Origin of the sequence: Ancylobacter radicis (assembly GCF_018449475.1) — a bacterium.
Lineage (GTDB): Bacteria > Pseudomonadota > Alphaproteobacteria > Rhizobiales > Xanthobacteraceae > Ancylobacter > Ancylobacter radicis.
Genome location: NZ_JAHCQH010000014.1, coordinates 159,427 through 217,097 on the forward strand (window position 1 = coordinate 159,427; position 57,671 = coordinate 217,097).

Below are 57,671 nucleotides of genomic sequence, written 5' to 3' on the forward strand. Positions count from 1 at the left end.
CGCCGGCCTTCCTGCCAAGGTCTGTCTCAACAATAGGCCGGTCACCGGCGGCGACGATTACGGGAAAGACATGGACGAGACGCTGAAAGAGCTGGGCACGTATGTGACGGAAGCGTTGCCGAATGCCGTGCAGGATTCGGTCATTGCCTTCGGCGAGCTCACCCTTCTCGTGCCCGCCACCGATGTCATCAAGGTCCTGACCTTCCTGCGCGACGATCCGTCCTGCCGCTTCGTCAGCTTCATCGACATTTGCGGCGTCGACTATCCCAAGCGCGAGAAGCGTTTCGACGTCGTCTATCATCTGCTATCGCCGACCCTGAACGCCCGCATCCGGGTGAAGGTGGAGACCGACGAGACCACGCCCGTGCCGTCCGCCACCCCGGTCTTCGCGGGTGCCTTCTGGTTCGAGCGCGAAGCCTACGACATGTATGGCATCCTGTTCTCCGGCCACCCGGAGCTGCGCCGCCTGCTGACCGATTACGGCTTTGACGGCTACCCGCTTCGCAAGGACTTCCCGACCACGGGCTTCGTCGAGGTGCGTTATGACGACGAGCGCAAGCGCGTCGTCTACGAGCCCGTGAAGCTCGCCCAGGAGTTCCGCAACTTCGACTTCCTGTCGCCGTGGGAGGGGCCCGACTATGTGCTTCCCGGCGATGAGAAGGCCAGCGGCCCGAAGGCGGGCTGAGGTGAGGGCACACAGATGAACGCACCCGCCAAGGTCGATCCGAACGTCCGTAACTTCCAGATCAACTTCGGTCCGCAACATCCTGCAGCGCATGGCGTTTTGCGTCTTGTGCTGGAGCTGGACGGCGAGATCGTCGAGCGTGTCGACCCGCATATCGGTCTGCTGCATCGCGGCACCGAGAAGCTGATCGAGACCAAGACCTATCTTCAGGCGCTGCCCTATTTCGACCGGCTCGACTATGTCGCGCCGATGAATCAGGAGCATGCCTACTGCCTGGCCGTCGAGCGCCTGCTCGGCATCGAGGTGCCCAAGCGTGGGCAGCTTATCCGGGTGCTCTATTCCGAGATCGGCCGCATCCTCTCCCACATGCTCAACGTGACCACGCAGGCCATGGATTGCGGCGCGCTCACGCCGCCGCTGTGGGGCTTCGAGGAGCGCGAGAAGCTCATGGTGTTCTATGAGCGCGCCTCCGGCTCGCGCATGCACGCCGCCTATTTCCGGCCCGGCGGGGTCCATCAGGACCTGCCGCGCAAGCTGGTCGAGGACATCATCGCCTGGATCGATCCGTTCCTGAAGGTCTGCGACGACCTCGAAGGGCTGCTGACCGACAACCGCATCTTCAAGCAGCGCAATGTCGATATCGGCATCGTGTCGCTGGAGGACGCCTTCGCCTGGGGATTCTCCGGCGTGATGGTGCGTGGCTCGGGCGCGGCCTGGGATCTGCGCAAGTCGCAGCCTTATGAGTGTTACGACGAATTGGAATTCGACATTCCGATCGGCAAGAACTGCGACAATTACGATCGCTACTGCATCCGCATGGAAGAGATGCGGCAGTCCGCCTATATCATGCGCCAGTGCTGCGAGCGCCTGCTGAAGGAAACGGGTGCCGTTTCGGCCGTCGACAACAAGATCGTCCCGCCCAAGCGTGGCGAGATGAAGCGGTCGATGGAGTCGCTGATCCATCACTTCAAGCTCTATACGGAAGGCTTCCACGTCCCGGCCGGCGATGTCTATGCCGCTGTGGAAGCGCCGAAGGGCGAGTTCGGCGTCTATCTGGTCGCCGACGGTACCAACAAGCCCTATCGCTGCAAGATTCGCGCACCCGGTTTCGCGCATCTGTCGGCGATGGATTTCCTGTGCCGCGGCTACATGCTTGCGGACGTGTCGGCGATCCTCGGATCGCTCGACATCGTGTTCGGTGAAGTGGATCGCTGAGCCCGGCAGGGTGAGCGTTCCGATCGGAAGGGTACGGCATGTCTGTCCGTAGGCTTGCGCCAAAAGAGGTCCAGCCCGAGAGCTTCGCGTTCACGGACGAGAATCTCGCTTGGGCGGAGAAGGCCATCGCGAAATTTCCGGCCGGCCGGCAGGCCAGCGCGGTCATTCCGCTGCTCATGCGCGCGCAGGAGCAGGCCGGCGGCTGGGTCTCCGAGCCGGCGATGCGCTATGTCGGCGACATGCTCGGCATGGCGCCGATCCGCGTCTATGAGATCGCGACCTTCTATACCCAGTTCCAGCTCCAGCCGGTCGGCCGCAAGGCCCACATCCAGGTCTGCGGCACCACGCCCTGCATGCTCAAGGGCGCCGAGGACCTGATGAAGGTCTGCAAGAAGCGCATCCATGCCGAGCCGTTCCACCTGTCGGAAAATGGCGACTTCTCCTGGGAAGAGGTCGAATGCGCGGGCACCTGCACCAACGCGCCGATGATCCAGGTGTGGAAGGACGTCTATGAGGACCTGACGCCCGAGGATCTGGACAAGATTCTCGATGCGTTCGAGCGCGGCGAGAAGCCGGCGACCGGCCCGCAGAACGGGCGTCATTTCTCCGCTCCGGTGACCGGGCAGGCGACGCTGACCTCGGCCGAACTGTATGACGGCTCGATGGTCGGCAAGGGTGCCGGTCTTGCGCTTGCCCGCGAGGCGATCGCCGCCCGCGCCAATGGCGAGGCGCCTGCCGCGGCTCCCGCACCCGCGGCGGCCGCTGCCGCCCCTCCGGCACCGCCGAAGTCCGACCCTGCGCCTGCCGCCGCGCCGCCGGCCAAGGCCGTCGTGGCCGCCGGCAATGCCGACAGCGAGAAGCCTTCCAAGCCAGTGGCCCCGCCTCCCGGCGGCAAGGCTGACTGAGGAGCGAACCATGCTTGCCGACAAGGATCGCATCTTCACCAATATTTACGGCCAGCACGACTGGGGCCTTCAGGGCGCGCTGAAGCGTGGCTCCTGGGATGGCACCAAGACCATCCTTGAGGCCGGCCGCGACTGGATCATCGAGCATATGAAGGCCTCGGGCCTGCGCGGGCGCGGCGGCGCCGGCTTCCCGACCGGCCTCAAATGGTCGTTCATGCCCAAGAACAATGACGGGCGCCCGCACTACCTCGTCGTCAATGCCGACGAGTCGGAGCCGGGCACCTGCAAGGATCGCGAGATCCTGCGCCACGACCCGCATCATCTGGTCGAGGGCTGCCTGATCGCCGGCTTCGCCATGGGCGCGCACACCGCCTACATCTATGTGCGCGGCGAGTTCATCCATGAGCGCGAGAACCTTCAGGCGGCGGTCGATCAGGCTTATGAGGCGCGCCTCATCGGCAAGAACAACGTGCATGGCTGGGACTTCGACATCTATGTCCACCATGGCGCCGGCGCCTATATCTGCGGCGAAGAGACCGCGCTGATCGAGAGCCTGGAAGGCAAGAAGGGCCAGCCGCGCCTCAAGCCGCCATTCCCGGCCAATGTCGGCCTCTATGGCTGCCCGACCACGGTCAACAATGTCGAGAGTATTGCCGTTGCCCCGACCATCCTGCGCCGGGGCGCCGCCTGGTTCTCGGCCATCGGCCGGCCGAACAATGTCGGCACCAAGCTCTATGGCATCTCCGGCCATGTGAACACGCCCTGCGTCGTCGAGGACGCGATGGGCATTCCGTTCAAGGAACTGATCGAGAAGCATGGCGGCGGCGTGCGTGGCGGCTGGGACAATCTGCTGGCCATCATCCCCGGCGGCGCCTCCTGCCCGATCATCCCGGCCGATCAGTGCGCCGATCTGATCATGGATTTCGACGGCTGCCGCGCCGTGAAGTCGAGCCTCGGCACCGCCGGCGTGCTGGTGATGGACAAGTCGACCGACGTCATCAAGGCGATCGCCCGCATCTCCTATTTCTTCCGGCATGAGAGCTGCGGCCAGTGCACGCCCTGCCGCGAGGGCACGGGCTGGATGTGGCGGGTGATGGACCGCATGGTGGCCGGCCGCGCGCAGAAACGCGAGATCGACCTCCTGCTTCAGGTCACGACGCAGGTCGAGGGCCACACCATCTGCGCGCTGGGCGACGCGGCGGCGTGGCCGATCCAGGGCCTCATCCGGCATTTCCGCCCGGAGATCGAGAAGCGGATCGACCAGTACGCGGCGAACCCGCATTCCGACCCGGTCCCCGTTCCGGTCGCGGCGGAGTAGAGAGCAACATGGCCAAGATCATCGTCGACGACATCGAGGTCGAGGTTCCCGCCGAGTACACGCTGCTTCAGGCGTGCGAGGCGGCGGGCGCGGAGATTCCGCGCTTCTGCTTCCATGAGCGGCTGTCCATCGCCGGCAATTGCCGCATGTGTCTCGTTGAGGTGAAGGGCGGTCCGCCCAAGCCGCAGGCGAGCTGCGCGATGAATGTGCGCGACCTGCGCCCCGGCCCGAATGGTGAGCCGCCCGTCGTGCTCACCAAGAGCCCGATGGTGAAGAAGGCCCGCGAAGGGGTGATGGAGTTCCTGCTCATCAACCACCCGCTGGATTGCCCGATCTGCGATCAGGGCGGCGAGTGCGATCTGCAGGACCAGGCCATGGCCTATGGCGTGGACACCTCCCGCTATGCCGAGAACAAGCGCGCGGTCGAGGACAAATATATCGGCCCGCTGATCAAGACCTCCATGACCCGGTGCATCCAGTGCACCCGCTGCGTGCGCTTCACCACAGAAGTCGCCGGCGTTTCCGAGCTCGGCGCCATCGGCCGCGGCGAGGACATGGAGATCACCACCTATCTCGAAGCGGCGATGTCGTCGGAGCTTCAGGGCAACGTCGCCGATCTCTGCCCGGTCGGCGCGCTGACGCAGCGTCCCTATGCCTATCACGCCCGCCCGTGGGAACTGGTGAAGACCGAATCCGTCGACGTGATGGATGCGGTCGGCTCCAACATCCGCGTCGACACGCGCGGCCGCGAGGTGATGCGCGTCCTCCCGCGTCTGAATGAGGACGTGAACGAGGAGTGGATCTCCGACAAGACCCGTTACATCTGGGACGGCCTGAAGACCCAGCGCCTCGACCGGCCTTATGTCCGCGTCGGCGGCAAGCTGAAGGCGGCGAGCTGGCCGGAGGCGTTTGCTGCCATCGCCGCCAAGGTGAAGGGCGTGGCGGGCAACCGCATCGGCGGTCTGGTCGGCGATCTCGCCACGGTCGAGGAAGCCTTCGCGCTCAAGAGCCTGCTGGCGAGCATGGGCTCGGCCAATATCGACTGTCGCCAGGACGGTGTGAAGCTCGACCCGGCGCTCGGCCGCGCGAGCTATGTCTTCAACCCGACCATCGCCGGCATCGAACAGGCGGACGCGCTGCTGATCATCGGCTCGGACCCGCGCCGCGAGGCGAGCGTGCTCAATGCCCGCATCCGCAAGCGTTGGCTGGCCGGCAATTTCCCGATCGGCCTCGTCGGCGAGCATGTAGACCTGACCTATCCCTATGAGTATCTCGGCGCCGGCCCGGACACGCTGACCGACCTCGTCGGCGAGGGCACCTTCGCCGCGACGCTGAAGGGTGCGCAGCGCCCGCTGATCCTGATCGGGCAGGGGGCTCTCGCCCGCGCCGACGGGGCGGCGATCCTCGCTCTCGCCGCCCGGCTCGCCGTTTCGGTGGGCGCGGTGAAGGATGGCTGGAACGGCTTCGCCGTGCTGCACACCGCCGCCGCGCGCGTCGGCGCGCTGGATGTCGGCTGCGTGCCGGGCGCGAACGGCCTTGATGCCGTCGCCATGACCAATCCGGGCGGGGTGGACGTGCTGTTCGCCCTTGGCGCCGACGAGATCGACATCGCCCCGGGGGCCTTCGTGGTCTATCTCGGCACCCATGGCGATCGCGGCGCCCACCGCGCCGACGTCATCCTGCCGGGCGCGGCCTATACCGAGAAGTCCGGCACCTATGTTAACACGGAAGGCCGGGTCCAGCTCGCCAACCGCGCGGCCTTCCCGCCGGGCGAGGCGCGCGAGGACTGGGCGGTGCTGCGCGCGCTGTCCGATGTGCTCGGCCAGCGCCTGCCGTTCGATACGCTCGCGCAGCTGCGCGCCGCGCTCTATGCCGCTCATCCCCATCTCGCCCGCATCGACCATGTCGAGCCGGCCGATGCGGCGGGCGTCATCGCGCTGGCGGGTGCCGGCGGCACGCCGGAGCGCGCCCCGTTCCGCGCGGCGGTGACCGAGTTCTATCTGACAAACCCCATCGCCCGCGCCTCCGCCGTGATGGCCGAATGTTCCGCGCTCGCCTCAAGCCGCCTCGCGGCGGCGGCTGAGTGAGGGGGAGAGCATGACCGACACCAACTGGCTCGATACGCTTCTTCAGGTCCTCATCATCACCGCCCAGAGCCTTGCGCTGCTGGTCGGCCTGCTGATCGTGGTCGCCTATGTGCTGCTGGCCGATCGCAAGATCTGGGCGGCGGTGCAATTGCGCCGCGGCCCCAACGTGGTCGGGCCCTTCGGCCTGTTCCAGTCCTTCGCCGACCTGCTCAAATTCGTGCTGAAAGAGCCGGTGATCCCGGATGGGTCGAACAAGGGCGTGTTCCTGCTCGCGCCCTTCGTCACCTGCCTGCTGGCGCTCGCCGCCTGGGCCGTGGTGCCGATCGACGCCGGCTGGGTGGTCGCGGACATCAATGTCGGCGTGCTGTTCATCTTCGCCATCTCGTCGCTCGGCGTGTATGGCGTGATCATGGGCGGCTGGGCCTCCAACTCGAAGTATCCCTTCCTGTCGGCGCTGCGCGCGGCGGCGCAGATGGTGTCCTACGAGGTCTCCATCGGCTTCGTCCTCGTCACCGTGCTGATGTGCGCGGGGTCGCTGAACCTGTCGGCCATCGTCGAGGCCCAGAACACGCCTTACGGCATTCTCGGCTGGTACTGGCTGCCGCTGTTCCCGATGTTCGTGATCTTCTTCATCTCGGCGCTGGCCGAGACGAACCGCCCGCCCTTCGATCTGGGCGAAGCGGAATCCGAGCTGGTCGCCGGCTTCATGGTCGAATACGGCTCGACCCCGTACATGATGTTCATGCTCGGCGAGTACGTGGCGATCATGACCATGTGCGCGCTGACCACCATCCTGTTCATGGGCGGCTGGCTGCCGCCGGTGCCGGTCGCGCCCTTCACCTGGGTGCCGGGCATCATCTGGTTCCTGCTCAAGGTCCTGCTGGTCTTCTTCATGTTTGCCATGGTGAAGGCGATGGTGCCGCGCTATCGCTACGACCAGCTGATGCGCCTCGGCTGGAAGGTGTTCCTGCCGATCTCGCTGGTGATGGTCGTCGTGGTCGCCAGCGTGCTGCACTTCACGGGCCTCGCGCCCGGCGGGGGCTGAGATGGATGACGGGGTTCTCGCAGCCCTGATGGAAGCCTCCGCCGTCGGTTGGGCGGGGGCGCTAGTGGGTGCCGCCTTCGGCGCGCTCGAATGGTTCATTCTGCCGGGGATCGTCGAAACGTCGATCCGCGGTTCCAAGGAAGCCCGCAAGCTGAACCAGGATCAGCTTGAGGGTGTCATTTCATGGTGGAAGACGGTGATCCGGGTATTCGCCGTTTCGATGCCGCTGGTGGGCTTTGGGCTCGCCGCGGCCATGGCCGAGTGAGGAGAGCGACATGAGATTGGATCTGGCGGCCCGCCAGCTGCTGCTCACCGAGTTTGTCTCGGCGTTCTTCCTGGCGATGCGCTATTTCTTCAAGCCGAAGGCGACGCTGAACTACCCCTTCGAGAAGGGGCCAGTGAGCCCGCGCTTCCGCGGCGAGCACGCGCTGCGCCGCTATCCCAACGGTGAGGAGCGGTGCATCGCCTGCAAGCTGTGCGAGGCGATCTGCCCGGCGCAGGCCATCACCATCGAGGCCGGCCCGCGCCGCAATGACGGCACGCGCCGCACCACCCGTTACGACATCGACATGGTGAAGTGCATCTATTGCGGCTTCTGCCAGGAGGCCTGCCCGGTCGATGCGATCGTCGAGGGACCGAACTTCGAGTTCGCCACCGAAACGCGCGAAGAACTCTACTACGACAAGGCCAAGCTGCTCGCGAATGGCGACCGCTGGGAGCGCGAGATTGCGCGCAACATGGCGCTCGACGCGCCGTATCGCTGACCGCGCAGGGGATGGACGACGTGAAGACCATAACGAGACAAGCCGCCAAGGCTGCCGGCGCGCAACGCGACCAGCGGGCCGGGATGACTGGGGGGTGCCGGGCATGAGCCTCGCCGCGCTGTTCTTCTATCTTTTCGCCGGGGTGGCGGTCGCCTCGGCCTTCATGGTCATCGCGTCGCGGAACCCCGTTCATTCGGTGCTGTTCCTGATCCTGACCTTCGTCAACGCCTCCGGCCTGTTCATCCTGATCGGCGCGGAATTCCTCGCGATGCTGCTGGTCGTCGTCTATGTCGGCGCGGTCGCGGTGCTGTTCCTGTTCGTCGTCATGATGCTCGACGTCGATTTCGTGGAGCTGCGTCAGGGCTTCCTGCAATATCTGCCGGTCGGCGTGCTGGTCGGCCTCGTCTTCCTCGCCGAGCTGGTGCTGGTGTTCGGCTCCTGGAGTTTCGGCGAGGGCGTGACCGGCGCGGTCGCCACCGTGGTGAGCGACGTGCCGAACACGGTGCAGATCGGCCGCGTGCTCTATACCGAGTATGTCTATTTCTTCCAGGCGGCCGGTCTCATCCTGCTCGTCGCCATGATCGGCGCCATCGTGCTGACGCTCCGCCACAAGGAGAACGTCAAGCGCCAGAGCATCCCGGTCCAGAACGCACGCACCAAGGCGACGGCGATGGACGTCGTCAAGGTGCCCTCCGGCAAGGGGCTCTGAGCCATGGCGATCGGTCTTGGGCACTATCTTACCGTGGCGGCGATCCTGTTCACGCTCGGCACGCTCGGCATCTTCCTCAACCGGAAGAACGTCATCGTCATCCTGATGTCGGTCGAGCTGATCCTGCTGGCGGTAAACATCAACCTCGTCGCCTTCTCGGTCTTCCTCGGCAATATCACCGGCCAGATCTTCGCGCTGTTCGTGCTGACGGTCGCCGCCGCCGAGGCCGCCATCGGCCTCGCCATCCTCGTGGTGTTCTACCGCAACCGCGGTTCGATCGCCGTCGAGGACATCAACACGATGAAGGGCTGAGGGAGCCATCATGTTTCAGGCGATTGTCTTCCTCCCCCTCGTCGGGTTCCTGATCGCGGGTCTGTTCGGGCGGATGCTCGGCGCCCGGGCGTCCGAGCTGATCACCACCGGCCTGCTGTTCGCCTCCGCCTTCTTCTCCTGGATCGTGTTCTTTCAGGTCGCCTTTGGCGGCCATGACGGCACGGTGGTGCTGTTCACCTGGATGGCCTCGGGCGATCTTCATGTGAACTGGGCGATCCGCGTCGACACGCTGACCGCGGTCATGCTCATTCTCGTGACCACCGTGTCCTCGCTCGTGCACCTCTATTCCATGGGGTATATGCACGAGGACCCGAGCCGTCCGCGCTTCTTCGCCTATCTCTCGCTGTTCACCTTCGCCATGCTGATGCTGGTGACCAGCGACAACCTGGTCCAGCTGTTCTTCGGCTGGGAAGGCGTGGGGCTGGCTTCCTATCTGCTGATCGGCTTCTGGTACGACAAGCCGTCCGCCTGCGCGGCCGCGATGAAGGCCTTCATCGTCAACCGCGTCGGCGATTTCGGCTTCGCGCTCGGCATCTTCGCGGTCTATCTGATGACCGGCTCGGTCGCTTTCGAGCAGGTGTTCGCCGCCGCCCCGACGCTGATGGACAAGAACATCCTGTTCCTCGGCCATGAGTGGCACGCGCCGACGGTGATCTGCCTGCTGCTGTTCATCGGCGCCATGGGCAAGTCGGCCCAGCTCGGCCTGCACACCTGGCTGCCGGACGCGATGGAAGGCCCGACCCCGGTCTCGGCGCTCATTCACGCCGCCACCATGGTGACGGCCGGCGTCTTCATGGTCGCGCGCCTCTCGCCGCTGTTCGAGCTGTCGACCACCGCGCTCAACGTGGTGATGTTCGTCGGCGCCTCCACCGCCTTCTTCGCGGCGACGGTCGGCTGCGTGCAGAACGACATCAAGCGCGTCATCGCCTATTCGACCTGCTCGCAGCTCGGCTACATGTTCACCGCGCTCGGCGCCGGCGCCTATTCGGTCGGCGTGTTCCACCTGCTGACGCACGGCTTCTTCAAGGCGCTGCTGTTCCTCGGTGCCGGCTCGGTCATCCACGCGATGCACCATGAGCAGGACATGCGGCACATGGGCGGCCTGTGGCGGAAGATCCCGTTCACCTATGTCACCATGCTGATCGGTGGCCTGGCGCTGACGGGTTTCCCCTTCACGGCCGGCTATTTCTCCAAGGACGCGATCATCGAGACCGCGTTCATGAGCCACAGCCCGATCTCGACCTATGCCTTCACGCTGACGGTTGGCGCGGCGCTGCTCACCTCGTTCTACACCTGGCGGCAGATGTTCATGACCTTCCATGGCAAGCCGCACGATCATCATCATTACGAGCACGCGCATGAATCGCCGCTGACCATGCTGATCCCGCTGGGCGTTCTGTCGCTCGGCGCGCTGTTCGCCGGCATGATCCTCTACCCGTACTTTGTCGGGCACGACGTGGATCACTTCTTCCGCGAGTCGATCTTCATGGCCTCGGACAACAAGATCCTCGAGGAGATCCACCACATCCCGGCCTGGGCCAAGTGGTCGCCCACGGTGATGATGGCGCTCGGCTTCGTGGTTGCGTACTGGATGTATGTCGCCAACCCGTCGGTGCCGAAGGCGATCGCCAAGCAGAACGACGTCGGCTACCGCTTCCTGCTCAACAAATGGTACTTCGACGAACTCTATGACTTCCTGTTCGTCCGCCCGACGCTCTGGATCGGCAAGTTCCTGTGGAAGCAGGGCGACGTGCGGGTCATTGACGGCTACGGCCCGAACGGCGTCTCCGCCCGCGTGATCGACGTCACCAACCGGGTGGTCCGGCTGCAGACCGGCTATCTCTACCACTACGCCTTCGTGATGCTCGTCGGCGTCGCGGCCCTCATCACCTGGTTCATGTTCGGCGGGGCGCACTGATGTACGACTGGCCCATCCTTTCGGTCGTCACCTTCCTGCCGCTGGTCGGCGCGCTGCTGATCGTCCTGATGATCCGCGGCGATGACGAGATCGCCCAGCGCAACACGCGCTGGGTCGCGCTCTGGGCGACGCTGGTGACCTTCGTCATCTCGCTGCTGCTGCTGGTCGGCTTCGATGTCGGCGGCACCGAGTTCCAGTTCGTCGAGAACACGCCCTGGCTTGGCGAGATCGCCAATTACCGCATGGGTGTGGACGGCATCTCGCTGCCCTTCGTGCTGCTGACCACGCTCCTGATGCCGATGTGCATCCTGGCGAGCTGGGAGTCGATCAAGGTCCGCGTCAAGGAGTACATGATCTGCTTCCTGCTGCTCGAGACGCTGATGATCGGCACCTTCTCGTCGCTGGACCTGCTGCAGTTCTACATCTTCTTCGAAGGCGGCCTGATCCCGATGTTCCTCATCATCGGCATCTGGGGCGGCAAGCGGCGCATCTACGCGACGTTCAAGTTCTTCCTCTACACGCTGGCCGGCTCCGTGCTCATGATGCTCGCCATCATGGCCATGTACTGGCAGGCCGGCACGACCGACATCGCCGCGCTGCTGAAGTTCGATTTCCCGGCGGGGATGCAGACCTGGCTCTGGCTCGCCTTCTTCGCCTCCTTCGCGGTGAAGATGCCGATGTGGCCGGTCCATACCTGGCTGCCCGACGCCCATGTCGAGGCGCCGACCGCCGGCTCGGTGATTCTGGCGGGCATCCTGCTGAAGATGGGCGGCTACGGCTTCCTGCGCTTCAGCCTGCCGATGTTCCCGGAGGCGTCGGCCTATTTCGCGCCCTTCGTCTTCACCCTCTCGGTGATCGCGATCATCTACACCTCGCTGGTCGCGCTGGTGCAGGAAGACATCAAGAAGCTGATCGCCTACTCCTCCATCGCCCATATGGGCTATGTGACGATGGGCATCTTCACCCTGACCCAGGAAGGCATCCAGGGCGCGGTGTTCCAGATGGTCAGCCACGGCTTCGTCTCGGGCGCGCTGTTCCTGTGCGTCGGCGTGGTCTATGACCGGATGCACACCCGCGAGATCGCCGCCTATGGCGGGCTCGTGCACCGCATGCCGATCTACGCCACGGTGTTCATGATCTTCACCATGGCCAATGTCGGCCTGCCGGGCACGTCGGGCTTCATCGGTGAATTCCTCACTCTGCTCGCCGCCTTCGGCCGCAATAGCTGGGTCGCCCTGTTCGCCACCACCGGCGTCATCCTCTCCGCGGCCTATGCGCTCTGGCTGTACCGCCGGGTGATCTTCGGGCCGCTGGAGAAGGACAGCCTGAAGGGCATCCTCGATCTCAACGGCCGCGAGATGGTGTCGCTCGTCCCGCTGCTGTTCTTCACCATCCTGTTCGGCGTGTGGCCGCAGCCGATCCTCGACGCCTGCAATGTGGCGGTAGGCGCGATTGTCGCGCGTGCCGACATGGCAGCCGACGCGATCAAGGCCGCGAGCCTGGTGCTGCCTTGAAACGTGACCTGATGACCGCGGAGCCCCGCCAATGACCTTCTCCCTTGCCGCGCTCGGCCCCGCGCTGCCCGAATTGCTGCTGGCCGTCTCCGCCATCGCGCTGATCCTGTTCGGCGCGATCGTCGGGCCGAAGTCGACCGACATGGTCAACGGCTTCGCGCTGGCCGCGATCTTCGCCGCGCTGGTCCTCGTCGTCCTCGGCCCGTCCGAGGCGGTGCTGTTCAATGGCAGCTTCCAGGTGGACGCCTATTCGCGCTTCCTGAAGGTGCTGGCGCTGATCGGCGCCGGCGCCACGCTCGCCATGTCGGTGGACTGGCTGAAGATCGAGAAGCAGAGCCGCTTCGAGTTCGCCATCCTGGTCCTGCTCTCGACGCTCGGCATGATGATGCTGATCTCGGCGGGTGACCTGATCGCGCTCTATATGGGGCTCGAACTGATGAGCCTGGCGCTCTATGTCATCGCCGCGAACAACCGGGATTCGGTGCGCTCCACCGAAGCCGGCCTCAAATACTTCGTCCTCGGCGCGCTCTCCTCGGGCATGCTGCTGTACGGCGCCTCGCTGATCTACGGCTTCACCGGCTCGGTGAACTTCGCCCAGATCGCCAATGCGGCGCGCGAGCCCTCGCTCGGCCTCGTCTTCGGCATCGTGTTCGTCTTCGCCGGCCTCTGCTTCAAGGTGTCGGCGGTGCCGTTCCACATGTGGACGCCGGACGTCTATGAGGGCGCCCCGGCGCCGGTCACGGCCTTCTTCGCGGCCGCCCCGAAGGTCGCCGCCATGGCGGTGTTCGTGCGCTTCACCATGGAAGCCCTGCCGCATGTCGTGCACCAGTGGCAGCAGATCATCGTCTTCGTCTCGATCGCCTCCATGGCGCTCGGCTCCTTCGCGGCGATCGGCCAGCGCAACCTCAAGCGCCTGATGGCCTATTCCTCGATCGGCCATATGGGCTACGCGCTGGTCGGCCTCGCCGCCGGCACGGAGCAGGGCGTGCGCGGCGTACTGGTCTACATGACCGTCTATATGGCGATGACGCTCGGCACCTTCGCCTGCATCCTGTCGATGCGCCGCAAGGACGGCATGGTGGAGAATTATGACGAGCTGGCCGGCCTCGCCCGCACCAGCCCGATCAAGGCCTTCATGCTGGCGGCGCTGATGTTCTCGCTCGCCGGCATCCCGCCGCTCGCCGGCTTCCTCGCCAAGTACTATGTCTTCCTCGCCGCCATCGAGTCCGGGCTCTACGCCCTCGCGGTGATCGGCGTGCTCTCCAGCGTGGTCGGCGCGTTCTATTATCTGCGCATCGTCAAGGTGATGTATTTCGACGAGCCGGCGGCGGCCTTCGAGCCCATGCCGGGCGAGCTGCGCGCCGTGCTGGCCGTCTCCGGCCTGTTCACCCTGTTGCTGTTCGTCTATCCGGCGCCCCTGCTGGCGGCGGCGGGTGTGGCGGCGCGGGCGCTTTTCTGAGGATGGCAGGGTCTTCGGGCGCGCCATCATCGGGCGCAACGCCTGTCGTTCGTTTCGACGAGATCGGCTCCACCAATGCGGAGGCGCTGGCCCGGGCAACCGGGCCGGCGCCTTGCTGGTTCGTGGCCTGCCGCCAGACGCAGGGCAGGGGCCGGCGCGGGCGGGTCTGGTCGTCCGAGCCGGGCAATCTCTATGCCTCGCTGCTGCTGGTGCAGCCGGCGCCGTCGGCGCGGCTGCCGGAGCTGTGCTTCGTCGCCTCGCTGGCGCTGCACGACGCGGTGCGGGACGTTACCGGCATCGATCCCTTGCGCATCGGCCTGAAATGGCCGAATGACGTGCAGATCGACGGTTCCAAGCTCGCGGGCATTCTCATCGAGGGTACGGTCCTGCCGGATGCGCGCAATGCGGCGGTGATCGGCTTCGGGGTCAACTGCGCCCACCATCCGCTGGACGCGCCCTATCCGACCACCGATCTCGGTGCGTCCGGCTTTCCCACCGATCCGGTGAGCCTGCTTGCCGCGCTGGACGCGGCGATGCGGGCGCGGCTGGCGCAATGGGACGGCGGACGCGGTTTTGAAGCGACGCGCGAGGCGTGGCTGCGCCGTGCGCCGGGCGTCGGGCGGGCCGTGACCGTTCGTCTCGGCGAGCGCGAGACGCATGGCATCTTCGAGGCACTGGATGTTTCCGGTGCTATGGTTCTGCGACGCGCCGATGGCGCACGCGAGACGATCAATGCCGGAGACGTGTTTCCCGCGCCCGGCCTGCAGGCTTGAAAGGCAACTGAGTGAACAAATCGACGGAGGAGCTGGTGTTCGCGCCGCTGGGCGGCGTGGGCGAGATCGGCATGAATCTGGGCCTGTATGGGTTCGGCCCCCGCCAGCGGCGCAAATGGCTGGCGGTCGATCTCGGCATTTCCTTCGCCTCGCCGGATGTGCCGGGCATCGACATCATCATGCCGGACGTCACCTTCCTGGAGCGCGAGCGCGAGCAGGGCAATCTCGTCGGTCTCGTGCTGACCCATGGCCATGAAGACCATGTGGGCGCCCTGGTCGATCTGTGGCCGCGTCTGGCCTGCCCGGTCTACACCACGCCCTTCACCCACGCGCTGGCGGAAGCCCGCCGGCTGAACGAGCCCGGCGCGCCGAAGATCCCGTTCCATGTCATCCCGAGCGGCGGGCGGGCGCAGATCGGCCCGTTCAACGTGGAATTCGTGCCGGTCGCCCATTCCATCCCCGACAGCCACTCGCTGGCCATTCGCACCTCGCTCGGCCTCGTGGTGCATACCGGCGACTGGAAGATCGACCCCACCCCGGTGGTCGGCAATGTCACCGATCCCGCGCGGTTCATGGCGCTGGGCGATGAGGGCGTGCGGGCGATCATCTGCGATTCGACCAACGCCATCCGCGAGGGCATCTCGCCCTCCGAGACCGACGTGCAGCATGTTCTCGCCGAATTGATCGCCAAGGCGCCGGCCCGCGTCGCGGTGACGACCTTCGCCTCGAATGTCGCGCGCATCCGCTCCATCGCCGAGGCGGCGATCCGCAACGGGCGTGAGGTGGTGCTGGTCGGCCGCGCGATGGAGCGCGTCATCGGCGTCGCCCGCGAGCAGCGCCTGCTGGACGGGCTTCCCGCCTTCCGCTCGGCCGATGCCTATGGCTTCCTGCCGCGCGACAAGGTGGTGGCCATCCTCACGGGTAGCCAGGGCGAACCTCGCGCCGCGCTGGCCCGCATCGCCGATGACGATCATCCCGAGATCGCGCTGTCGCCCGGCGATCACGTCATCCTGTCCTCGCGCACCATTCCCGGCAATGAGCGGGCGGTGAACCGCATCATCAACTCGCTGATTCTTCAGGGCGTAAAGGTGCTGACCGACCGTGACGCGCTGGTGCATGTCTCCGGCCATCCGCGCCGGGGCGAACTGGAGCAGATGTACAAGTGGCTGCGCCCGCAGGTCTCCGTGCCCGTGCATGGCGAACCGCTGCATCTGTCCGAGCATGCGGAACTGGCGCGCGGCATGGGCGTGCGCGAGGTGGTGCGCCTCGTCGATGGCGACGTGGTGCGCCTGATCAGCGCCGATCCCTCGCTGAGCGCCGAGGTGATCGAGGAAATCCCCTTCGGCCGGCTCTACAAGGACGGCCATGTGCTCATCAAGGCGGCCGATGCCGCCGTCGCCGAGCGCCGCCGCCTGTCCTTCGCCGGCCTCGTCTCGGTGGCGGTCGCCATGACCGCCAAGGGCGAGGTGGTGGGCGATCCGATGATCGACCTGTCCGGCCTGCCGGAGCACGGCGTCGGCGGCAAGCTGCTCGACGAGGTGATCGAGGACGCGATCCTCGACTGCCTCGACGGCCTGCCCAAGGCGCGCCGGCGCGATCCCGACGCGGTTGCCGAAACGCTCACCCGCGCGGTGCGCAATTCGGTCAATCAGGCGTGGGGCAAGAAGCCGCTCTGCCATGTGCTGGTGATCACGGTATGAACGGCTGACGTAGAAGCGGTGCCCCGCGCGCCAGGGCGGGCGGGGCATAGGCGGGACTGATCCCGCGAGCCTATGCCGGGAGCCTTTGCATGATCGGCCGCCTGAACCACGTCGCCCTTGCCGTGCCGGACCTCGCCGCCGCCATCGCGACTTATCGCGACACGCTCGGCGCCGAGGTGTCGGCCATCGTCCCCCAGCCCGAGCATGGGGTGAACACCGTCTTCGTGATGCTGCCCAACACCAAGGTCGAGTTGCTCGGCGCGTTGGGGGAGGGCTCGCCGATCGCGAAATTCCTCGAGCGCAATCCCGAGGGCGGCATCCATCACCTCTGCTATGAGGTGGACGACATCCTCGCCGCGCGCGACCGGCTGACCGCGGCCGGCGCGCGGGTGCTGGGCACCGGCGAGCCGCGCATCGGCGCCCATGGCAAGCCGGTGCTGTTCCTGCATCCCAAGGATTTCCTCGGGACGCTGGTCGAACTCGAACAGGCGTGAGGGCGGGTCATGGGCGTCGGCACCTATATCGCGATCTATTTCATCGTCTGGTGGACGGTGATCTTCACCGTGCTGCCCTGGGGCGTGCGCTCGCAGCACGAGGACGCTGTCATTGACGACGGCACCGAGCCCGGCGCGCCGCAGCGCCCGCTGCTGATCCGCAAGATGGTGATCACCAGCGTTGTCGCGGGGGTGATCGTCGGCCTGTTCGCATGGTCGGTGGAAACGGGCCGTCTGCGGCTCGACATGTTTCCCATGCCGGTGAAGCTCTACCAGCCCGGCTAGGCGGCAAACGGCACAAACGGGACCTGAGGCAAAAAAAGAGGCGGGATCAGAGATCCCGCCCTCTTTGTTCTGAACGCCCGCGCCCGATTCCGTGTCGTTTCGACATCTGCCAGGGGGCTTTCTTTGCCGTCATTCCTCCCGAGACCTGGACCGGCATCGCGCTTACAGCGGCGGCTGGCGGACCTCTTTCTAGAGGCCGGCACCATAGATCAACAAAGCACAGCTTGTCATCCTTGCGTCGCAAAAGATCGATGGTGCAATGCAATAGGAAACGTTGCCATTACTTGGCAACCACCCCGGTCCCTTGCCTCGCCGGCGCCCGCCGCCGGGCCGCAAGGCGCTGCCGCGCGCGAGGGCTTGTATTTTGCTGACCGATCCGGTTTCTGTCCGCCATTATTGATGGGCCTCGATCCGGCCGAATCGTGAGTTTGCCGATGCGCCTCTCCCGCTACTTCCTTCCCATCCTCCGCGAAGTGCCGAAGGAAGCGGAAATCGTCTCGCACCGCCTCATGCTGCGCGCCGGCATGATCCGGCAGGAGAGCGCGGGCATCTATGCCTGGCTGCCGCTCGGCAAGCGCGTGCTGGACAAGATCTGCAACGTCGTGCGCGAGGAGCAGAACCGCGCCGGGGCGATCGAGATCATGATGCCGACCATCCAGTCGGCGGACCTCTGGCGCGAAAGCGGGCGCTATGACGATTACGGCAAGGAGATGCTCCGCATCAAGGACCGGCACGAGCGCGAGATGCTCTACGGCCCGACCAATGAGGAAATGCTCACCGAGATCGTCCGCGCCTATGTGAAGTCCTACAAGGACCTGCCGCTGAACCTCTACCACATCCAGTGGAAGTTCCGCGACGAGGTGCGCCCGCGCTTCGGCGTCATGCGCTCGCGCGAATTCCTGATGAAGGACGCCTATTCGGTCGACCTCGATTTCGAGAGCGCCGTCACCTCCTACAACCGCATGTTCGTTGCGTATTTGCGCACCTTCGCGCGGCTCGGGCTGAAGGCGATCCCGATGGTGGCCGATACCGGCCCGATCGGCGGCAATCACAGCCATGAATTCATCATCCTCGCCTCCACCGGCGAGAGCCAGGTGTTCTGCCATTCCGACTATCTGGAGATGGCGACGCCCGGCTCCGACGTCGATTTCGACGATGCCGGCGCGCTTCAGGACATCGTGAACCGCTGGACCAGCCTTTATGCGGCCACGGAAGAGAAGCATGAGGAAGAGGCGTTCACCGCGATTCCCGACGGTCAGCGCCTGTCCGCCCGGGGTATCGAAGTGGGGCATATCTTCTATTTCGGCACCAAATATTCGGAGCCGATGGGCGCCAAGGTGACCGGACCGGACGGCGTCGAGCGCCCCGTTCATATGGGCTCCTATGGCATCGGTCCCTCGCGCCTCGCTGCGGCGATCATCGAAGCCTCGCATGACGAGAACGGCATCATCTGGCCGGAGGCGATCGCGCCCTTCCGTGTCGGCCTGCTGAACCTCAAGGCCGGCGACGCGGCGACGGATGCCGCCTGCGACACCATTTATGCCGAACTGATGGCCCGCAATGTCGACGTGCTCTATGACGACACGGACGAGCGGCCAGGTTCCAAATTCGCCACCGCCGACCTTATCGGCCTGCCCTGGCAGATCATCGTCGGGCCCAAGGGGCTGGCCGCCGGCACGGTGGAGCTGAAGCGCCGGGCCGATGGCTCGCGCGAGACGCTCACCGTCGCGGCGGCACTGCAACGGATCCTCGGATGAACGCAGCGTCGCGCCCGGACAAGGCCGCGAAGGCAAAGGCCGCCAAGGTGAAAGCCTCGGTCGCGGCCGAGCCGGGAGAGCCCAACGGCACGCGCCCCTTCAGCGCGTTCGAATGGATGCTCTCGCTGCGCTATTTGCGGGCGCGCCGCAAGGAAGGCTTCATCTCGGTCATTGCCGGCTTCTCCTTCCTCGGCATCATGCTGGGCGTGGCGACGCTCATCATCGTCATGGCGGTGATGAACGGCTTCCGTACCGAACTTCTGTCGAAAATTCTCGGGCTGAACGGCCATCTTCTGGTGCAGCCGCTCGACAGCCCGCTCACCGACTATGACGCGGTCGCCAAGCGCATCGCCGGGGTGCCGGGCATCACGCTCGCCGTGCCGCTGGTGGAAGGGCAGGCGCTCGCCTCCTCGGCCTTCAATGCCGGCGGCGTGCTGGTGCGCGGCATCTCCGAGACAAATCTGCGGGCGCTGCCGGCGATCGGCGCCAATATCAAGCAGGGCACGCTCGAAGGCTTTGACGACGGGAGCGGCATCGCCATCGGCAAGCGCCTCGCCGACCAGCTCTCCTTGCAGGCCGGGGACAATCTCACTCTGGTCGCGCCGCGCGGCGCGGTGACGCCGATGGGCACCACCCCGCGCATCAAGGTCTACAAGATCGCGGCGGTATTCGAGATCGGCATGTCGGAATATGACAGCGCCTTCGTCTTCATGCCGTTGCCCGAGAGCCAGGCCTATTTCAACAAGAACGGCGATGTGACGGCGATCGAGGTCTACACCGACAATCCCGACAACATGGACCATTTCCGCGCCGCCGTGCACGCCGCCGCCGAGCGGCCGGTCTATATCGTCGACTGGCGCCAGCGAAACGCCACCTTTTTCAACGCGCTTCAGGTCGAGCGCAATGTGATGTTCCTGATCCTCACGCTGATCGTGGTGGTGGCGGCCTTCAACATCATTTCCGGCCTCAACATGCTGGTGAAGGATAAGGGGCGCGACATCGGCATCCTGCGCACCATGGGCGCCTCGCGAGGCTCTATCATGCGCATCTTCCTCGTCACCGGCGCCGCCATCGGCGTGGTCGGCACGCTGGCCGGCTTCGTGCTCGGGCTGGTCGTGTGCCTCAATGTCGAGGAAATCCGCCAGTTCATCTCCTGGATCACCGCCACCGAGCTGTTCTCGCCCGAGCTTTATTATCTCAGCCGCCTGCCGGCCGAGATGAATGCCGGTGAGACCACCACCGTCGTCATCATGGCGCTGGTGCTGTCCTTCCTCGCACCGCTCTACCCGTCCTGGCGCGCCGCGCGCCTCGATCCGGTGGAAGCGTTGCGCTACGAGTAGGAGGCGCGGCGATGCCCGGTCCCATGGAAGCCGCGCTGCGGCTCGACGGCGTGCAGCAATCCTATACGCAGGGCGACGGTCAGCTCGACATCCTGCGCGGCGCCGACTTCGTCGTCATGCCCGGCCAGTCGGTGGCGCTGGTGGCGCCGTCCGGCACCGGCAAGTCGACGCTGCTGCACATTTCCGGCCTGCTGGAACATCAGGACGCCGGCGAGGTCTATATTGGCGGCGTCGCCACGGCGGGCCTGCCCGATCAGGCGCGCACCCGCATCCGCCGCACCGATATCGGCTTCGTCTACCAGTTCCATCATTTGCTGCCGGAGTTCTCGGCGCTGGAAAACGTCATGCTGCCTCAGATGATCCGCGGCCTCGGCAAGAAGGAAGCCGCGCGCCGGGCGGAGGAACTGCTCGGCTATCTCGGCCTCGGCAAGCGGTTGAAGCACCGCCCGGCCGAGCTTTCCGGCGGCGAGCAGCAGCGCGTCGCCATCGCCCGCGCGGTCGCCAATGCGCCGCGCCTGCTGCTGGCCGACGAGCCGACCGGCAATCTCGACCCGCACACCGCCGACCACGTGTTCCACGCGTTGTCGCAGCTGGTGGAGGCGACCGGCCTCGCTGCCATCATCGCCACCCACAATCTGGCCCTGGCGGACCGGATGCACCGGCGCGTCACCCTTGATGAAGGTCTGGTCGTCGAACTCGGCTGAAACGGGGCCCGCATCGGGGCGGGGCAGGGGCGTTCGACCTGCCGGCGTTTGAGTCGCCCGATCGCACTTGGCGCGGCTATTGCGCTGTTTTCCCGACTTGAAGCCGGCTGCGATACCCCTACGATCCGGTACGGACGCTCCTATCCCACCCGCCACGAGTCGGACCGATGCCGCAATTGATCGCCGATCTCGACCATATATCGCTCCTGGCCCTCGGCGTGGCGGCGGCGGTGCTTCTCATCATCGTCCTGCGCTGGATGGGCGAGCGTGTCGCGCCATCGGCCGCCGGGGTGCCGCTCGAGGGCGACGGCAGTTTCGACTACACCATCGCCGGCACGTCCGATCATCAGCCGGTGCTCGGCCGCATCGCCGGTCATCCCGATACCGATGGCCATGACTGCACCGCCGAACTGGTGCCGGACATGGCCCGCACGGGCGAATTGCGCGGCATCTGGGTTCTGGTCGATGGCGCGCGGGTCGGCCATATCCTGCCGGCCGAGACCGCTATGTTCCACGCGGTGATGGGCGGGCGGCGGGGCCGCTGCGAGGCCGTCATCGCCGTGCATGCGGACGGGGAACTTGTTGTGCGCCTCGACACCGTATGGCCGCCGCGCCTCGCCTGAGCCCCTTCTGGCGCGTTCCCAGTCTTTCATCCGTGCCGCCATCCGTGACGCCACATCGGCGGCTTCCGATTCGCGCGACATGGCGCGTATCCGTTACCGGCTCGTTAACCACCGGCGCGAACGAAAGAAGAACATGGCTTGATAATGGGGATTGCGGGAGTCATGTTCTCATTCTGTTCTTCAGGAGGTCGACATGATCCGCATCCTTTTCCAGGAAGTCGCCGCGCTCGCATCCGTCGGACTGTTCGTCGCCATGATCGGCATCTGGGCCGGCGTGTTCGCCGGCGTCTGAGCCTCATAGGGGGCTGAGGACAGCGGGGACCACCCGCTTGCGATGGTGGACGCGGCGCCCGGCCTTGCCCACCATGCTATCCCGAACCGCGAATCGCAGGAGATCAGCATGGCCGGAACCGCGAGTGATGTCGGATTCGTCCATCTGCATGTGCACTCCTCCTTCTCCCTGCTCGAAGGCGCGCTCAGCGTCGGCAAGTTGGCGGATCTCGCCAAGAAGGACCACCAGCCGGCCATCGCCCTGACCGACACCGGCAATCTTTTCGCGGCACTGGAATTCTCCGAGAAGATGTCCGGCTCCGGCATCCAGCCGATCATCGGCTGCTCGCTGGCGATCGACCTCCCCGGACCCGCCCCGCGCGGCCCAGTCGCCTCCGAGCGCCCGCGCATCGTGCTGCTGGCCGCCTCGCAGGAGGGGTGGAACAATCTGATGGAGCTGGTATCGCGCTCCTTTCTGGAGACCTCGTCGGACGGCGCGCCGCATATCAAGCTGGACTGGCTTGACGCCGCTCATACTGGCCTGATTGCACTGACTGGCGGCCCCACTGGCCCGATCGACCGCGCCATCGCCGCCGGCAGCAACGACCTCGCCGAGCAGCGGCTGGAGGCTCTTTCGGCCCTTTTCGGCGATCGCCTCTATGTCGAAATCCAGCGCCATGGCGTGGCGGAGGAGCGCCGCGTCGAGCCCACGCTGATCGACCTCGCCTACCGCCTCGACCTCCCGCTGGTCGCCACCAACGAGCCTTTCTTCGGCGCGCAGGACGATTACGAGGCCCATGACGCGCTGATCTGCATCGCCGAAGGCCGCCTCGTCGCGGAAGGCGACCGCCGGCAATTGACGCCGGATCACCGTTTCCGCACCCGTGCGGAGATGATGGAGCTGTTTGCGGATCTGCCGGAAGCCCTTGCGAATACGGTAGAAATCGCCCAGCGTTGCGCCTATCGGCCGCGCACGGTGAAGCCGATCCTGCCGCGCTTCACGCTCGACCGCGACGAGGCGGAGGAACTGCGGCTGCAGGCCGAGGAGGGGCTGCGCCAGCGGCTCGGCGTGCATGGTCCCGCGCCCGGTCTGACGGTGAAGGACTATGAGGACCGGCTCGCCTTCGAGCTGTCCATCATCGAGAAGATGAAGTTCCCCGGCTACTTCCTCATCGTGTCGGACTTCATCAAATGGGCCAAGGCGCAGGGCATTCCGGTCGGCCCCGGCCGTGGTTCGGGCGCCGGCTCGCTGGTCGCATACTCCCTCACCATCACCGACCTCGACCCCCTCCGCTTCGGCCTGCTGTTCGAGCGATTCCTCAATCCCGAGCGCGTGTCGATGCCCGACTTCGACATCGACTTCTGCCAGGAAAGACGTGACGAAGTAATAAGATACGTCCAGCAGCGGTATGGCCGCGATCAGGTTGCGCAGATCATCACCTTCGGTACGCTGCAGGCCCGCGGCGTGCTGCGCGATGTCGGGCGCGTGCTCGAAATGCCCTATGGCCAGGTCGACAAGCTCTGCAAGCTGGTGCCGCAGAACCCGGCCAATCCTGTCACGCTGAAGCAGGCGATCAATGACGAGGCGCGGCTTCAGGCGGAAGCCGATGCCAATCCGGTGGTCAAGCGCGCCTTCGACATCGCCACCCGGCTGGAAGGCCTCAACCGCCACGCCTCGACCCATGCCGCCGGCATCGTGATCGGCGACCGGCCGCTCGCCCAGCTCGTGCCGCTCTACCGAGACCCGCGCTCGGACATGCCGGTCACCCAGTACAACATGAAATGGGTCGAGCAGGCCGGTCTGGTGAAGTTCGACTTCCTCGGCCTCAAGACGCTCACCGTGCTCCAGACCGCCGTGCGGCTGGTGGCGCAGCGCGGAATTACCCTCGATCTCACCACCATTCCGCTCGACGATCCAAAGAGTTACGCCATGCTGACGCGGGGCGAGACGGTCGGCGTGTTCCAGGTGGAAAGCGCGGGCATGCGGCGCGCGCTGGTCGACATGAAGCCGGACCGGCTGGAGGACATCATCGCCCTTGTGGCGCTGTATCGTCCGGGCCCGATGGCCAATATCCCGGTCTATTGCGCGGTGAAGAACGGTCAGGAGAAGGCCGCCTATGCCCATCCCGCGCTGGAGGCGAGCCTCAAGGAGACCTACGGCGTCATCATCTACCAGGAACAGGTGATGCAGATCGCGCAGACGCTGTCGGGCTATTCGCTCGGCGAAGCGGATCTTTTGCGCCGCGCCATGGGCAAGAAGATCCGCGCAGAGATGGACAAGCAGCGCGAACGCTTCGTCGATGGCGCCACCGAGCGCGGCGTGCCCAAGGCCAAGGCGTCGGAAATCTTTGATCTGCTGGCGAAATTCGCTGACTACGGCTTCAACAAGAGCCACGCGGCGGCCTATGCGCTGGTCGCCTACCAGACCGCCTATATGAAGGCGAACTACCCGACCGAGTTCCTCGCCGCCTCCATGACGCTCGACATGGGCAACACCGACAAGCTCGCGGAATTCCGCCAGGAGGCGCAGCGTCTGGGCATCGAGGTGATGCCGCCTTCGGTGAACCATTCCGGCCGCGAATTCGCGGTGAAGGACGGCAAGATCCTCTACGCGCTCGCCGCCATCAAGGGCGTGGGCGTTCACGCCGTGGACGCCATTGTCGAGGCGCGGGCGGAACGGCCCTTCGCCAGTCTCTCGGACTTCGCCGCGCGCATCAACGCCAAGGCCTTGAACAAGCGGACGATGGAGAGCCTGGTCAATGCCGGGGCCTTCGACGCGCTGGAGAGGAACCGCGCCCGCGTGGCCGTGGCGGTCGATCCGGTGCTGGCCCATGCCGCTTCGGTCGGCGCGGAGGCGGCGTCCGGTCAGGGCAACATGTTTGGCGGCCCGGCGCAGGCGACCGAACTGCCGATCCCGAACGTCGCGCCCTGGCTGCCGGCCGAGCGGCTGCAGAAGGAATATGATGCCATCGGCTTCTTCCTTACCGGCCACCCGCTCGACGATTACGCCAAGGCACTGGAGAAGCTGCGCGTGCAACGGTGGATGGACTTCCAGCGTTCCGTCCGCGCCGGCCATGGCTTTGGCCGATTGGCCGCCACGGTGGTGAGTCGACAGGAGCGGCGCACCAAGAGCGGCAGCAAGATGGGCATTGTCGGCCTCTCCGATCCGTCCGGCCAGTTTGAGGCGGTGCTGTTCTCCGAGGCGCTCAACCAGTACCGTGAGTTGCTGGAGCCGGGGAGGGCGCTGCTGCTGCAGGTCTCGGCCGAGCTTCAGGGCGAGGATGTGCGGGCCCGCATCCAGACCGCCGAGCCGCTGGATGAGGCCACGGCCCGGATGCAGAAGAGCATGCGTATCTTCCTGCGCTCGCCCGAGCCGCTGGACAGCGTTGCCTCGCGCCTCAATTCGCTGGCCGGCAATGGACGCGGCGATGGCGAGGTGGCGCTGGTGCTGCTGGTCGGCGAGCGGGGCGAGACCGAGGTCGAGGTGAAGCTGCCGGGCCGTTTCAACCTCTCGCCGCAGATTGCCGGTGCGCTGAAGGCGGTGCCGGGCGTGGTCGATGTGGAGGCGGCCTGAGAGGATATTAGGATGTGGTCCCGTCTCGCAGAGTGCCTCTTTCAAGCTGAAAGCGACGATGGCATGGAGTTGGTGCAGGTTGCATCAACATCCGAATTGCGAGGGTTCGTTCCAGAAGAGGCGTGCTGTCACCAGAACGCGCGGAGATACTCGCGTGTGGTGCCCGGCTGTGTCCCTGTTGAGGGATGGCATGTCACTGCGGAAGGTTATTACACTAAGCACTCTGTTGTACGACTTCCGAACGCGAGATTGCTCTGTGTCACGCTTGATCCGGAGAGGTATCGTCAATTCCAATTTATTGTTCATCGTTGCGATTGGTTGGTAGTGGGGCAAAGCTTCGAAGACGCTCCAGTCGTCGTGAATATGGCATCGTATCTGCCGCCGGTTATCGCTTCCTAGCCCTTCCGACTTGCACGTATGGGCGCTTTCGCGTATAGGCCGCGCCATTCCGCACGCGGGTTCGCGGCCGGGCTCCCTGTCCTATTTCTGATGGACAGGACGCACCAGTCGCTCCGGTGCCGTCGCCGAATGGTTCGGCGCGGCCATGCCCGCGGAGGCTCAACCGGACGAGAGAATACGATGGCGATTCCTGATTTCACCATGCGGCAGCTGCTCGAAGCTGGCGTTCACTTCGGTCACCAGTCGCACCGCTGGAACCCGAAGATGGCCCCCTTCATCTTCGGCACCCGTAACAACATCCACATCATCGACCTGGCCCAGACCGTGCCGGCGCTGCACCGCGCGCTTCAGGCCGTGTCCGACACCGTGGCCCGTGGCGGCCGCGTGCTGTTCGTCGGCACCAAGCGTCAGGCGGCCGATTCCGTGGCCGATGCGGCCAAGCGTTCGGCCCAGTACTATGTGAACTCCCGCTGGCTCGGCGGCATGCTGACCAACTGGAAGACCATTTCCCACTCCATCGCCCGCCTGAAGAAGCTCGAAGAGCTGCTCAATGCCGGCGAGGGCGTCGGCTACACCAAGAAGGAGCGCCTGACGCTCCAGCGCGAGAAGGAAAAGCTGGATCGCGCCCTCGGCGGTATCCGCGACATGGGCGGCATTCCCGACCTTCTCTTCGTGATCGACACCAACAAGGAAGACCTTGCGGTTGCCGAAGCGCGCCGTCTGGGCATCCCGGTTGCCGCGATCCTCGACACCAATTGCGACCCGGACGGCATTGCCTTCCCGGTTCCCGGCAATGACGACGCCGGTCGCGCGATCAACCTCTATTGCGACCTGATCGCCCGCGCCGCCATTGACGGCATTGGCCGCGCCCAGGGTGACTTCGGCATCGACATCGGTGCCTCCGAGGCCCCGCTCGTCGAGGACCTGCCGGTCGAGACCGTGTGGACCAGTCTTGAGCCGCTCTCGGGCCCGCGCGGCATTGCCGACGACCTGAAGAAGCTGACCGGCGTTTCCCCGGTCATCGAGAAGAAGCTGACCGACCTCGGCATCTTCCATTACTCGCAGATCGCCGGGCTCAATGCCGACGACGCCCATCGTCTGGGCGAAGAAGTCGGCCTGCCCGGCCGCGTGGACGGCTGGGTTGCGCAGGCGAAGGAACTGACCGCCGAGGTCGAGTGACACTCGCCTTCGCGAAGGCGTCACTATCGGACGCCAAGCATTGAATCGCACGGCCGGCCCGGGGACCCTCGGCCGGCCGTGTCGTCGAATGACAGTTGAGATCGTGAGGGATCGAACATGGCCAACATCACCGCGGGCATGGTGAAGGAGCTGCGCGACAAGACCGGCGCCGGCATGATGGATTGCAAGGGCGCGCTCAACGAAGTGGACGGCGACATCGAAGCCGCCATCGACTGGCTGCGCAAGAAGGGCCTGGCCAAGGCCGCCAAGAAGGCTGGCCGCGTCGCCGCCGAGGGTCTGATCGGCGTTGCCGTATCCGGCACCAAGGGCGTTGTGGTCGAGGTGAATTCCGAGACCGATTTCGTCGCGCGCAACGAGCAGTTCCAGCAGCTCGTTTCCGGTATCGCCAAGGTAGCGCTCGGCGCTGGCGCCGATGTCGAGGCCATCAAGGCCAGCGACTTCCCGACCGGCGGCAAGGTGGAGGAGGTTATCTCCACCACGATCGCCACCATCGGCGAGAACATGAACCTGCGCCGCGCCGCGGCGGTCGAAGTCAGCTCCGGCGTGATCGGCTCCTATGTCCACGGTTCGGTGGGCGAGGGCCTCGGCAAGATCGGCGTGCTCGTCGCGCTTGAGTCGACCGGCAATCAGGACGAACTCGCGGCTCTCGGCCGTCAGATCGCCATGCATGTCGCCGCCGCCAGCCCGCAGGCGCTTGATGCCGCCGGTATCGACGCCGACGTTATTGCCCGTGAAAAGGGTGTGCTCGCCGAGAAGGCCAAGGCCTCCGGCAAGCCGGACAATGTGGTCGAGAAGATCGTCGAGAGCGGCCTGAAGACTTTCTTCAAGGAAGTCACGCTGGTCGAGCAGGCGTTCATCCATGACCCGTCCAAGACGGTGGCCCAGGCGGTCAAGGAAAGCGAAGGCAAGGTCGGCGCGCCGATCAAGCTGGTCGGCTTTGTCCGCTTCGGTCTCGGCGAGGGTGTCGAGAAGCAGGAAAGCGACTTCGCCGCCGAAGTCGCCGCCGCTGCCGGCGTCTGATCGACTCTGTCGTTGATAAACACACGCCGGGCCGCCCGCGGGCTGCCCGGCGTGTTTTAATGTCCGCGCCCTCCCGAATCGCGCGCTTGCCGAGGTGCCTCATGTCCGCTTCCGCTGAAACCAGCGAACTCGCCTATGGGCGTGTATTGGTGAAGGTGTCCGGTGAGGCCTTGATGGGCAGCGAGGCATTCGGCCTCCACTGGCCGACAATCGAGAGCATCGCCGCCGATCTGGTCGAGGCGCACCGCACGGGAGCGCAGATCGCCGTTGTCGTCGGCGGCGGCAACATCCTGCGCGGGGCCAGCGTGGCCGGCCAGGGGCTCGACCGCGCCACCGCCGACCATATGGGCATGCTCGCCACGGTGATGAACGCGCTCGCCCTTGAGAAGGCTGTCGAACAGGCCGGCTGCCCGGCGCGCACGCTCTCCGCCATTCCCATGCCGACCATCTGCGAGCCCTATGCCCGCCAGACCGCCTCCCGCCATCTCGATCGCGGGCGCGTGGTGCTGCTCGCCGGCGGTACCGGCAACCCCTATTTCACCACCGATACCGGCGCCGTGCTGCGCGCCGCCGAGCTTGAATGCCACGCGGTGATGAAGGCGACCAATGTGGACGGCGTCTATACCGCCGATCCCAAGCGCGACCCGTCCGCCATCCGCTATGAGCGGTTGACGCATGACGAGGCGCTGGCGAAGGATCTCAAGGTGATGGACGCCGCTGCCTTCGCGCTGGCCCGCGAGGCGAAGCTACCGATCATCGTGTTTTCGATCCGGGAGCCGGGCGCAATTGCGGCGGCGTTGCGCGGCGAGGGCCGTTCGACCACCGTAGCACCGTAATTGCTTGCCCTTCATCGAAGGCTGGATCGTAATCACTTGCCACGCGCGCCGATCCATTCGATATAGCCGCCGACCCGTTTGCGGCACCGGTTCCGGCGCCCCCTCGTCGGGCCTCGGTGCCTGGCATATGAGTAAAAGAGGTCCGCATGAGCACTGATCCGACTGATATTGCCGATCTGAAGCGTCGTATGCAGGGGGCCATTGGCGTCCTCAAGCAGGATCTGGGCGGGCTGCGCACCGGGCGCGCCTCCGCGAGCCTGCTGGAGCCGATCCAGGTCGATGCCTATGGCAGCCATATGCCGCTCAATCAGGTGGCATCGGTCAATGTTCCCGAGCCGCGCATGCTCTCCGTGCAGGTGTGGGACCGCGGGATGGTGGCGGCCGTCGAAAAGGCGATCCGCGATTCCAACCTCGGCCTCAATCCGCAGACCGAAGGCCAGGTGCTGCGCGTGCGCATCCCCGAGCTGACGCAGGAGCGCCGCCAGGAACTGGTCAAGGTCGCCCATAAATATGCCGAGGCCACGCGCGTGTCGGTTCGCCATGTCCGTCGTGACGGCCTTGATGCGCTCAAGAAGGCGGAGAAGGATGGGCTGATGAGCTCGGACGATCTCGATCGCCTTGCCGATCAGGTGCAGAAGGCGACCGACCAGTCGATCACCGAGATCGATCAGGTTCTTTCGGCGAAGGAAAAGGAAATCCTCGCCATCTAACGGTCGCGCGTCATCCGCGCCCGAGGAGGGGGCTCCGTGAATATCGCCAAATTCGGACTGTCGATCGGAACCCCTCGTGCTGCGGACGAGGCTGACGTTGCCGGTGGCGGCGGGGCCTTGCCGCGTCACGTCGCCATCATCATGGATGGCAATGGCCGCTGGGCGAAGGCGCATGGCATGCCCCGCTTCGAGGGGCACCGTCGCGGTGTCGAGGCGGTCCGGCGCACGGTGACGGCCGCTCGCGAGATCGGCCTTGAGGCGATCACCCTCTACAGTTTCTCCAGCGAGAACTGGTCGCGGCCCATGGCCGAGATCAGCGAGTTGATGGGCCTGCTCAAGCGGTTCATCCGTTCCGACCTGCGTGATCTCCACGCCAACAATGTCCGCGTGCGGATCATTGGCGAGGGTCATCCGGGCGACTCCGAGGTGCAGGCGCTGCTCGACGAGGCGCAGGCGGTGACACAGGCCAATACCGGCCTTTGCCTCACCGTTGCCTTCAATTATGGCGCCCGCAACGAGATCGCCCGCGCCGCGCGCAGCCTCGCCGTGAAGGTGGCGGCCGGAACCTTGCGGCCCGAGGACATCACCGCCGATGCTCTGGCCGGCGAACTCGATACGGCTGGCCTGCCGCCGCTGGATCTTGTCATCCGCACCAGTGGTGAGCAGAGGTTGTCCAATTTCCTGCTCTGGCAGGCCGCTTATGCCGAGCTGGTGTTTCTGCCCGTGCTGTGGCCCGATTTCGACCGTGGCTGGCTTGAGCGCGCGCTCGGCGAGTTCACGCGGCGCGAGCGGCGCTTCGGCGGTATCGAGCCCAGAGGATACTGAGGCGTTGCAGATCGGCGCCGATTTCCGTCCCAGGCTCTTTTCGGCATTGGTGCTTGCCCCCGTCGTGCTGGCGCTGTGCGTTTGGGGTGGCTGGCCGTTTGTCGGGCTGGTCGTGCTCAGCGCGGTGCTGATCCTGTGGGAGTGGCTAACCGTCATCGGTGCCAAGCCCAAGCGGGCGTTGCTGATCGTCGGCGGGCTCTGCCTGATCGGGGCGGCCCTCATGCTCACCATTCGTCCGCTCTCCGCCGCATCGGCGCTGGTCATCCTCGGCATGGTGGCGGTCGCGTTGATCGCGCGGGGCGGCCGGCGGCTGCGGGTGTGGTCTCCCTTCGGCGTGCTCTATGCCGCGGCGGCGGCGCTTCCGGCCCTGATGCTGCGGGAGGAGCCGGGAATCGGGCTTCTTGCCTTGGTCTGGCTGTTCGCCGTCGTCTGGAGCACGGATATCGCCGCCTATTTCTGCGGTCGGCTGATCGGCGGGCCGAAGCTTTGGCCGCAGATCAGCCCCAACAAGACATGGTCGGGTGCCATAGGGGGCGCTGTGTTCGGGATGCTCGCCGGTATGCTCGCCCTTTATTTGGGCGGCCTGTCATCGGCGCTGCTCGCGGCGCCGGCGGCCTTTGCCGTGAGTGCGATGAGCCAGGCGGGCGACCTGTTCGAATCCTCCATGAAGCGGCGCTTCGGGGTGAAGGATTCGAGCGCCCTCATACCCGGACATGGCGGGCTGATGGATCGGCTCGACGGATTCATCACGGCCGGTGCCTTCGCGCTCGCGCTCGGCCTGCTCCGCGATCCCTCCGCGCCGGCGCTCGGTCTGCTGGTCTGGTGAGGGTCAAACGCGACGAATCGCGCATCCGTGCGGTTCAGGACGGACTTTCGCCCAACTTCGCCTTCAACCATCCTCGTGAAAGACACGGCGCCCTCCACCCTGTGCCGTTTTTGGGAATCGAATCATGGAATTTCTCGCCTCGATGGGCGGCACCGCGAGCTGGCTCCTGGGCTATGTCATCCCTTTCCTCTTCGTGCTGACGATCGTCGTCTTCTTCCATGAACTCGGGCATTTCTGGGTGGCGCGGCGCGCCGGCGTGCGGGTGGTGGCCTTTTCCATCGGCTTCGGACCGGAAATCGCCGGCTTCAATGATCGTCACGGCACGCGCTGGCGCCTGTCCGCCATACCGCTCGGCGGCTATGTGAAGTTCCTCGGCGACGACAACGCGGCCTCGACGCCGGACCGGGAAACCCTCGCCGGCATGAGCGATACCGACCGCCGCGAAAGCTTCTTCCACAAATCGGTCGGCGCCCGCGCCGCCATCGTGGCTGCCGGTCCCATCGCCAACTTCATTCTCGCCATCGTCATTTTCGCCGGCCTGTTCATGACGGTCGGGCGTCAGGTCACGGTGCCGCAGGTCGATACGGTGCAGGCCGGCAGCGCCGCCGAGCGTGCGGGCTTTCAGCCGGGCGACCTGATCCTCTCGATCGACGGTGCCAAGATCGAGACCTTTGGCGACATGCAGCGCATCGTCAGCGCCAGCGCCGAGCAGCCGCTGGTCATCGAGATCGAGCGCGGCGGCCAGCGTCTGAGTCTCACCGCCACGCCGGACCGTCGCGAGATCACCGACAGCTTTGGCAATGTGCACCGCATCGGTGTGCTGGGCATCGCCCGCTCGACCGGCAATGGCGAGGTCAAGACCGAACGATTCGGCCCGGTTGCCGCGGTCGGGATGGCCACCCAGGAGGTCTGGTTCATTGTCGACCGCACCTTCAGCTACCTCGGCGGGGTCGTGACGGGGCGGGAATCAGCCGACCAGCTGGGTGGGCCGATCCGCATTGCGCAGGTTTCCGGTCAGGTTGCGACCTTCGGAGTGGCTGCCCTGCTGCAGCTCGCCGCGGTTCTCTCGGTTTCGATCGGTCTTCTTAACCTCTTTCCCGTACCGTTGCTCGATGGAGGGCATCTGCTCTTCTACGCCATCGAGGCGCTGCGCGGCCGGCCGCTCAGTGACCGGGCGCAGGAGGTCGGATTCCGCATCGGGCTGGCTCTGGTGTTGATGTTGATGATCTTTGCGACTTGGAACGATATTCTCACTATTTCAAAGTCTTAAGCTGCTTCCGCTGCGGCGTTGCCCCCGGGCCACGCCGTTCGGAAAAGGCGTGGGCGTGGGACTGGCTCGGTTTGCAGGCTTGCCAAAAGTCTGTACAAGCGGGGTCGCAGGGTGAAGATCGTACTGTCTGCGGCCGCGGACGGTACGACGTCAGAACAACGGTAAGGTTGCGCACCAAATGGCTGGTAGTTTCCGGTTCGTGAGTAAGATGGCGTCGGTCGCCAGTGTCGTCGCACTGATGGCTGTCGCAGGGGTTGCCGGAACGATCGTCGCGCCTGTGGCTGCGGTGGCGCAGACCGCAAGCTCAATTATTGTCGAGGGCAATCAGCGTGTGGATGCGGAGACGATCCGTTCCTACTTCGCCACCAAGCCCGGCGAGTCGCTCACGCCCGCCAAGATCGACGAGGGCCTCAAGGCGCTTTATGCGACGGGTCTGTTTTCCGACGTGAACATCAGCCGCAGCGGCAATCGCCTCGTGGTCCGCGTCAGCGAGAACCAGGTGGTCAACCGCGTGGCCTTCGAAGGCAACCGCAAGATCAAGGACGAGCAGCTCGCCAGCGAGGTTCAGTCCAAGGCGCGCGCGCCGTTCTCCAAGACCACCGTTCAGGCTGACACGCAGCGCATCATCGAGCTGTATCGCCGTTCGGGTCGCTATGACGTCAAGGTCACCCCCAAGATCATCGAGCGTGGCCAGGGTCGTGTCGATCTCGTGTTCGAGATCACCGAGGGCGACAAGCTCGGCGTCGCCGAGATCAAGTTCGTCGGCAACAAGGCTTTCTCCGAGTACAAGCTCAAGGAGGAAGTGACCACGACCGAGACCAACTGGCTGTCCTGGCTGAAGAACACCGACGTCTATGACGTCGACCGCATCAATTCCGACCAGGAACTGCTGCGCCGCTTTTATCTGCGGCACGGCTATGCGGATTTCCGTATCGTCTCGGTGACCGCCGATCTGGATCGCCAGCGCGATGGCTTCGTCCTGACCTATGTCATGGATGAGGGTCCGCAGTACCGCGTCGGCACGGTCGATGTCGTGTCCAACATCAAGGACGTCGATCCGGCCCGCATCCGCTCCGCGCTGCGCGTGCAGAAGGGGCAGATCTATAACGCCGAGCTGGTCGAGAAGTCGGTCGAGAACGCGACCATCGAAGTGTCGAAGAGCGGCTATGCCTTCGCCCAGGTCCGTCCGCGCGGCGATCGCGACATGCAGAACCGTACCATCTCGCTGGTGTTCGCTGTCGAGGAAGGTCCGCGCGTCTATATCGAGCGCATCGAGATCCGCGGAAACACCCGGACCCGCGACTGGGTCATTCGCCGTGAATTCGATCTGGCTGAGGGCGATGCCTATAATCGCGTGCTGATCGACCGCGCCGAGCGTCGCCTGCGCAATCTCGGCTACTTCAAGGACGTGAAGATCACCACCGAGCCCGGCACCGCGCCGGATCGCGTGATCCTCGTGGTTCAGGTCGAGGATCAGCCCACGGGTGAGTTCTCCATCTCGGGCGGCTATTCGACCTCGGACGGCTTCATCGGTGAAGTCGCGGTGTCGGAAAAGAACTTCCTGGGTCGTGGTCAGTATGTCCGCCTCGCCGGTACGCTCGGCGAGAACACGCAGGGCATCGATTTCAACTTCACCGAGCCCTATTTCCTCGACTACCGCGTCGCGGCCGGTTTCGACCTGTACTGGAAGGAAACCTCGTCGACCTCGTACAGCCCGTACGACACGACGATGGCGGGCGGCACGCTGCGCGTCGCCCTGCCGCTGACCGACGAGCTGACCTTCGGTGTGCGCTACAGCCTGTACCAGAAGGAAATCTCGATCGACGAGGAAGATTACGCGGATTACGGCGACATCTCCTGGGCGTTGCTCGAGGTGAACAACGATCCGGCGATCACCTCGGCGGTCGGCTACACGCTCACCTACAACATGCTGGACAGCAACATTGAGCCGACCAATGGCTACCTGTTGGAGTTCAAGCAGGATTTCGCCGGCCTTGGCGGCGATGTGAACTACATCCGTTCGACCTTCGACTCGCGCTTCTACTTCCCGGTGTTCGGCGACTTCGTGCTCATGCTGCGCGGTCAGGCGGGTAACGTGACGTCGTGGGGCGGCGAGGACCTGCGCATTCTGGACAACTTCTTCAAGGGGCCGGATCTGGTGCGCGGCTTCCAGTCGAACGGCATTGGCCCGCGCGACTTGGCCTCGGGTCTCGACGGTTCCGATCCCGATGCGCTCGGCGGCACGCTCTATTGGGGTACCTCTGCCGAAATGCAGTTCCCCCTTACCTTCCTGCCCAAGGAGCTGGGTCTGAAGGCGGCGGTGTTCGCGGATGCCGGTTCGCTGTGGGATTATCAGGGCGACACGACCTTCACCAACATCGCGGGCTGGGAAGACAATCTGGTCGACTGTTCCGCGATCGAAGGCTCGACGACGAAGGGCTACAACAATGTCTGCGTCGCCGACAGCGACTCGGTCCGCTCCTCGGTCGGCGTGAGCCTGATCTGGAAGTCGCCCTTCGGTCCGCTGCGCTTCGACTACGCCTGGGCGCTGACCAAGGAAGATTACGACCAGACCCAGTCGTTCCGCTTCAGCGGCGGCACCCGCTTCTGATAGTCTGATCTGAAGGCAATCTGCGCGACGGCCCGGTTTTCCGGGCCGTCGGTGCGTTTGAGGGGCCGGTCGGCACGGCACACAGCATGAGCGATCCCGTTTTCCATCCCGCCCCGACACCCGTCCGGCTGGCCGATATCGCGGCCGCTGTCGGCGCTGTCTTGCCCGAAGGCGTCGATGGCGAGCGCCTGATGTCCGGTGTTGCCTCTCTTGACGAGGCCGGGCCCGGCGATATCGCCTTCATGGATGGCCCGCGCCACGTGGGCGAATTGCAGGCCACGCGCGCGGGCGCCTGTCTGGTCTCCTCCCGTTTCGCCGCGCATGTGCCGGCTTCGACCGTCGCCCTTGTCGTGGCCAAGCCCTATCCCGCCTTTGTCGCCATCGCCCGGCAACTCCATGCCGCGACGCTGCGTCCCGGCTCGGCCTTTGGCGCGACGGGTGTCGCCGCCAGCGCCATGGTGCACCCGCAAGCCCGGCTGGAAGCTGATGTGACGGTTGATCCCGGCGCGGTCGTCGGCCCCGGTGCCGAGATCGGCAGCGGCACGGTTGTGGCCGCGGGCGCGGTGATCGGACCCGGCGTGCGGATCGGACGAAACTGCTCGATCGGGGCTGGAGCGAGCATTCAGCACACGCTATTGGGTGATCGCGTGATCGTCCACCCCGGCGCCCGCATCGGTCAGGACGGCTTCGGCTATCTCGGCGGCGCCAAGGGGCATGCCAAGGTGCCGCAGATCAAGCGGGTGATCCTTCAGGACGATGTGGAGATCGGCGCGGGAACCGCAATCGATCGCGGCGGCCTGCGCGACACGGTGATCGGCGAGGGCAGCAAGATCGACAATCTGGTGCAGATCGCCCACAACGTGGTCATCGGCCGCCATTGCATCGTGGTGTCACAGACCGGGATTGCCGGCAGCGCGACGCTGGGGGATTTCGTGATGCTGGGCGGGCAGGTCGGCGTCATCGGCCATGTGACGATCGGCGACGGCGCGCGTATCGCCGCCACGAGCAATGTGAAGGACGACGTGCCGCCCGGCGTGGAGTGGGGAGGGTCCCCGGCCAAGCCGATGCGGGAGTGGTTCCGCGAGGTCATGGCCGTTCAGCGCCTGGCGCGCGGTGAGCGCCCCGCGACCGGGCGTCAGGAAGGGCAGTAAGAGAATGGACGTTCAGACCGACACCAAAGCGGCTGCGCTCGGCTCCGCCGATATCCTGCGCATCCTTGCGGCGCTGCCGCATCGCTACCCGTTTCTGATGGTCGACAAGATCATCAACATCGATGGCGACAAGAGCGCCATCGGCATCAAGAACGTCTCCGCCAATGAGCCGCATTTCCAGGGCCATTTTCCGGACAATCCGGTGATGCCCGGCGTGCTGATCCTCGAAGGCATGGCGCAGACCGCGGGCACGATCTGCCTGCTGGGCCGGCCCGACGATGGCGCGCCCTCGCTGGTCTATTTCATGACCATCGACAAGGCGAAATTCCGCAAACCCGTCGTGCCGGGCGATGTGCTCGAATACCACATGACGCAGATATCCAAGCGCCGCAACATGTGGTGGTTTCGCGGCGAGGCGAAGGTCGACGGCCAGCTCGTCGCCGAGGCCGATGTAGGGGCGATGATCGCCCGAGAGGCACAGAAGTAATGAGCGTTTCTTCCGTGAAGATCGATCCCACCGCGCGGGTCGAGGACGGTGCCGTCCTCGGTGAAGGGGTCGAGATCGGGCCGTTCTGCACCGTGGGTGCCAATGTCGTGCTCGGGGCCGGGGTGAAGCTCATCTCGCATGTGGCGATTGCCGGCCATACCACGATCGGCGACGATAGCGTCGTCTATCCCTTCGCCGCGCTAGGCTTCCCGCCGCAGTCCTATCATTACAAGGGCGAGCCGAGCCGGCTGCTGATCGGCCGCAACTGCATCATCCGCGAACATGTGACGATGAATCTCGGCACCGCCGGCGGCCACATGGAAACGGTGGTCGGCGAAGGCTGCATGTTCATGACCGCCAGCCATGTGGCGCATGACTGCATCATCGGCAATCGCGTGATCTTCGCCAACAATGCCACGATCGCCGGCCATGTCACGGTCGGCGACAATGTGTTCATCGGCGGGCTCGCGGCCGTGCACCAGTTCACCCGCATCGGCGAAGGCGCGATGGTCGGGGGCATGTGCGGCGTGCATTTCGACATCATCCCCTTCGGGCTGATGATGGAGGGCCATCCGGGCCTGCGCTCGCTCAACTATACCGGGCTGAAGCGTCGCGGCCTGTCGCTGGTTCAGCGGCGTGAACTGCAGACGGCTTATCGCGAACTGTTCTATGGCATGGGCACGCTTGCCGAGCGCGCCTCTCGCGTGGCCGAGCGTTTTGCCGATAATGCCCATGTCATGCTGATCGTCGACTTCGTGCGCAGCGTCGGCAAGCGTCGGCTGACCGTTCCCATCGATGCGGCCGACCATGTCGTCGAGCCCGCAGGCGTCTAGGCACGCTCACGCCTCAGGTCCCCTCGCCATCATCTGCGGTGGGGGCGCCTTTCCGCTAGCGGTCGCGCAGGCCGCGCGGCGGGCGGGGCGCGAGGTGGTGCTGTTCCCGGTGCGCGGCTTTGCCGGCGCGGAGGTCGAGGCCTGGCCGCATGTGTGGATCGCGATCGGCCGCTTCGGGCGGCTCACCAGCGAGATGCGCCGGCTTGGCTGCCGGGATGTCGTGTTCATCGGCAATGTGCTGCGCCCCCGCCTTCGTGACATCCGCCTTGACTGGACGACGCTGATGCTGCTGCCGCGCGTGGTCAGCATCATGCGCGGCGGGGATGATCATCTGCTTTCCGGCCTCGGCCGCATTTTCGAGGACGCGGGATTCCGCCTGCTCGGCGCTCATGAGGTGGCACCGGAAATTCTCATGCCGGCCGGCCAGCTCGGCGCCGTGGCGGCGACGCGCGAGGAGCTTGAGGATATCGAGGTCGGCCGTCAGGTTCTCGAGATCACCGGCCCGCTCGATATCGGGCAGGGGCTAGTGGTGATGAACCGCCATGTCGTGGCCATGGAGGCGGCGGAAGGCACGGACCTGATGCTGGCCCGCGTCGCCGAACTGCGCGCCAATGGGCGGATACGCCGGGCGCCGCGCTGTGGTGTTCTCGTGAAGCTACCCAAGGCCGGGCAGGACCGTCGGCTCGATATGCCCTCGCTGGGCGTGCGCACGGCGGAGGGGGCCGCGCGCGCCGGCCTCGCCGGCATCGCGGTGGAGGCCGGCGGCGTCATCGTCGCTGATCTCGCCGAGATCGTCCGCAAGGCCGATGAGGCCGGGCTGTTCATCCATGGTCTCGCGCCGCGCGGGAGAGCATCGTGACGGCTGTTCCCGGTACGGGTGCGACGCTTCCACCGCTGGACGTCTTTCTGGTGGCTGGAGAGGAATCGGGCGATGTGCTCGGCGCCGGTCTCATGGCCGCCCTGGCCGAGATGGTTCCCACGGTGCGTTTCCGGGGGGTCGGCGGCAGTCGCATGCAGGCGGCGGGGCTAGCCTCGTTCTTTCCCATGGAAGACATCACCGCCATGGGCTTCGCGCAGGTCATTGCCGGCCTGCCGCGCATCCTGCGACGGATGAGCGAGACGGTCGACGCGATCGTCGCCGCGCCGCCGGACGTTCTGGTGCTGGTCGACGCGCCCGATTTTACCCATCGCGTGGCCCGCCGCGTGCGCCGGAAGCTGCCCCACCTGCCGATCGTGAAATATGTGGCGCCGACCGTCTGGGTCTGGCGTCCCGGCCGGGCCCGCGCGATGGCCCCGGATATTGACCGCGTGCTCGCCGTCCTGCCCTTCGAGCCGCAGGTCATGGCGGAACTGGGCGGTCCGCCGACCACCTATGTCGGCCATCCGCTGATGGCGATGCTGGGGGATCTGCGGCCGGATGCGCTGGAATCGGCCCGCCGCGCCGCCTTTCCGCCCGTCGTGCTTGTGCTGCCCGGTAGCCGCCGCTCGGAGCTCGCCCGGCTGGGTGGTGCCTTTGGCGAGGTGCTGGAGCGTTTGCAGCAGCGCCTGCCGCATACCGAGTTCGTCCTGCCGACACTGTCGAGCCGCCTCACAGAAGCGCAGGCCATGGTGGCGGGCTGGAAGGTGCGGCCCCGCATCGTCGTCGATGAGGCCAGGAAATACGCGGCCTTCCGGATGGCGCGGGCCGCGCTCGCCGCATCGGGCACGGTGACGCTGGAACTCGCGCTGGCCGGCATTCCGACGGTTGCGGCCTATAAGGTGCCATGGCTGGAGGGCCACATCGCGCCCTATCTGCTGAAGGTGACGACGGCCATCCTGCCGAACCTCATCCTCAACGAGAAGGCGGTGCCGGAATATCTGCAATGGCACATCGACCCGCCCGCCATGGCCGAGCAACTGGCGCGGCTGATCGAGGGAGGGCCGGAACGTGCCGCCCAGCTCGCGGCCTTCGCGCGGCTCGATCAGGTGATGGGCGCCGATGGCGCGCCTCCCGGCCAGCGTGCGGCACGGGCCGTGCTGGATGTGCTCGCACGCGCGCCGCGCGTCTCCCGCTCATGAAAAACCCCGTCTTCCGGATGGAAGACGGGGCCTGATCATCTGATGTCGATCCGTGCCGCCAGCCACTCCCATGCGGGGTCGGCTGGCGGGCGCGCCGCTCACTTGCGGCGGGCGATCGGCACGTAGTCGCGCTGGGCGGCGCCGGTATAGAGCTGGCGCGGGCGGCCGATGCGCTGGCCCGGATCCTCGATCATCTCTTTCCACTGGCCGATCCAGCCCACGGTACGGGCGAGGGCGAACAGCACGGTGAACATGGAGGTCGGGAAGCCAAGCGCGCGCAGCGTGATGCCCGAGTAGAAATCGATGTTCGGGTAGAGCTTGCGCTCGACGAAATATTCGTCCTGCAGCGCGATGCGCTCCAGCTCAACGGCGATGTCGAGCAGCGGATCGTCCTTGATGCCAAGCTCGCCGAGAACTTCATGGCAGGTCTTCTGCATGATCTTGGCGCGCGGGTCGTAATTCTTGTAGACGCGATGGCCGAAGCCCATCAGGCGGAACGGATCGTTCTTGTCCTTGGCGCGCTTGATATATTCGGGGATGCGGTCGACCGAGCCGATCTCGCCGAGCATCTTCAGCGCCGCCTCGTTGGCGCCGCCATGGGCCGGGCCCCACAGGCAGGCGATGCCGGCGGCGATGCAGGCGAAGGGGTTGGCGCCGGAGGAACCGGCGAGGCGAACCGTCGAGGTCGAGGCATTCTGCTCGTGGTCGGCGTGCAGGATGAAGATCTTGTCGATGGCGCGGGAGAGCACCGGGTTCGCCTTGTATTCCTCGCAGGGTACCGAGAAGCACATGCGCAGGAAGTTCGAGGCGTAGTCGAGCTCGTTCTTCGGGTACACGAAGGGCTGGCCGATCGAATATTTGTAGGCCATGGCGGCCAGCGTCGGCATCTTCGCGATCATGCGGATCGAGGCGATCATCCGCTGCTGCGGGTCCGAAATGTCGGTGGAGTCGTGATAGAAGGCCGACATCGCGCCGACCGAGGCCACCAGCACCGCCATCGGGTGCGCGTCGCGACGGAAGCCGTGGAAGAAGCGGCTCATCTGCTCATGCACCATGGTGTGGCGCGTGACGCGGTAGTCGAAATCCGCCTTCTGGGCGGCGGTCGGCAGCTCCCCATAAAGGAGCAGGTAGCACGTCTCGAGGAAGTCGCCGCTCTCGGCCAGCTGCTCGATCGGATAGCCGCGGTAAAGAAGAATGCCCTCGTCGCCGTCGATATAGGTGATCTGGCTTTCACAGGAGGCGGTCGAGGTGAAGCCCGGATCGTAGGTGAACATGCCGGTCTGGCCGTAGAGCTTGCCGATATCGACGACATCCGGCCCGATCGTGCCACTCAGCACGGGGAGGTCCCAGCTTGTCTCGCCAATGGTGAGTTTGGCGGTTTTGGCCGAAGTGCCGTTGATGGCGTCCATGCTGGTCTCCCTAAGCATTTGAAACCGAAGGAACGGTGCACGATATGCCGGTGCCGCGTCGCGCTTTCGGCCGTTGGCTGGATGGCGGGGGCAAGCGGGCGGGTAAGGCCATGCCGCAGCCTGTGCAGGAGTCGTAACCGGTTCGCCCCCTGCTCGCAAGCGCAGCGAAGGACGTAATGCGCGGCGTCGGGAATCGTTGCTATACAGGGTTTTACTTATCTCGCAGGCGCGTCAGACCAGCCGCCGGATGGCGGCTGGAGCAAGCCTGCGGGGTCGCCTCAGGGGCTGCCCCGATGCCGTCTCAGACGCCGGCGGAAACACCCGTCTGGTCGCCGAGGCGCGCCAGCGTCTCGGCCTTGCCGAGAACCGCCAGCACGTCGAAAATGCCGGGCGAGGTGGTTCGTCCGGTCATGGCGGCGCGCAGCGGCTGGGCCAGCGCCCCGAGCTTGACCGCCTTCGCCTCCGCCACCTCGCGCATGGCCGCCTCGGTGCTGGCCGCGCTCCAGTCCTCGACGCCCTGAAGCGCCTCGGCGGCGGCGACGAGAAGCTGCCGCGCGTCCGGGGTCAGAAGGGCCTTGGCCTTGTCTTCCAGCGCGAAGGGGCGCGACTTCCAGATATAGCCGGCGCTGTCGATCAGCTCGACCAGCGTCTTGGCACGCTCCTTGAGGCCCGGCATGGCGGCGATGAGCTGCGCCCGGCGCTCGGGGGTCAGTGCGGCGGCGATCGCGGCGCCATCAGGCAGATGCGGCAGCAGCGCGTCGAGCGCCGCCATCAGCTCCTCGTCGGGCGTCTGCCGCATATAGAGGCCGTTGATGCTTTCGAGCTTGGCGAAATCGAAGCGCGCCGCCGAGCGGCCGACGCGGTCGAGATCGAACAGCTCGCTCATTTCCTGCGTGGAGAAGATTTCCTGGTCGCCATGGCTCCAGCCGAGCCGCACCAGATAGTTGCGCAGCGCGGCGGGCAGGTAGCCCATGGCGCGATAGGCATCGACGCCGAGCGCGCCGTGGCGCTTGGAGAGCTTGGCGCCATCCGGCCCGTGAATGAGCGGGATATGCGCCATCTTCGGCACATGCCAGCCAAGGGCGAGGTAGATCTGCGTCTGCCGCGCGGCATTGGTCAGATGGTCGTCGCCGCGGATGATGTGGGTGACGCCCATGTCGTGATCGTCCACCACGACCGAGAGCATGTAGGTCGGCGTGCCGTCCGAGCGCAGCAGGACGAGGTCGTCGAGATCCTTGTTGGGAATGACCACGCGGCCCTGCACGAGATCGTCGATCACCGTCTCGCCCTCGGTCGGCGCCTTCAGGCGAAACACCGGCTTGCGGTCGGTCGGGTAATCCGAGGCCGGGCGGTCGCGCCAGCGCCCGTCATAGCGCGGCGGGCGACCTTCCTTGCGGGCGGTCTCGCGCATCTCCTCCAGCTCCTGCTGGGTGGCGAAGCAAGGGTAGGCGCGGCCGGCGGCGATCATCTGCTCCACCGCCTCGCGGTGACGTTCGGCGCGGGCGAACTGGTAGATCACGTCGCCCGACCAGTCGATGCCGAGCCATTTCAGCCCGTCAATGATCGCGTCGATCGCCTCCGGCGTGGAACGCTGGCGGTCCGTGTCCTCGATGCGCAGCAGCATGGTGCCGCCCTTGGCACGGGCATAGAGCCAGTTGAACAGCGCGGTGCGGGCGCCGCCAATGTGCAGGAAGCCGGTAGGCGAGGGGGCGAAGCGGGTAATGACGGTCTCGGACATGTCTCTTCCGTCTCACGTCGCCCGTATCGGACGACGGCAAAGCATGGCGGATGCGGAGGGTGCGTGTACCATAGCTCCCCGGCGTGGGAAATGGCGCCGGCCCCGGGGCTGCCATGCCAACGGGTCGGTGCCGCAACGCGGCGGGGCAGGGCGTGCAGGGCGCAGACGAGCCCCGTGCGGGGCGGCAGATGGATGACGGCGACGTGCCGCGCCGCGGCGCCCGCGCGCGTGCCGTCGCTATTGCCGTGCCACGGCGCGCGGGCCTGCGCGGCATTGGCTGGTCCGGCGAGGCGCTCGGCGGGCTGGCGGGCGGGCTGGCCGGGGCGCTGGCGCGGGAAGTCGAGGACCGGCGCTTCTTCCTCTTCCTGCCGATCGCCTTTGCCACCGGCATCGCGCTCTATTTCGGCGCGCCGCAGGAGCCGCTGCCCTATGCCGGCCTGCTGCCCGCCCTTGTGCTGGCCGGCCTTGCGATGCTCGCGCGCGAGCGGCCTCTGGCCTTCCATAGTCTTGTCCTTCTGGCGGCGATCGCGGCCGGCTTTGCTGTCGCGAGCCTGCAGGTGTAGCGCATCGCCCATCCCGTGCTGGCCGAGGCGGCGGAAGGGGTAGAGATCACCGGCTTCGTCGAGATGGCGGAGCAGCGCAGCCGTGGCAGCCGCATTACCCTTTATCTGACCTCCTTCGGCCGGCCCGGCATCACCGCGCCGGAGCGGGCGCGGGTGACGCTCGCCAGCCGGACACCGCCCAAGGTGGGTGAGCATGTGCGGGTGCGGGCGAGTCTGGCGCCGCCGCCGGGGCCGGCTTATCCGGGCGGGTTTGATTTCGGCCGGCTCGCCTGGTTCGAGGGCATCGGCGCTACCGGCTTTGCGCTCGGCCGTGCTGCGTCCGCCCCGACTTCCGCTCAGGCGCCGCCGGGGCTGGCGTTGAGCGCCTGGCTGGCGCAGGCGCGGGCGGCCATCGCCACGCGGATCCGGGCCAGCCTTCTGCCCCCGGCCGCGCCGGGCGGGCAAGCGGACACGAAGGCCGGGGAGGCGGCTATCGCTGTCGCGCTGGTGACGGGGCTGCGCGACGGCGTGCCGGAGGCGATCGAGGAGAGCATGCGCATCTCCGGCCTCTCGCATGTGCTCTCGATTTCCGGCCTGCACATGGCGCTGGTGGCGACCGGCATGTTCTTCCTCGTGCGGGCCCTGCTGGCGCTCTCGCCCGATCTCGCGCTGCGCTTTCCCATCAAGAACTGGGCGGCGCTTCCCGCCGTGCTCGCCGCCACCTTCTATCTCGCTTTGTCAGGCGCCGAGGTGGCGACGCAGCGCGCCTATGTGATGACGCTGATCGTGCTGGCCGGAATCATCCTCGGACGGCCGGCGCTGACGCTGCGCACGCTCGCTCTCGCCGCCTTCACCGTGCTGGCGCTGACGCCCTGGGCGGTGCTCGATCCCGGCGCGCAGATGTCCTTTGCCGCCACGCTGGCGCTGGTCGCCGCCTATGGACGGTGGGGCGGGTGGGTGCCGGCGCTCGCACCCGGCGGGGGGCGACGCTGGCTCCATGCGCCCATGGTCTACCTCGCCGCGCTGGTGCTGACCTCGCTGGCGGCGGGGCTCGCGACCGCGCCTTTTGCCGCCTATCACTTCCAGCGCCTCGCCCCGCTGAGCCTGCTGGCCAATCTCGCGGCCATGCCGGTGGTGTCCTTCGTTGTGATGCCGGCGGGCCTTGCCGGCGCGCTGCTCATTCCCTTCGGCTGGGATGACCCCGCCTGGCGCCTCATGGGCTGGGGCATCGAATTGATGGTGGCGATTTCCCGCGCCGTCGCCGAGGTGCCCGGCGCTGATCGCGCCCTCGCGGCCCTACCGCTGGCGAGCCTGATCTGCTTCGCGCTGGCGCTCGCCGCGCTCTGCCTGCTGCGCAGCGGGCTGGTGATCGTCGCGCCCGTGCTCGCTCTCGCCGGGATCCTTCTCGCCCCCACGGCCTCACGACCCGATCTGCTGGTCGACCGCGAAGGGCGCACCGTGGCGGTGCGTCAGGCCGATGGGCGTCTTGCCGTCATGGGGGACCGTGATCGCGGTCTCGCGGGGCGCTTCGTGGTCGAGCAATGGCTGAGCGCCGAGGGCGATCGCGCCCGCCTTGACGATGCGGCGCTCACGCAGGCGGCACGCTGCGACCCACTGGGCTGCACGCTGCGCACGCCGCAGGGCGAGGTGATCGCGCTGTCGCGCCATCGCGACTCGCTGGAGGAGGATTGCCGGCGCGCCGCCCTGCTCGTCACCACCGCCGCCCCGCCTTCCGACTGCGCCGCGCGCGTGCTGCGCATCGATCCGGCACGGCGGACCTCGGCGCTGGCGGTGTTTCGGGAGGAGCGAGCGACGGGGCGGTCCGCCGACGCTCCACCACCGAGCGGCTCCCGCGTGGGACCGGCACAGGAGGCCCTGGTCGCGCATGGGCTGGTCCCGCATGGGCCGCAAATGGAGGCCGAAGGTGCGGAAACCGAGAGTCCGGGGGCCGAACATCAGCAGGCCAACCGCGCGGACCCCGCACCCGCCGACACCGAACGCGCCGGCCTGCCGCTCATCCCATTGGGGCGGGGACTTAATATCGGCGATGGTGGAGACGCACAGCCCGCGCTCGAACCCAACGCCACCCCCGTGATCACCCGCAACTCTTACGGCGCTCTCTGGCGCGTTGTCGAAGCGCGCCCGGCGGAGGGCTCGCGCCCCTGGCTGCCACCGGCACGCCAGATATCCGCCGAGCCGACCGCAGCCGCTTTACCCGCAGGCCGGGCCGGCAGCGTTTCGCCGCCTAGTCATATCGTCGACGCCGCGCGGGCCGGCGCCGTGTCGGACAGCACAGAGGCTCAATAGCGCCGGAACAGCGCCACCAGACGGCCCTGAATCTGCACGCGATCCGGCCCGAAGATGCGGGTCTCATAGGCGGGATTGGCCGCTTCAAGCGCGATCGAGGCGCCCTTGCGGCGCAGGCGCTTGAGCGTGGCTTCCTCGTCGTCGATCAGCGCGACGACGATGTCGCCGGTATTGGCGGTGTCGGATTTGCGGATCAGCGCGAGATCGCCATCCAGAATGCCGGCCTCGATCATCGAGTCGCCGCGCACTTCGAGCGCGAAATGTTCGCCGCCCGAGAGCATTTCCGGCGGCATGCTGATCGTGTTGTCGCGCGACTGGATCGCCGCGATGGGCGAACCCGCCGCGATGCGGCCGACCAGCGGAATGGCCACCGGGCGGCGATTATCCTCGTCCACCAAGGCGGAGGGCACTTTCTGCCGGTTGAGGCTGCCCTCGATCACATTCGGGGCGAAGCCGCCGCGCGCCGGGCGGGGCTGCGCATCCTCGGGCATGCGCAGCACTTCGAGAGCGCGTGCCCGGTTGGGCAGGCGGCGGATGAAGCCGCGCTCCTCCAGCGCCGTGATCAGGCGGTGGATGCCGGATTTGGACCGCAGGTCCAGCGCCTCCTTCATTTCCTCGAAGGAGGGAGGGACACCGTCCCTTTTCAGGCGATCATCGATAAAGAGCAGCAGTTCGTGCTGTTTGCGGGTGAGCATCAATCCCGGTCCGTCTCATGCGGGCCGACCCTTACCGGGCCTGCAACCGAAACAAATCACGAACAAACACTATCCGTTCTTTGTGTGTTCCACAATGGGTAAACGATGCGCTTGGGCGGAAGGCTGGCGCGGTCGGATTTGATCGGCTATTTGTATGCAATGTCTTTTGTTGTGCCTAATGCCTATGCATGATGGCATGTGCGCCTGTGAAAGGAATGCCGTTTGATCGGATCCATCGCCGACATCCTCGCCGATCACCGTTCCGGCAAAAAGCGCCCGGCTGACACCGTCGCGCGGGCGCGGGCTCTGATCGCCGCTCATGATGATTCGGCGGTGTTCACGGCGCTGGTGGATGAAGCGGGCATCGCCGCTCAACTGAAAAAGCTGGAGGGTGCCGATCCCCAGCAGATGCCGCTCTATGGCGTGCCCTTCGCAGTAAAGGACAATATCGACGTCGCCGGCCTGCCGACCACCTGCGCCTGCCCCGATTATGCCTATCCCGCGACACGCGATGCCGCCGCCGTGGCGCGGCTGCGCCGGGCCGGGGCGATCCTCATCGGCAAGACCAATCTCGACCAGTTCGCGACCGGGCTGAACGGCACGCGCTCGCCCTATGGCACGCCGCGCAATGCGGTGCGGGGCGACCTCGTGCCGGGCGGGTCGAGTTCCGGCTCGGCTGTCGCGGTCGCCGCCGGGCTGGTGCCGCTGGCGCTCGGCACCGATACGGCGGGCTCCGGGCGTGTGCCGGCGGGGCTCAACAACATTGTCGGCCTCAAGCCCAGCCTCGGCCTCGTGTCGACGCGCGGCGTGGTTCCCGCCTGCCGCTCGCTGGATTGCGTATCGGTCTTCGCGCTCACGGTCGAGGATGCGCTGCTGGCCACCAGTGTGATGGCGGGGCCGGATGCGGACGATCCCTATTCGCGCGCGCTTGCGCTCGGCGCGCTCGCCGGCTTCCCGCCCAGCCCGCGCATTGCCGTGCCGCGGGCGCAGGACCGGTTGAGCTTCGGTGACCGGCAGGCGGATGCGGCCTTCCACCGCGCCACGGAGAGGATGGCAAGCCTCGGCGCGCGCCTTGTCGAACTCGACATGACCCCGTTTTTCGAGACCGCGCGCCTGCTCTATGAGGGTCCGTGGGTCGCGGAGCGTTATGCCGCGGTCGGCTCGTTCCTGGAATCGCGGCCGGATGCGTTCCATCCGGTGGTGCGGTCGATCATCGAGCAGGGGCGCGGCTTCAGCGCGGTCGATGCGTTTCGTGGCCAGTACCGTCTGGCGGAGCTGAAGGCGCAGGCCCACGCCGCGCTCGCCGGGATCGACGCGCTGATGGTGCCGACCATGCCGACCGTCTACACGGTCGAGCAGATGCTGGCCGAGCCGGTGCGCTGCAACAGCCATCTAGGCGTCTACACCAATTTCGTGAACCTGCTCGACATGTGCGGCCTGGCCGTCCCGGCGGAGATCCGCCCTGATGGTGCCCCCGCCGGCGTCACCCTGCTGGCTCCGGCCGGGCGCGACGCGCATCTGGCGTCGCTCGGGGCTGCTTTCCACCGCGCTACCGGGCTGACGCTCGGTGCCACCGGCGCCGCGCTGCCGCCCGCACGCGCGACGGCTCCCGCGCCGGCGCCGGGGCATATCGAGATCGCCCTGTTCGGCGCGCACCTCTCGGGCCTGCCGCTCAATGGCGATCTGCTGGAGGCCGGAGGCGTGTTCGTGCGCGCCTCCCGCACCAGCGCGGATTACCGGCTGTTCCTGCTGCCGGAAGGGCGGGTGCGCCGTCCCGGCCTGCTGCGCGGCACGCCGGGATCGGGGGCGGCGATCGCCTGCGAGATCTGGGCGCTGCCGCAAGAAGCCTTTGGCCGGCTGGTGGCCGGCATTCCCGCGCCGCTCGGCATCGCCACGGTGCTGCTGGAGGATGGCTCGCAGGTGAAGGGCTTCGCCATGGAAGCGTGTGCCGCACCGCTGGCGCGCGACATCACGGCCTTTGGCGGCTGGCGGGAATTTCTCGCGGATGAGGCCGCGCGGCGCAGCGCCGACATGCCGGCGGGCGCGTGAGGCCCTGCCTCAGGTAAAGCCGATAAGCATCTGATTTCAAATAGTTTGTGCGTATTGTTCATACGCGCCATGAACGATGCCGATATGGCTGCGCATGGCGGCGGAGGCGGCGTCCCGCTGGCCGCGCAGGATCGCCGTGACCACCTGATCATGCTCGCGATGCGACAGGGCGAGACGGCCCAGCGCATGAAACTGGGCGCGCCGGAACGGCGACAGACGCCGCCGGGTGCCCAGCGTGATTTCCACCAGATAGTCGTTGTGGCTGCCGGCATAGATCGAGGTGTGGAACTGCTCGTTCGCCTCGCGATAGGCGGCGAAGTCGCCGGCGCGCATCATCTCGCCCATCTGGGTGTGCAGCAGGTCAAGCTGGCGGCGTTCCGCCGGGGTCATGGCGAGCGCGGCAAGGCCGGCGCAGAGCGCCTCCAGCTCGGCCATCACGTCGAACATGTCCTGAAGCCGCTCCAGGCTGGGGCGGGCGACGACGGCGCCGCGATGCGGCCTCGTATCGACCAGCCCCGAGGCCGCCAGTTCGCGCAGCGCCTCGCGCACCGGCGTGCGGGAAACGCCGAAGCGGGCGGCGAGGGCGGTTTCGTCCAGCGTGGTTCCCGGCGGCAGCCGCCCACGGGTGATCTCGTCGGCGATCTGGAGGCGCAGTTCCTCGGCGCGGGTCACTCGCTTGCGGGCCTCGGCGGTGGGGCCGGTTCTCGGGGACATCACAGCGAGGGGCATGGTGTCAGATGATCATGGGCATGCGTGCCGCCAACGCGGGAGTCGCGGCAACCCGTAGGCTAGCATGCAGAATCCGGTCCGTCGCCGTGGCCAGCGTCGATCATTCGTCGGGATCGGCGATGATGCTGACATGGGCGGCGACCACCTTCCAGCCTTCGGGCGTGCGCATCCAGGTCTGCATCTGCCGGCCGATGCGGCCGGGCATGACCGGGCGGCGGAACAGGGTCGAGGCGACCGCCATGTCGCGCCCGAAGGTGGTGATGACGGTGCGCTCCAATGTCCGTTCCAGACCCTGCGGCGAGCGGGCGGCGCGGAAGGCGCGGATGCCCTCGATGCCATAGATATTCTCGCTATTGCCATAGCGGATCGTGGTCGGGTCGTTCCAGAACAGTGCGTCGAGTTCGGTGACGTCGTTGCTCACCAGCGCGCGCTCATAGCGCGCAAAGACGGCTTCCACTTCGGCCTTCACGTCGGGAAGATTGATATCCATAAGCTCGCCCCCTGCTGGCGCCACATCACCGCCTGCGGCCGGCCGGGTCAATCCTCAAGCGGCAGAATCTCGCAGGTCTCGCCCGCGGACGCGGCGGGCGCATGGGGCTGGCGTACCAGCAGCACGTCGGCCCGTGCCAGCACCGAGAGCATGGAACTGTCCTGCACCGGCAGGGGGCGCACCAGCGGCAGGCCATCCTGCTCGCCGACGATCTGTGCGCGCTGGAAATCCATGCGCATCTCGTTGGCCTTCACATCCACCGCCAGCCGGGCGGGCTTTAGCGGCACGCGCGGCGGCACCTCAACGCCCTGCAAGGCCCTGAGCAGCGGCACGAGATAGAGCAGAGCGCAGACATGGGCCGAGACCGGGTTGCCGGGCAGGCCGAGAACGTGGCTGATGGATGCCCCGTGCGCGTAGGTGCCGAACATCAGCGGCTTGCCGGGCCGCAGCGCCACCTTGTGCACGGCAAGTTCGACGCCCTGGGAGATGAGCGCCGGCGCGACCAGATCATGGTCGCCGACCGAGGCGCCGCCCGTGGTCACCAGCACGTCGAAACCGGCGGCGAGCGCCGAACTCACGCCCGCCTGAGTCGCCGCCATGTCATCGGGCAGAATGCCGAAATCCGTCACCTCGGCCCCTGCCGCGCGGGCCAGCGCGCCGACCGAATAGATGTTGGACAGGATCACCTGATGCGACCCGGCCCCCGCGCCCGGCCGTACCAACTCATCGCCGGTGGAGAGCAAGCCCACGCGCGGGCGCCGATAGACCGTGAGGTCAGCGACATCCGCCGAGGCGGCCAACGCCAGATCGCGGGCGCGGAGCCTGTGGCCGGGTGAGAGCAGCACCTCGCCGCTGGCGAAATCGCCGCCCGCGCGGCGAATATGGCGTCCGGGCGTCGCCGCCTCGCGGATGGCCACGAGATCGCCCTCGCGCAGCGTATCCTCCTGGATCACCACGGCATCCGCCCCGGCGGGCATCACCGCGCCGGTGAAGATGCGCACCGCCGTGCCCGCCAGCATGTCCCCCTCAAAGGGGCGGCCGGCGGCCGATTCGCCGATCACGGTCAGCGTAGCGGGAAGGCTTGCCGCGTCGACGGCCCGCACCGCATAGCCATCCATGGCGGAGACATCGGCGCCGGGCGTGGTGCGGCGGGAAACAACGGGCTCGGCCAGCACGCGGCCGGCGGCGTCCATGAGCGGCACGCGCTCGGTGGGCAGGGGAGCGGCGGAAGCGAGCAGGCGCGTCAGCGCCTCGTCGACCGGCATCAGCGCCATGGCATATCCCCTCTCAACGGGTTGTATCAGCCGGCCTGCCAATGGCCGGAGCGGCCGCCGGACTTCTCCAGGAGCCGGATCGCCTCGATCCGCATCCCGCGATCCACCGCCTTGGCCATGTCATAGACGGTGAGGCAGGCGACGGAGACGGCGGTCAGCGCCTCCATCTCCACCCCGGTCTGGCCGCTGGTGCGCACGGTGGCCCGCACCCGCAAACCCGGCAGGGTGGCATCCGGTTCGATCTCGACCGCAACTTTCGAGAGCAGCAGGGCGTGGCAGAGCGGGATCAACTCATGGGTGCGCTTGGCCGCCATGATGCCGGCGAGCCGCGCCGTGCCGATCACATCGCCCTTTTTGGCGTTGCCGGAGAGGATGAGATCGAGCGTCGCCGCTTCCATCCGCACCTCGCCTTCCGCCACCGCCACACGGTCAGTGACAGCCTTGTCGGCGACATCGACCATGTTGGCGGCGCCGGTGGCGTCGAGATGGGTGAGGCTGGGGCGCTCGCTCATCAGCCCGCCGCCTGCATGGTGGGCGCGAGCAGGGCGCGCGTTGCCGCCGCCACGTCGGTCTGCCGCATCAGACTCTCGCCGACGAGGATGGTACCGATGCGCACCTTGGCGAGGCGGGCGACGTCCTCGGGTGTAAAGATGCCGCTCTCGCCGACGATCACCCGGTCGGCCGGAATGCGCGGGGCGAGCCGCTCGGAGGTGGCGAGCGTCACCTCGAAATTGCGCAGATTGCGGTTGTTGATGCCAATGAGCCGCGCCGGCAGGGTCAGCGCGCGGTCGAGCTCGGCATCGTCATGCACCTCGACCAGCGCATCCATGCCGAGGCCGTGCGCGGTGTCGATCAGATCGCGGGCGAGCGCGTCGTCGACCGAGGCCATGATGACGAGGATGCAGTCGGCGCCCCAGGCCCGCGCCTCGAACACCTGATAGGTGTCGTAGAGGAAATCCTTGCGGAGCGCCGGCAGCGAACAGGCGGCGCGGGCGGCGGTGAGGAATTCCGGCGCGCCCTGAAAGGAGGGGGTGTCGGTTAGCACGGAGAGGCACGCCGCCCCGCCCGCTTCATAGGCGCTGGCGAGAGCCGGGGGGTCGAAATCCGGCCGGATCAGGCCCTTGGAGGGGCTGGCCTTCTTGATCTCGGCGATCAGCGCGGTCTGGCCGGCGGCGAGCTTCGCCTCGATGGCGCGCAGAAACCCGCGCGTCGGTGCCTGCGCCTCGGCGTGCGCGCGCAGGCCAGCGAGCGGGCGGGCCAGCTTGGCGGCGGCGATCTCCTCGCGCTTATAGGCGCCGATCTTCTCCAGAATATCCGCCATGGCGCCTACTCCGCCGCCGTGGCGGAGACCGCCACCAGACGCTCCAGCGCCGCCTCGGCATGGCCGCCCGTGAGGCTGGCACGGGCGATCTCCAGCGCGGGCCCGATGGCATCGGCCTTGCCGGCGACGATGAGGGCCGCCGCCGCGTTGAACAGGGCCACATCCGCATAGGCGCTCTTCTCGCCCGCCAGCACGGCGCGCAGCGCCACGGCATTGGCCGTGCCGTCGCCACCTTTCAGCGATTCGGGCGTCGCGCGGGTGAGGCCGAATTCCTCCGGCGCGATCTCGAAGCTGCGGATCGTGCCGTCCTTCAGCTCCGCCACCGTGGTCGGGCCGGTGGTGGTGATCTCGTCGAGCCCGTCCGAGCCATGGACGACCCAGGCGCGGGCCGAGCCCAGCGTGCGCAGCACCTCGGCGATCGGCTCCACCCAGCCGCGCGCGAACACGCCGACCATCTGGCGGGTGACGCCGGCCGGGTTCGACAGCGGCCCCAGCAGGTTGAAGATGGTGCGCGTGCCCATCTCCACCCGCGTCGGCCCGACATGCTTCATCGCCGGGTGATGGGACGGGGCGAACATGAAGCCGATGCCGGCCTCCTTGATGCAGCGGGAGATCTGCGCCGGGGTGAGGTCGATCTTGACCCCCAGCGCCATCAGCACATCGGCCGCGCCGGACTTTGAGGACAGCGCGCGATTGCCGTGCTTGGCCACCGGCACGCCCGCGCCGGCGACGATGAAGGAGGCGCAGGTCGAGATGTTGTAGGAGCCGGAGGCGTCGCCGCCGGTGCCGACTACGTCTACCGCGTCAGCAGGCGCGTCGACGCGCAGCATCTTGGCGCGCATCGTCGTCACCGCTCCGGCGATCTCCTCGACATCCTCCCCCCGCACGCGCAGGCCCATGAGCACCGCGCCGATCTGCGAGGGCGTCGCCTCGCCCGACATCATGATGTCGAAGGCGAAGGCCGCTTCCGCCCGCGTCAGCGTCGCGCCGGTGGCGATCTTGCCGATGATGGCCTTGAGATTTTCCATCGTCCCCCCGGAGCGCGCGTCAGGCTGCCCGCGACCGGCCGGCGTTCCACGCGCGGGCCAGGTCGAGGAAGTTCTTGAGAATGGTCTGGCCGTGCTCGGAGGCGATGCTCTCGGGGTGGAACTGCACCCCGTGCACCGGCAGTTCCTTGTGCGAGAGGCCCATGATCAGCCCGTCATCGGTCTCGGCAGTGATGCCTAGCGCCGGCGGCAGGGTCTCGCGCTTGACTACCAGCGAGTGGTAGCGGGTTGCCTTGAACGGGCCGTTGATGCCGCGAAACACCGTCTCGCCCTTGTGCTGGACGTCGGCGAGCTTGCCATGGATCGGCAGCGGGGCGCGGATCACCTCGCCGCCGAACACCTGGCCGATCGCCTGATGGCCGAGGCAGACGCCGAACACCGGCACGCCCTCCTGCGCCGCGCGCGCGATGAGATCGCAGCAGATGCCCGCATCGTCCGGGGTGGCCGGGCCGGGCGAGATGACGATGGCCTCGGGCTTCATCGCCAGCGCCTCGTCGACGGTGAGCGTGTCATTGCGGCGCACCTCCACCTCGGCGCCTAGGCCGCCGAGATAGTGGACGAGGTTCCAGGTGAAGCTGTCGTAATTGTCGACAAGAAGGATCATCGCGCGTCCATCCGCCGGCCCGTGCCGGCTGCAAAGGTCTAGGGTCTGATCCGGCGCGGGGTCAAGCCGCGCCGGCCGGCGAACTCTCTATCGCCCGCCCCGCCATCGCCGATGCCGCGCCTGTTCCATCGTCCCGGTCCTCATTGCCCGCGTCCCGAGCGCGCGGCGAAGCGTACCGCTTCCTCACCGGCACGGAACAGAGCCTTGGCCTTGTTGACGCATTCCTGCAACTCGCTCTCCGGCACCGAGTCATAGACGATGCCGGCGCCGGCCTGCACATGCATCCTGCCATCCTTCACCACGGCGGTGCGCAGCACGATGCAGGTGTCCATCTCGCCATCGGCGCCGAAATAGCCGATGGCGCCGGCATAGATGCCGCGCTTGTCGCGCTCCAGCTCGTCGATGATCTCCATCGCCCGCACTTTGGGCGCGCCGGAGACGGTACCGGCGGGGAAGCCGGCGGCCAGCGCGTCGAGCGCGTCGCGGCGCGGGTCCAGCTCGCCCTCGACATTGGAGACGATGTGCATGACCTGGCTGTAGCGTTCGATGAAGAAGCTATCGGTCACCTGCACCGAGCCGATCTTGGCGACCCGGCCGACATCGTTGCGGCCGAGATCGAGCAGCATCAGATGCTCGGCCCGCTCCTTGGGATCGGCCAGCAGCTCGTCTTCCAGCGCCTTGTCCTCATGCGGCGTCGCGCCCCGGCGGCGGGTGCCGGCGATGGGGCGGATGGTGACGGTGTTGTCGCGCAGCCGGACGAGGATTTCCGGGCTGGAGCACACCAGCGAGAAGCCGCCGAAATTGAAATAGACCAGGAAGGGCGCCGGGTTGATCCGCCGCAGCGCGCGGTAGAGCGAGAAGGGCGGCAGGGTGAACGGGGCGTCGAATCGCTGCGACAGCACCACCTGGAAGATGTCACCGGCGCGGATGTACTCCTTCGCCCGCTCCACCATGGCGCGGTAGGCTTCCGGCGTGGTGTTCGACACCGGCTCCACCGCCTGATGGAAGATATCCTCCGGCGGCACATTGGGCAGCGCGCTGTCGAGCGCGGCGACGACGCGCTCCAGCCGGGCGCTCGCCTCCTCATAGGCGACGGCGGCGGCGAGGCCGGGGCGGGGCCGCACCGGCGTCACCACGGTGATCTCGTCGCGCACCGCATCGAACACAACCATCACGGTCGGGCGGATGAAGATCGCATCCGGCACGCCGAAAATATCCGCCTTGGCGTCCGGCAGGCGCTCCATCTGGCGCACCATGTCGTAGCCGAGATAGCCGAACACGCCGGCCGCCATGGGCGGGGCGCCGTCGGGCAGGTGGATGCGCGATTCCTCGACCAGCTTGCGCAGCGCCGCGAGCGGCTTGTCCGGGCAGGGCTCGAAGGCGTCGGGCGCGTGCGCGGCCTGCCGGTTGATCTCGGCGCGATCGCCATGGCAGCGCCAGATCACGTCCGGGTCGATGCCGATCATGGAATAGCGCCCGCGCGTGGCGCCGCCTTCCACCGATTCCAGCAGGAAGCTGTTCGCCCGCTCGCCGGCGATCTTCAGGAAGGCCGAGACCGGGGTTTCCAGATCGGCGATCAGCGTGGTCGTCACCACCTGGGCTTCGCCGCGCTCATAGGCGGCGGCGAAGTCCGCGACGTCGGGTGTCAGGCTCATGATACGGGTCTCGTCAGTTCACCGCGTCGGTGCCGACGATCTGGTCGAGCGCGGCACGGTTGATGCGCGCGTCGAGATCGGTCTGCAACTGGACGAGATATTCGGTCATGAGGTCGTTCTCGATGCTCTGGCGCACATCGGCCAGCACCTTGGCGTCGAGATCGCCGCCGCTGGGCGTGGTCACGTTGAGCACCACGAACAGGATGCGGCTCTCGCCCCCCTCGGCGCTGGCGCTGCCGACCTTGCCCTGGTCGGTGTCGAACACGGCTTCGAGGATTTCCTGCGGCACGCCATCGGCGGCGCGGCCACGGCGCAGGCCGTTGGCGGCGCGCATTTCGAGCCCGGCCTCGGTCATGGCCGCGTCGAAGGCCTGGCCGGCAGCGATCTTGGCCTTCAGTTCCTCGACCTTCTGGTCGAGCGCCTGCGCGGCCTGGTCCTGCTTCCAGCGGTCGAGCACCTGCGCGCGCGCTTCCTCGAAAGTGCGGTCGCGCGGGGCGGTGACGGACTGAACCTCGTACCAGACATAGCCGCCATTCTGCGGCAGCTGGACCGGGTCGTTCTCGGCCCCGACCTCGCTGGCGAAGGCGCCGCGCAGCACATCGGCACGGCCCGGCAGGTCGCCGATCGAGGTGCCGTCCGGCGTCTGGCCCTGAATGTTGGTGTTGAGGGTCTGCACGCTCAGCCCGACCCTGGACGCGATCTCCGCCAGCTTGGCGCCGCTGGCCCGCTCATCCTCGACCTGGTCGTATTTGGCCAGCATGGCGCGCTGCGCCGCCTCAAGCTGGAGCTGGGTGCGAATCTCGGGGGCAACCTCGGCCAGCGGTTTGATGGTGGCGGGGGTGATGGCGCCGACATGCACGATCACCGGGCCGAAACGGCCGGTCACCACGCCGCTGGTGCCATCCGCCGGCAGGGCGAAGGCGGCATCGGCCACGGCCTTGTCGAAGATGTCGGTTTTCGTCACATCGCCGAGATCGACATCGGCCGGGGTCAGCTTGCGCTCGGCGACGAAGTCGGCAAAGGGCGTGCCGGCGGCGATGCGGTCGGCCGCGGCCTTGGCCTCATCCGCATTGGGGAACACGATCTGCTGCACCACGCGCTTTTCCGGCGTGCCGAAGCGGGTCAGGTTGTTGTTGTAGGCGGCCTCGACCTCGGCCTCGCTGACCTGCTCGCCGGCGGCGAGCGCCTGCGGGTTCAGGGTCAGAACATCGACGGTGCGGAACTCGGGCGCGCGGAAGGCGACCTTGCGGGCGTCGAAGAAGCTGCGCAGTTCCTCGTCGGTCGGGTCGGCCGGCGGCGTGATGTTGGCGGCGCGCAGCAGGGCGTAATTGACCGAACGCTCCTCCTTGTCGAAGCGCACCAGCGCGTCCTTAAGCACGGTCGGGACCGTGACGCCTCCACCCAGCGACTGGATGATCTGCTGGCGCAGCGCCAGCCGGCGCTCGGCATCGACGAAGCGCGCCTCGGTGTAGTTGTTCTGCCGCAGCAGATTGGCGAAATAGCCGGGATCGAAGGCACCGGAGGGGCCGAAGAAGGCCGGGTTCTGCTGCACGCGGCGGGCGATCTCCTCATCCGACAGCGCCAGACCGAGCGATTTGGCCCGGTCGTCGAGCGCGGCCTCGGCCAGGCGCTCGTTCAGCACCTGGTCGGGAATGCCAAAGGCGCGCGCCATCTCCGGCGTCAGGCCGCGCTTGAGCTGCTGGCTGATCTGCTGGAGGCGCTCCTGATAGACCTGACGGAATTCCGGGACGGTGATCTCGGTCGAGCCGATCGTCGCCAGCGTCTGGCCGCCGAAGCCGCGGAACACATCGGCGATGCCCCACACAGCAAAGCTGAGGATGAGGAGAACCATCAGAATTTTGGCGACTATTCCAGAGGCGCTTTTGCGCAGCGTATCAAGCATTGATCGACTCGTTGGGCGTCAGGCGGGCGACAGGCCCGGCACGCGAAAGGCGCGCATCATAGGGATGGGTCCGGTACGCTGCAATGTCGCACATCCCGTCATTTGCGGGCGCCGGTTCGGTCTGTTAACGCGGGGTCAGCGGTACGGGCGTTCTAGCGAGCGGGAAGGGTCATGTCGATGCGTCGTCCATTGGTGGCGGGTAACTGGAAGA

Annotated in this window: 51 protein-coding genes (1 of these 51 running past the window's edge); 39 read left to right on the forward strand and 12 right to left on the reverse strand. The window is 66.7% G+C overall.

What is annotated here, in order from left to right; all coding sequences use genetic code 11:
• The first annotated feature begins 70 nt into the window (after window positions 1-70).
• From KIP89_RS04020 to lpxB, 35 genes are all read left to right on the forward strand, one after another.
• Window positions 71-685, forward strand: coding sequence for an NADH-quinone oxidoreductase subunit C (locus tag KIP89_RS04020; RefSeq protein WP_213754125.1), 615 nt, complete (start codon window positions 71-73; stop codon window positions 683-685).
• A 15-nt stretch (window positions 686-700) separates the two neighbouring features.
• Complete coding sequence (locus tag KIP89_RS04025; RefSeq protein WP_213754126.1) at window positions 701-1,900, forward strand: NADH-quinone oxidoreductase subunit D; 1,200 nt, start codon at window positions 701-703, stop codon at window positions 1,898-1,900.
• Between the two features lie 38 nt (window positions 1,901-1,938).
• Entirely contained in the window at window positions 1,939-2,805 is an 867-nt protein-coding gene (nuoE, locus tag KIP89_RS04030) for an NADH-quinone oxidoreductase subunit NuoE (protein ID WP_213754127.1), read from the forward strand.
• Between the two features lie 10 nt (window positions 2,806-2,815).
• Window positions 2,816-4,123 carry an NADH-quinone oxidoreductase subunit NuoF gene (nuoF, locus tag KIP89_RS04035; RefSeq protein ID WP_213754128.1) on the forward strand — a complete coding sequence of 436 codons (1,308 nt, stop codon included), beginning with the start codon at window positions 2,816-2,818 and terminating at the stop codon, window positions 4,121-4,123.
• 8 nt (window positions 4,124-4,131) lie between these two features.
• Complete coding sequence (nuoG, locus tag KIP89_RS04040) at window positions 4,132-6,210, forward strand: NADH-quinone oxidoreductase subunit NuoG (protein ID WP_213754129.1); 2,079 nt, start codon at window positions 4,132-4,134, stop codon at window positions 6,208-6,210.
• Between the two features lie 10 nt (window positions 6,211-6,220).
• Complete coding sequence (gene nuoH / locus KIP89_RS04045; protein ID WP_213754130.1) at window positions 6,221-7,255, forward strand: NADH-quinone oxidoreductase subunit NuoH; 1,035 nt, start codon at window positions 6,221-6,223, stop codon at window positions 7,253-7,255.
• Window positions 7,256-7,283: 28 nt separating this feature from the next.
• Window positions 7,284-7,520: a hypothetical protein gene (locus KIP89_RS04050; RefSeq protein WP_250152181.1), complete on the forward strand. Its 237-nt coding sequence runs from the start codon at window positions 7,284-7,286 to the stop codon at window positions 7,518-7,520.
• Window positions 7,521-7,530: 10 nt separating this feature from the next.
• Window positions 7,531-8,019: an NADH-quinone oxidoreductase subunit NuoI gene (nuoI, locus tag KIP89_RS04055; RefSeq protein ID WP_013166662.1), complete on the forward strand. Its 489-nt coding sequence runs from the start codon at window positions 7,531-7,533 to the stop codon at window positions 8,017-8,019.
• A 103-nt stretch (window positions 8,020-8,122) separates the two neighbouring features.
• The gene (locus KIP89_RS04060; protein WP_213754132.1) at window positions 8,123-8,728 is read left to right on the forward strand and encodes an NADH-quinone oxidoreductase subunit J; all 606 of its coding nucleotides are present in this window, start codon (window positions 8,123-8,125) and stop codon (window positions 8,726-8,728) included.
• Between the two features lie 3 nt (window positions 8,729-8,731).
• Window positions 8,732-9,040, forward strand: a complete 309-nt coding sequence (gene nuoK / locus KIP89_RS04065) for an NADH-quinone oxidoreductase subunit NuoK (RefSeq protein ID WP_213754133.1) — start codon at window positions 8,732-8,734, stop codon at window positions 9,038-9,040.
• Between the two features lie 10 nt (window positions 9,041-9,050).
• A complete protein-coding gene (nuoL, locus tag KIP89_RS04070; RefSeq protein ID WP_213754134.1) occupies window positions 9,051-10,979 on the forward strand; it encodes an NADH-quinone oxidoreductase subunit L in 1,929 nt (642 codons plus the stop codon).
• Window positions 10,979-12,493: an NADH-quinone oxidoreductase subunit M gene (locus KIP89_RS04075; protein ID WP_213754135.1), complete on the forward strand. Its 1,515-nt coding sequence runs from the start codon at window positions 10,979-10,981 to the stop codon at window positions 12,491-12,493. The genes nuoL and KIP89_RS04075 overlap by 1 nt, the downstream gene beginning before the upstream one ends.
• Window positions 12,494-12,524: 31 nt before the next feature.
• Window positions 12,525-13,952 (forward strand): NADH-quinone oxidoreductase subunit NuoN, encoded by a 1,428-nt coding sequence (gene nuoN, locus KIP89_RS04080; protein WP_213754136.1) that lies wholly within the window; start codon window positions 12,525-12,527, stop codon window positions 13,950-13,952.
• A 2-nt stretch (window positions 13,953-13,954) separates the two neighbouring features.
• Window positions 13,955-14,725: a biotin--[acetyl-CoA-carboxylase] ligase gene (locus tag KIP89_RS04085; protein WP_213754137.1), complete on the forward strand. Its 771-nt coding sequence runs from the start codon at window positions 13,955-13,957 to the stop codon at window positions 14,723-14,725.
• Between the two features lie 71 nt (window positions 14,726-14,796).
• Window positions 14,797-16,425: a ribonuclease J gene (locus KIP89_RS04090; protein ID WP_213754500.1), complete on the forward strand. Its 1,629-nt coding sequence runs from the start codon at window positions 14,797-14,799 to the stop codon at window positions 16,423-16,425.
• Window positions 16,426-16,514: 89 nt separating this feature from the next.
• Entirely contained in the window at window positions 16,515-16,919 is a 405-nt protein-coding gene (mce, locus tag KIP89_RS04095; RefSeq protein ID WP_213754138.1) for a methylmalonyl-CoA epimerase, read from the forward strand.
• A gap of 9 nt (window positions 16,920-16,928) precedes the next feature.
• Window positions 16,929-17,204: a DUF1467 family protein gene (locus tag KIP89_RS04100; RefSeq protein WP_213754139.1), complete on the forward strand. Its 276-nt coding sequence runs from the start codon at window positions 16,929-16,931 to the stop codon at window positions 17,202-17,204.
• A 434-nt stretch (window positions 17,205-17,638) separates the two neighbouring features.
• Window positions 17,639-18,961 carry a proline--tRNA ligase gene (gene proS, locus KIP89_RS04105; protein WP_213754140.1) on the forward strand — a complete coding sequence of 441 codons (1,323 nt, stop codon included), beginning with the start codon at window positions 17,639-17,641 and terminating at the stop codon, window positions 18,959-18,961.
• Window positions 18,962-19,077: 116 nt separating this feature from the next.
• Window positions 19,078-20,301, forward strand: coding sequence for a lipoprotein-releasing ABC transporter permease subunit (locus KIP89_RS04110; RefSeq protein ID WP_213754501.1), 1,224 nt, complete (start codon window positions 19,078-19,080; stop codon window positions 20,299-20,301).
• A gap of 11 nt (window positions 20,302-20,312) precedes the next feature.
• Window positions 20,313-21,005, forward strand: a complete 693-nt coding sequence (locus KIP89_RS04115) for an ABC transporter ATP-binding protein (RefSeq protein ID WP_213754141.1) — start codon at window positions 20,313-20,315, stop codon at window positions 21,003-21,005.
• Window positions 21,006-21,172: 167 nt separating this feature from the next.
• Window positions 21,173-21,628 carry a hypothetical protein gene (locus tag KIP89_RS04120; RefSeq protein WP_213754142.1) on the forward strand — a complete coding sequence of 152 codons (456 nt, stop codon included), beginning with the start codon at window positions 21,173-21,175 and terminating at the stop codon, window positions 21,626-21,628.
• 400 nt (window positions 21,629-22,028) lie between these two features.
• A complete protein-coding gene (gene dnaE / locus KIP89_RS04125; RefSeq protein WP_213754143.1) occupies window positions 22,029-25,472 on the forward strand; it encodes a DNA polymerase III subunit alpha in 3,444 nt (1,147 codons plus the stop codon).
• 579 nt (window positions 25,473-26,051) lie between these two features.
• Window positions 26,052-27,050 carry a 30S ribosomal protein S2 gene (locus tag KIP89_RS04130; RefSeq protein ID WP_213754144.1) on the forward strand — a complete coding sequence of 333 codons (999 nt, stop codon included), beginning with the start codon at window positions 26,052-26,054 and terminating at the stop codon, window positions 27,048-27,050.
• Window positions 27,051-27,167: 117 nt separating this feature from the next.
• A complete protein-coding gene (tsf, locus tag KIP89_RS04135; protein ID WP_213754145.1) occupies window positions 27,168-28,091 on the forward strand; it encodes a translation elongation factor Ts in 924 nt (307 codons plus the stop codon).
• Window positions 28,092-28,192: 101 nt separating this feature from the next.
• Window positions 28,193-28,927, forward strand: a complete 735-nt coding sequence (gene pyrH, locus KIP89_RS04140; protein WP_213754146.1) for a UMP kinase — start codon at window positions 28,193-28,195, stop codon at window positions 28,925-28,927.
• Window positions 28,928-29,073: 146 nt separating this feature from the next.
• Complete coding sequence (gene frr / locus KIP89_RS04145) at window positions 29,074-29,637, forward strand: ribosome recycling factor (RefSeq protein ID WP_213754147.1); 564 nt, start codon at window positions 29,074-29,076, stop codon at window positions 29,635-29,637.
• Between the two features lie 63 nt (window positions 29,638-29,700).
• A complete protein-coding gene (locus KIP89_RS04150; RefSeq protein WP_369807055.1) occupies window positions 29,701-30,462 on the forward strand; it encodes an isoprenyl transferase in 762 nt (253 codons plus the stop codon).
• A 4-nt stretch (window positions 30,463-30,466) separates the two neighbouring features.
• Window positions 30,467-31,288 (forward strand): phosphatidate cytidylyltransferase, encoded by an 822-nt coding sequence (locus KIP89_RS04155; protein ID WP_213754148.1) that lies wholly within the window; start codon window positions 30,467-30,469, stop codon window positions 31,286-31,288.
• Window positions 31,289-31,412: 124 nt separating this feature from the next.
• A complete protein-coding gene (rseP, locus tag KIP89_RS04160) occupies window positions 31,413-32,558 on the forward strand; it encodes an RIP metalloprotease RseP (protein WP_213754149.1) in 1,146 nt (381 codons plus the stop codon).
• Window positions 32,559-32,766: 208 nt separating this feature from the next.
• Window positions 32,767-35,169, forward strand: a complete 2,403-nt coding sequence (gene bamA, locus KIP89_RS04165; RefSeq protein WP_213754503.1) for an outer membrane protein assembly factor BamA — start codon at window positions 32,767-32,769, stop codon at window positions 35,167-35,169.
• A gap of 86 nt (window positions 35,170-35,255) precedes the next feature.
• Window positions 35,256-36,320 carry a UDP-3-O-(3-hydroxymyristoyl)glucosamine N-acyltransferase gene (gene lpxD, locus KIP89_RS04170; RefSeq protein ID WP_213754150.1) on the forward strand — a complete coding sequence of 355 codons (1,065 nt, stop codon included), beginning with the start codon at window positions 35,256-35,258 and terminating at the stop codon, window positions 36,318-36,320.
• A gap of 4 nt (window positions 36,321-36,324) precedes the next feature.
• Entirely contained in the window at window positions 36,325-36,807 is a 483-nt protein-coding gene (gene fabZ / locus KIP89_RS04175) for a 3-hydroxyacyl-ACP dehydratase FabZ (RefSeq protein ID WP_213754151.1), read from the forward strand.
• Entirely contained in the window at window positions 36,807-37,640 is an 834-nt protein-coding gene (lpxA, locus tag KIP89_RS04180; protein ID WP_213754152.1) for an acyl-ACP--UDP-N-acetylglucosamine O-acyltransferase, read from the forward strand. The genes fabZ and lpxA overlap by 1 nt, the downstream gene beginning before the upstream one ends.
• Entirely contained in the window at window positions 37,615-38,499 is an 885-nt protein-coding gene (locus KIP89_RS04185; RefSeq protein WP_213754153.1) for an LpxI family protein, read from the forward strand. Before lpxA ends, KIP89_RS04185 begins: the two co-directional genes overlap by 26 nt.
• Entirely contained in the window at window positions 38,496-39,698 is a 1,203-nt protein-coding gene (lpxB, locus tag KIP89_RS04190) for a lipid-A-disaccharide synthase (RefSeq protein WP_213754154.1), read from the forward strand. Before KIP89_RS04185 ends, lpxB begins: the two co-directional genes overlap by 4 nt.
• Window positions 39,699-39,796: 98 nt before the next feature.
• Here lpxB and gltA read toward each other — a convergent pair whose 3' ends face one another.
• On the reverse strand, window positions 39,797-41,107 hold the full coding sequence (gene gltA, locus KIP89_RS04195; RefSeq protein WP_213754155.1) for a citrate synthase: 1,311 nt from the start codon (window positions 41,105-41,107) through the stop codon (window positions 39,797-39,799).
• A gap of 301 nt (window positions 41,108-41,408) precedes the next feature.
• Window positions 41,409-42,845, reverse strand: a complete 1,437-nt coding sequence (gene gltX / locus KIP89_RS04200; protein WP_213754156.1) for a glutamate--tRNA ligase — start codon at window positions 42,843-42,845, stop codon at window positions 41,409-41,411.
• Between the two features lie 188 nt (window positions 42,846-43,033).
• Between gltX and KIP89_RS19735 the strand changes: the two genes are divergently transcribed.
• Both KIP89_RS19735 and KIP89_RS04205 read left to right on the forward strand, forming a co-directional pair.
• Window positions 43,034-43,408 (forward strand): hypothetical protein, encoded by a 375-nt coding sequence (locus tag KIP89_RS19735; RefSeq protein ID WP_250152182.1) that lies wholly within the window; start codon window positions 43,034-43,036, stop codon window positions 43,406-43,408.
• Between the two features lie 15 nt (window positions 43,409-43,423).
• Window positions 43,424-45,694, forward strand: a complete 2,271-nt coding sequence (locus KIP89_RS04205; RefSeq protein ID WP_369807043.1) for a ComEC/Rec2 family competence protein — start codon at window positions 43,424-43,426, stop codon at window positions 45,692-45,694.
• Here the strand turns inward: KIP89_RS04205 and lexA are convergent.
• Window positions 45,688-46,389 (reverse strand): transcriptional repressor LexA, encoded by a 702-nt coding sequence (lexA, locus tag KIP89_RS04210; protein WP_213754157.1) that lies wholly within the window; start codon window positions 46,387-46,389, stop codon window positions 45,688-45,690. The two genes, KIP89_RS04205 and lexA, sit on opposite strands and share 7 nt — an antisense overlap.
• A gap of 222 nt (window positions 46,390-46,611) precedes the next feature.
• Here lexA and atzF point away from each other — a divergent pair, with 222 nt between their 5' ends.
• Window positions 46,612-48,438, forward strand: coding sequence for an allophanate hydrolase (gene atzF, locus KIP89_RS04215; RefSeq protein ID WP_213754158.1), 1,827 nt, complete (start codon window positions 46,612-46,614; stop codon window positions 48,436-48,438).
• 36 nt (window positions 48,439-48,474) lie between these two features.
• On the opposite strand, the gene KIP89_RS04220 is transcribed toward atzF, so the two are convergent.
• The 9 genes from KIP89_RS04220 to KIP89_RS04260 all read right to left on the reverse strand — a co-directional run bounded on the left by KIP89_RS04220 (window position 48,475) and on the right by KIP89_RS04260 (window position 57,460).
• Entirely contained in the window at window positions 48,475-49,167 is a 693-nt protein-coding gene (locus tag KIP89_RS04220) for a GntR family transcriptional regulator (RefSeq protein ID WP_213754159.1), read from the reverse strand.
• A gap of 100 nt (window positions 49,168-49,267) precedes the next feature.
• Entirely contained in the window at window positions 49,268-49,657 is a 390-nt protein-coding gene (hpxZ, locus tag KIP89_RS04225) for an oxalurate catabolism protein HpxZ (RefSeq protein WP_213754160.1), read from the reverse strand.
• A gap of 47 nt (window positions 49,658-49,704) precedes the next feature.
• Window positions 49,705-50,931, reverse strand: coding sequence for a molybdopterin molybdotransferase MoeA (locus KIP89_RS04230; protein WP_213754161.1), 1,227 nt, complete (start codon window positions 50,929-50,931; stop codon window positions 49,705-49,707).
• A 26-nt stretch (window positions 50,932-50,957) separates the two neighbouring features.
• A complete protein-coding gene (gene moaC, locus KIP89_RS04235; RefSeq protein ID WP_213754162.1) occupies window positions 50,958-51,443 on the reverse strand; it encodes a cyclic pyranopterin monophosphate synthase MoaC in 486 nt (161 codons plus the stop codon).
• Window positions 51,443-52,252 (reverse strand): indole-3-glycerol phosphate synthase TrpC, encoded by an 810-nt coding sequence (gene trpC / locus KIP89_RS04240; RefSeq protein ID WP_213754163.1) that lies wholly within the window; start codon window positions 52,250-52,252, stop codon window positions 51,443-51,445. The genes moaC and trpC overlap by 1 nt, the downstream gene beginning before the upstream one ends.
• 5 nt (window positions 52,253-52,257) lie before the next feature.
• Complete coding sequence (gene trpD, locus KIP89_RS04245; RefSeq protein ID WP_213754164.1) at window positions 52,258-53,280, reverse strand: anthranilate phosphoribosyltransferase; 1,023 nt, start codon at window positions 53,278-53,280, stop codon at window positions 52,258-52,260.
• 19 nt (window positions 53,281-53,299) lie between these two features.
• The gene (locus KIP89_RS04250) at window positions 53,300-53,902 is read right to left on the reverse strand and encodes an anthranilate synthase component II (RefSeq protein ID WP_213754165.1); all 603 of its coding nucleotides are present in this window, start codon (window positions 53,900-53,902) and stop codon (window positions 53,300-53,302) included.
• Window positions 53,903-54,042: 140 nt separating this feature from the next.
• Window positions 54,043-55,557 carry an anthranilate synthase component I gene (gene trpE / locus KIP89_RS04255; RefSeq protein WP_213754166.1) on the reverse strand — a complete coding sequence of 505 codons (1,515 nt, stop codon included), beginning with the start codon at window positions 55,555-55,557 and terminating at the stop codon, window positions 54,043-54,045.
• Between the two features lie 13 nt (window positions 55,558-55,570).
• Window positions 55,571-57,460 (reverse strand): peptidylprolyl isomerase, encoded by a 1,890-nt coding sequence (locus tag KIP89_RS04260; RefSeq protein ID WP_213754167.1) that lies wholly within the window; start codon window positions 57,458-57,460, stop codon window positions 55,571-55,573.
• 171 nt (window positions 57,461-57,631) lie between these two features.
• Between KIP89_RS04260 and tpiA the strand changes: the two genes are divergently transcribed.
• Window positions 57,632-57,671 carry the beginning of a triose-phosphate isomerase gene (tpiA, locus tag KIP89_RS04265; RefSeq protein ID WP_213754168.1) on the forward strand. Its footprint extends 716 nt past the window's final position, so only the first 40 of its 756 coding nucleotides appear in the window; it begins with the start codon at window positions 57,632-57,634; its stop codon lies beyond the right edge, outside the window.

Coding starts and splice junctions, on each gene's coding strand:
- rseP (WP_213754149.1), top strand. CDS start 31,413: ATGGAATTTCTCGCCTCGATGGGCGGCACCGCGAGCTGGCTCCTGGGC.
- moaC (WP_213754162.1), bottom strand. CDS start 51,443: ATGAGCGAGCGCCCCAGCCTCACCCATCTCGACGCCACCGGCGCCGCC.
- KIP89_RS04050 (WP_250152181.1), top strand. CDS start 7,284: ATGGAAGCCTCCGCCGTCGGTTGGGCGGGGGCGCTAGTGGGTGCCGCC.
- lpxD (WP_213754150.1), top strand. CDS start 35,256: ATGAGCGATCCCGTTTTCCATCCCGCCCCGACACCCGTCCGGCTGGCC.
- KIP89_RS04085 (WP_213754137.1), top strand. CDS start 13,955: ATGGCAGGGTCTTCGGGCGCGCCATCATCGGGCGCAACGCCTGTCGTT.
- hpxZ (WP_213754160.1), bottom strand. CDS start 49,657: ATGGATATCAATCTTCCCGACGTGAAGGCCGAAGTGGAAGCCGTCTTT.
- nuoL (WP_213754134.1), top strand. CDS start 9,051: ATGTTTCAGGCGATTGTCTTCCTCCCCCTCGTCGGGTTCCTGATCGCG.
- KIP89_RS04115 (WP_213754141.1), top strand. CDS start 20,313: ATGCCCGGTCCCATGGAAGCCGCGCTGCGGCTCGACGGCGTGCAGCAA.
- KIP89_RS04110 (WP_213754501.1), top strand. CDS start 19,078: ATGCTCTCGCTGCGCTATTTGCGGGCGCGCCGCAAGGAAGGCTTCATC.
- pyrH (WP_213754146.1), top strand. CDS start 28,193: ATGTCCGCTTCCGCTGAAACCAGCGAACTCGCCTATGGGCGTGTATTG.
- nuoE (WP_213754127.1), top strand. CDS start 1,939: ATGTCTGTCCGTAGGCTTGCGCCAAAAGAGGTCCAGCCCGAGAGCTTC.
- tsf (WP_213754145.1), top strand. CDS start 27,168: ATGGCCAACATCACCGCGGGCATGGTGAAGGAGCTGCGCGACAAGACC.
- KIP89_RS04075 (WP_213754135.1), top strand. CDS start 10,979: ATGTACGACTGGCCCATCCTTTCGGTCGTCACCTTCCTGCCGCTGGTC.
- nuoF (WP_213754128.1), top strand. CDS start 2,816: ATGCTTGCCGACAAGGATCGCATCTTCACCAATATTTACGGCCAGCAC.
- trpC (WP_213754163.1), bottom strand. CDS start 52,252: ATGGCGGATATTCTGGAGAAGATCGGCGCCTATAAGCGCGAGGAGATC.
- KIP89_RS04250 (WP_213754165.1), bottom strand. CDS start 53,902: ATGATCCTTCTTGTCGACAATTACGACAGCTTCACCTGGAACCTCGTC.
- nuoH (WP_213754130.1), top strand. CDS start 6,221: ATGACCGACACCAACTGGCTCGATACGCTTCTTCAGGTCCTCATCATC.
- KIP89_RS04130 (WP_213754144.1), top strand. CDS start 26,052: ATGGCGATTCCTGATTTCACCATGCGGCAGCTGCTCGAAGCTGGCGTT.
- nuoI (WP_013166662.1), top strand. CDS start 7,531: ATGAGATTGGATCTGGCGGCCCGCCAGCTGCTGCTCACCGAGTTTGTC.
- nuoK (WP_213754133.1), top strand. CDS start 8,732: ATGGCGATCGGTCTTGGGCACTATCTTACCGTGGCGGCGATCCTGTTC.
- gltX (WP_213754156.1), bottom strand. CDS start 42,845: ATGTCCGAGACCGTCATTACCCGCTTCGCCCCCTCGCCTACCGGCTTC.
- mce (WP_213754138.1), top strand. CDS start 16,515: ATGATCGGCCGCCTGAACCACGTCGCCCTTGCCGTGCCGGACCTCGCC.
- KIP89_RS04185 (WP_213754153.1), top strand. CDS start 37,615: ATGTCGTCGAGCCCGCAGGCGTCTAGGCACGCTCACGCCTCAGGTCCC.
- nuoG (WP_213754129.1), top strand. CDS start 4,132: ATGGCCAAGATCATCGTCGACGACATCGAGGTCGAGGTTCCCGCCGAG.
- KIP89_RS04120 (WP_213754142.1), top strand. CDS start 21,173: ATGCCGCAATTGATCGCCGATCTCGACCATATATCGCTCCTGGCCCTC.
- proS (WP_213754140.1), top strand. CDS start 17,639: ATGCGCCTCTCCCGCTACTTCCTTCCCATCCTCCGCGAAGTGCCGAAG.
- dnaE (WP_213754143.1), top strand. CDS start 22,029: ATGGCCGGAACCGCGAGTGATGTCGGATTCGTCCATCTGCATGTGCAC.
- gltA (WP_213754155.1), bottom strand. CDS start 41,107: ATGGACGCCATCAACGGCACTTCGGCCAAAACCGCCAAACTCACCATT.
- KIP89_RS04060 (WP_213754132.1), top strand. CDS start 8,123: ATGAGCCTCGCCGCGCTGTTCTTCTATCTTTTCGCCGGGGTGGCGGTC.
- KIP89_RS04090 (WP_213754500.1), top strand. CDS start 14,797: ATGAATCTGGGCCTGTATGGGTTCGGCCCCCGCCAGCGGCGCAAATGG.
- KIP89_RS04100 (WP_213754139.1), top strand. CDS start 16,929: ATGGGCGTCGGCACCTATATCGCGATCTATTTCATCGTCTGGTGGACG.
- lexA (WP_213754157.1), bottom strand. CDS start 46,389: ATGCTCACCCGCAAACAGCACGAACTGCTGCTCTTTATCGATGATCGC.
- frr (WP_213754147.1), top strand. CDS start 29,074: ATGAGCACTGATCCGACTGATATTGCCGATCTGAAGCGTCGTATGCAG.
- KIP89_RS04260 (WP_213754167.1), bottom strand. CDS start 57,460: ATGCTTGATACGCTGCGCAAAAGCGCCTCTGGAATAGTCGCCAAAATT.
- fabZ (WP_213754151.1), top strand. CDS start 36,325: ATGGACGTTCAGACCGACACCAAAGCGGCTGCGCTCGGCTCCGCCGAT.
- KIP89_RS04230 (WP_213754161.1), bottom strand. CDS start 50,931: ATGGCGCTGATGCCGGTCGACGAGGCGCTGACGCGCCTGCTCGCTTCC.
- KIP89_RS04020 (WP_213754125.1), top strand. CDS start 71: ATGGACGAGACGCTGAAAGAGCTGGGCACGTATGTGACGGAAGCGTTG.
- nuoN (WP_213754136.1), top strand. CDS start 12,525: ATGACCTTCTCCCTTGCCGCGCTCGGCCCCGCGCTGCCCGAATTGCTG.
- KIP89_RS04025 (WP_213754126.1), top strand. CDS start 701: ATGAACGCACCCGCCAAGGTCGATCCGAACGTCCGTAACTTCCAGATC.
- KIP89_RS04220 (WP_213754159.1), bottom strand. CDS start 49,167: ATGCCCCTCGCTGTGATGTCCCCGAGAACCGGCCCCACCGCCGAGGCC.
- trpE (WP_213754166.1), bottom strand. CDS start 55,557: ATGAGCCTGACACCCGACGTCGCGGACTTCGCCGCCGCCTATGAGCGC.
- trpD (WP_213754164.1), bottom strand. CDS start 53,280: ATGGAAAATCTCAAGGCCATCATCGGCAAGATCGCCACCGGCGCGACG.
- KIP89_RS19735 (WP_250152182.1), top strand. CDS start 43,034: ATGGATGACGGCGACGTGCCGCGCCGCGGCGCCCGCGCGCGTGCCGTC.
- lpxA (WP_213754152.1), top strand. CDS start 36,807: ATGAGCGTTTCTTCCGTGAAGATCGATCCCACCGCGCGGGTCGAGGAC.
- bamA (WP_213754503.1), top strand. CDS start 32,767: ATGGCGTCGGTCGCCAGTGTCGTCGCACTGATGGCTGTCGCAGGGGTT.